The 57,671-nt window shown below is 61.7% G+C and carries 47 protein-coding genes and 2 tRNA genes (1 of these 49 running past the window's edge); 23 read left to right on the top strand and 26 right to left on the bottom strand.

Going from position 1 to position 57,671, the window contains the following annotated elements; genetic code table 11:
* From mreC to rodA, 4 genes are all read left to right on the top strand, one after another.
* A protein-coding gene (gene mreC / locus QCE69_RS00245; RefSeq protein ID WP_309928800.1) for a rod shape-determining protein MreC crosses the window boundary here: on the top strand, positions 1-189 show its 3' end. The gene continues 936 nt to the left of window position 1, outside the view; the window shows 189 of its 1,125 coding nt (coding positions 937-1,125); its start codon lies off the left edge, out of view; it ends in the stop codon at positions 187-189.
* Positions 186-698, top strand: a complete 513-nt coding sequence (gene mreD / locus QCE69_RS00240; RefSeq protein WP_309806941.1) for a rod shape-determining protein MreD — start codon at positions 186-188, stop codon at positions 696-698. Before mreC ends, mreD begins: the two co-directional genes overlap by 4 nt.
* Positions 699-819: 121 nt before the next feature.
* Complete coding sequence (mrdA, locus tag QCE69_RS00235; RefSeq protein WP_309806940.1) at positions 820-3,084, top strand: penicillin-binding protein 2; 2,265 nt, start codon at positions 820-822, stop codon at positions 3,082-3,084.
* 23 nt (positions 3,085-3,107) lie between these two features.
* Positions 3,108-4,256, top strand: coding sequence for a rod shape-determining protein RodA (gene rodA / locus QCE69_RS00230; RefSeq protein WP_309919514.1), 1,149 nt, complete (start codon positions 3,108-3,110; stop codon positions 4,254-4,256).
* A gap of 13 nt (positions 4,257-4,269) precedes the next feature.
* On the opposite strand, the gene QCE69_RS00225 is transcribed toward rodA, so the two are convergent.
* The 14 genes from QCE69_RS00225 to def form a co-directional block, all read right to left on the bottom strand.
* The gene (locus QCE69_RS00225; protein WP_309928798.1) at positions 4,270-4,950 is read right to left on the bottom strand and encodes a tetratricopeptide repeat protein; all 681 of its coding nucleotides are present in this window, start codon (positions 4,948-4,950) and stop codon (positions 4,270-4,272) included.
* The gene (locus QCE69_RS00220) at positions 4,947-5,729 is read right to left on the bottom strand and encodes an aldolase/citrate lyase family protein (RefSeq protein ID WP_309928796.1); all 783 of its coding nucleotides are present in this window, start codon (positions 5,727-5,729) and stop codon (positions 4,947-4,949) included. Before QCE69_RS00220 ends, QCE69_RS00225 begins: the two co-directional genes overlap by 4 nt.
* Positions 5,730-5,915: 186 nt before the next feature.
* On the bottom strand, positions 5,916-6,362 hold the full coding sequence (queD, locus tag QCE69_RS00215) for a 6-carboxytetrahydropterin synthase QueD (RefSeq protein ID WP_309806937.1): 447 nt from the start codon (positions 6,360-6,362) through the stop codon (positions 5,916-5,918).
* A gap of 6 nt (positions 6,363-6,368) precedes the next feature.
* The gene (gene queE, locus QCE69_RS00210; RefSeq protein WP_309928795.1) at positions 6,369-7,001 is read right to left on the bottom strand and encodes a 7-carboxy-7-deazaguanine synthase; all 633 of its coding nucleotides are present in this window, start codon (positions 6,999-7,001) and stop codon (positions 6,369-6,371) included.
* A 28-nt stretch (positions 7,002-7,029) separates the two neighbouring features.
* Positions 7,030-7,764, bottom strand: a complete 735-nt coding sequence (gene queC, locus QCE69_RS00205; RefSeq protein ID WP_309806934.1) for a 7-cyano-7-deazaguanine synthase QueC — start codon at positions 7,762-7,764, stop codon at positions 7,030-7,032.
* Between the two features lie 429 nt (positions 7,765-8,193).
* Positions 8,194-8,269, bottom strand: a tRNA-Phe gene (locus QCE69_RS00200).
* A 122-nt stretch (positions 8,270-8,391) separates the two neighbouring features.
* The gene (gene esaR / locus QCE69_RS00195; RefSeq protein WP_309913040.1) at positions 8,392-9,108 is read right to left on the bottom strand and encodes a response regulator transcription factor EsaR; all 717 of its coding nucleotides are present in this window, start codon (positions 9,106-9,108) and stop codon (positions 8,392-8,394) included.
* Entirely contained in the window at positions 9,109-11,538 is a 2,430-nt protein-coding gene (locus tag QCE69_RS00190; RefSeq protein WP_309913038.1) for a PAS domain-containing sensor histidine kinase, read from the bottom strand.
* Positions 11,539-11,560: 22 nt separating this feature from the next.
* Entirely contained in the window at positions 11,561-12,157 is a 597-nt protein-coding gene (locus tag QCE69_RS00185; protein WP_309913035.1) for a DUF4390 domain-containing protein, read from the bottom strand.
* Positions 12,154-13,608, bottom strand: coding sequence for a 16S rRNA (cytosine(967)-C(5))-methyltransferase RsmB (gene rsmB / locus QCE69_RS00180; RefSeq protein WP_309928793.1), 1,455 nt, complete (start codon positions 13,606-13,608; stop codon positions 12,154-12,156). Before rsmB ends, QCE69_RS00185 begins: the two co-directional genes overlap by 4 nt.
* A 165-nt stretch (positions 13,609-13,773) precedes the next feature.
* A complete protein-coding gene (gene htpX / locus QCE69_RS00175) occupies positions 13,774-14,628 on the bottom strand; it encodes a zinc metalloprotease HtpX (protein WP_309806929.1) in 855 nt (284 codons plus the stop codon).
* A gap of 131 nt (positions 14,629-14,759) precedes the next feature.
* The gene (locus QCE69_RS00170; protein ID WP_309913030.1) at positions 14,760-15,407 is read right to left on the bottom strand and encodes a LysE family translocator; all 648 of its coding nucleotides are present in this window, start codon (positions 15,405-15,407) and stop codon (positions 14,760-14,762) included.
* Positions 15,408-15,477: 70 nt separating this feature from the next.
* Entirely contained in the window at positions 15,478-16,455 is a 978-nt protein-coding gene (gene fmt, locus QCE69_RS00165; RefSeq protein WP_309928790.1) for a methionyl-tRNA formyltransferase, read from the bottom strand.
* Positions 16,456-16,458: 3 nt separating this feature from the next.
* A complete protein-coding gene (gene def / locus QCE69_RS00160) occupies positions 16,459-16,962 on the bottom strand; it encodes a peptide deformylase (protein ID WP_309806926.1) in 504 nt (167 codons plus the stop codon).
* 201 nt (positions 16,963-17,163) lie between these two features.
* On the opposite strand from def, the gene dprA reads away from it, so the two are divergent.
* The 3 genes from dprA (at position 17,164) to QCE69_RS00145 (ending at position 21,702) form a co-directional block, all read left to right on the top strand.
* Positions 17,164-18,369, top strand: coding sequence for a DNA-processing protein DprA (gene dprA, locus QCE69_RS00155; RefSeq protein ID WP_309928788.1), 1,206 nt, complete (start codon positions 17,164-17,166; stop codon positions 18,367-18,369).
* A gap of 71 nt (positions 18,370-18,440) precedes the next feature.
* Positions 18,441-18,818 (top strand): thioredoxin family protein, encoded by a 378-nt coding sequence (locus QCE69_RS00150; RefSeq protein ID WP_309913022.1) that lies wholly within the window; start codon positions 18,441-18,443, stop codon positions 18,816-18,818.
* 229 nt (positions 18,819-19,047) lie between these two features.
* On the top strand, positions 19,048-21,702 hold the full coding sequence (locus QCE69_RS00145; protein WP_309928783.1) for a DNA topoisomerase III: 2,655 nt from the start codon (positions 19,048-19,050) through the stop codon (positions 21,700-21,702).
* 113 nt (positions 21,703-21,815) lie between these two features.
* Here the strand turns inward: QCE69_RS00145 and QCE69_RS00140 are convergent, their stop codons facing one another.
* Positions 21,816-22,904 (bottom strand): LysR family transcriptional regulator, encoded by a 1,089-nt coding sequence (locus QCE69_RS00140; protein WP_309913017.1) that lies wholly within the window; start codon positions 22,902-22,904, stop codon positions 21,816-21,818.
* 351 nt (positions 22,905-23,255) lie between these two features.
* The gene (locus tag QCE69_RS00135; RefSeq protein WP_309928782.1) at positions 23,256-25,127 is read right to left on the bottom strand and encodes a phosphoenolpyruvate carboxykinase (GTP); all 1,872 of its coding nucleotides are present in this window, start codon (positions 25,125-25,127) and stop codon (positions 23,256-23,258) included.
* 481 nt (positions 25,128-25,608) lie between these two features.
* Between QCE69_RS00135 and QCE69_RS00130 the strand changes: the two genes are divergently transcribed.
* Positions 25,609-26,625, top strand: coding sequence for a D-2-hydroxyacid dehydrogenase family protein (locus QCE69_RS00130; RefSeq protein WP_309913011.1), 1,017 nt, complete (start codon positions 25,609-25,611; stop codon positions 26,623-26,625).
* Positions 26,626-26,632: 7 nt separating this feature from the next.
* Here the strand turns inward: QCE69_RS00130 and QCE69_RS00125 are convergent, their stop codons facing one another.
* From QCE69_RS00125 to QCE69_RS00115, 3 genes are read right to left on the bottom strand one after another with little or no spacing between them, the layout of a single operon-like run.
* Positions 26,633-27,109, bottom strand: coding sequence for an OsmC family protein (locus QCE69_RS00125; RefSeq protein ID WP_309928779.1), 477 nt, complete (start codon positions 27,107-27,109; stop codon positions 26,633-26,635).
* 16 nt (positions 27,110-27,125) lie between these two features.
* Positions 27,126-27,995: a patatin-like phospholipase family protein gene (locus tag QCE69_RS00120; protein WP_309928776.1), complete on the bottom strand. Its 870-nt coding sequence runs from the start codon at positions 27,993-27,995 to the stop codon at positions 27,126-27,128.
* The gene (locus QCE69_RS00115) at positions 27,996-28,403 is read right to left on the bottom strand and encodes a PaaI family thioesterase (protein ID WP_309913004.1); all 408 of its coding nucleotides are present in this window, start codon (positions 28,401-28,403) and stop codon (positions 27,996-27,998) included.
* 167 nt (positions 28,404-28,570) lie between these two features.
* On the opposite strand from QCE69_RS00115, the gene QCE69_RS00110 reads away from it, so the two are divergent.
* A tRNA-Lys gene (locus QCE69_RS00110) sits at positions 28,571-28,646 on the top strand.
* Between the two features lie 67 nt (positions 28,647-28,713).
* Here QCE69_RS00110 and QCE69_RS00105 read toward each other — a convergent pair.
* Positions 28,714-29,571, bottom strand: coding sequence for an AraC family transcriptional regulator (locus QCE69_RS00105; RefSeq protein WP_309928775.1), 858 nt, complete (start codon positions 29,569-29,571; stop codon positions 28,714-28,716).
* A gap of 207 nt (positions 29,572-29,778) precedes the next feature.
* Between QCE69_RS00105 and QCE69_RS00100 the strand changes: the two genes are divergently transcribed.
* Entirely contained in the window at positions 29,779-29,973 is a 195-nt protein-coding gene (locus tag QCE69_RS00100; RefSeq protein ID WP_309811225.1) for a hypothetical protein, read from the top strand.
* Positions 29,974-29,978: 5 nt separating this feature from the next.
* On the top strand, positions 29,979-31,361 hold the full coding sequence (gene dbpA, locus QCE69_RS00095) for an ATP-dependent RNA helicase DbpA (protein ID WP_309928774.1): 1,383 nt from the start codon (positions 29,979-29,981) through the stop codon (positions 31,359-31,361).
* Between the two features lie 6 nt (positions 31,362-31,367).
* On the opposite strand, the gene QCE69_RS00090 is transcribed toward dbpA, so the two are convergent.
* The gene (locus QCE69_RS00090) at positions 31,368-32,756 is read right to left on the bottom strand and encodes an MFS transporter (RefSeq protein WP_309912851.1); all 1,389 of its coding nucleotides are present in this window, start codon (positions 32,754-32,756) and stop codon (positions 31,368-31,370) included.
* 203 nt (positions 32,757-32,959) lie between these two features.
* Here QCE69_RS00090 and QCE69_RS00085 point away from each other — a divergent pair, with 203 nt between their 5' ends.
* Positions 32,960-33,346, top strand: a complete 387-nt coding sequence (locus QCE69_RS00085; RefSeq protein WP_309919508.1) for a DUF488 family protein — start codon at positions 32,960-32,962, stop codon at positions 33,344-33,346.
* Positions 33,347-33,355: 9 nt separating this feature from the next.
* On the opposite strand, the gene QCE69_RS00080 is transcribed toward QCE69_RS00085, so the two are convergent.
* Entirely contained in the window at positions 33,356-34,279 is a 924-nt protein-coding gene (locus tag QCE69_RS00080; RefSeq protein ID WP_309912848.1) for a phosphorothioated DNA-binding restriction endonuclease, read from the bottom strand.
* 816 nt (positions 34,280-35,095) lie between these two features.
* Here QCE69_RS00080 and QCE69_RS00075 point away from each other — a divergent pair.
* The 4 genes from QCE69_RS00075 to QCE69_RS00060 all read left to right on the top strand — a co-directional run bounded on the left by QCE69_RS00075 (position 35,096) and on the right by QCE69_RS00060 (position 39,058).
* Positions 35,096-35,539 carry a hypothetical protein gene (locus QCE69_RS00075; protein WP_309928773.1) on the top strand — a complete coding sequence of 148 codons (444 nt, stop codon included), beginning with the start codon at positions 35,096-35,098 and terminating at the stop codon, positions 35,537-35,539.
* Positions 35,540-35,694: 155 nt separating this feature from the next.
* The gene (locus QCE69_RS00070; RefSeq protein WP_309928770.1) at positions 35,695-37,260 is read left to right on the top strand and encodes a recombinase family protein; all 1,566 of its coding nucleotides are present in this window, start codon (positions 35,695-35,697) and stop codon (positions 37,258-37,260) included.
* A complete protein-coding gene (locus tag QCE69_RS00065) occupies positions 37,257-38,159 on the top strand; it encodes a plasmid partitioning protein RepB C-terminal domain-containing protein (protein ID WP_309928768.1) in 903 nt (300 codons plus the stop codon). The genes QCE69_RS00070 and QCE69_RS00065 overlap by 4 nt, the downstream gene beginning before the upstream one ends.
* Positions 38,156-39,058: a plasmid partitioning protein RepB C-terminal domain-containing protein gene (locus tag QCE69_RS00060; RefSeq protein ID WP_309928765.1), complete on the top strand. Its 903-nt coding sequence runs from the start codon at positions 38,156-38,158 to the stop codon at positions 39,056-39,058. Before QCE69_RS00065 ends, QCE69_RS00060 begins: the two co-directional genes overlap by 4 nt.
* A gap of 1,069 nt (positions 39,059-40,127) precedes the next feature.
* On the opposite strand, the gene QCE69_RS00055 is transcribed toward QCE69_RS00060, so the two are convergent.
* Together QCE69_RS00055 and QCE69_RS00050 are read right to left on the bottom strand one after the other, a co-directional pair.
* Positions 40,128-41,384, bottom strand: a complete 1,257-nt coding sequence (locus tag QCE69_RS00055; protein ID WP_309928763.1) for a hypothetical protein — start codon at positions 41,382-41,384, stop codon at positions 40,128-40,130.
* Between the two features lie 4 nt (positions 41,385-41,388).
* A complete protein-coding gene (locus QCE69_RS00050; protein ID WP_309928760.1) occupies positions 41,389-42,492 on the bottom strand; it encodes a nucleoid-associated protein in 1,104 nt (367 codons plus the stop codon).
* Positions 42,493-43,098: 606 nt separating this feature from the next.
* On the opposite strand from QCE69_RS00050, the gene zorA reads away from it, so the two are divergent.
* From zorA to QCE69_RS00030, 4 genes are read left to right on the top strand one after another with little or no spacing between them, the layout of a single operon-like run.
* Positions 43,099-45,123: an anti-phage ZorAB system protein ZorA gene (gene zorA, locus QCE69_RS00045; RefSeq protein WP_309928758.1), complete on the top strand. Its 2,025-nt coding sequence runs from the start codon at positions 43,099-43,101 to the stop codon at positions 45,121-45,123.
* Between the two features lie 3 nt (positions 45,124-45,126).
* The gene (locus tag QCE69_RS00040) at positions 45,127-45,837 is read left to right on the top strand and encodes an OmpA family protein (RefSeq protein WP_309928748.1); all 711 of its coding nucleotides are present in this window, start codon (positions 45,127-45,129) and stop codon (positions 45,835-45,837) included.
* A complete protein-coding gene (locus QCE69_RS00035) occupies positions 45,834-47,528 on the top strand; it encodes an EH signature domain-containing protein (RefSeq protein WP_309928745.1) in 1,695 nt (564 codons plus the stop codon). The genes QCE69_RS00040 and QCE69_RS00035 overlap by 4 nt, the downstream gene beginning before the upstream one ends.
* Before the next feature lie 9 nt (positions 47,529-47,537).
* Positions 47,538-51,296 carry an SNF2-related protein gene (locus QCE69_RS00030; RefSeq protein ID WP_309928741.1) on the top strand — a complete coding sequence of 1,253 codons (3,759 nt, stop codon included), beginning with the start codon at positions 47,538-47,540 and terminating at the stop codon, positions 51,294-51,296.
* 252 nt (positions 51,297-51,548) lie between these two features.
* On the opposite strand, the gene QCE69_RS00025 is transcribed toward QCE69_RS00030, so the two are convergent.
* Positions 51,549-53,696: a DUF4357 domain-containing protein gene (locus QCE69_RS00025; RefSeq protein ID WP_309928738.1), complete on the bottom strand. Its 2,148-nt coding sequence runs from the start codon at positions 53,694-53,696 to the stop codon at positions 51,549-51,551.
* Between the two features lie 538 nt (positions 53,697-54,234).
* Here QCE69_RS00025 and QCE69_RS00020 point away from each other — a divergent pair.
* From QCE69_RS00020 to QCE69_RS00010, 3 genes are all read left to right on the top strand, one after another.
* Entirely contained in the window at positions 54,235-54,771 is a 537-nt protein-coding gene (locus tag QCE69_RS00020) for a DUF6471 domain-containing protein (RefSeq protein WP_309928735.1), read from the top strand.
* A gap of 525 nt (positions 54,772-55,296) precedes the next feature.
* Positions 55,297-55,605, top strand: coding sequence for a BPSL0761 family protein (locus tag QCE69_RS00015; RefSeq protein WP_309928732.1), 309 nt, complete (start codon positions 55,297-55,299; stop codon positions 55,603-55,605).
* Between the two features lie 52 nt (positions 55,606-55,657).
* Complete coding sequence (locus QCE69_RS00010; protein ID WP_309928729.1) at positions 55,658-56,221, top strand: hypothetical protein; 564 nt, start codon at positions 55,658-55,660, stop codon at positions 56,219-56,221.
* Positions 56,222-56,309: 88 nt separating this feature from the next.
* Here the strand turns inward: QCE69_RS00010 and QCE69_RS00005 are convergent, their stop codons facing one another.
* Positions 56,310-56,513 carry a hypothetical protein gene (locus tag QCE69_RS00005; RefSeq protein ID WP_309928726.1) on the bottom strand — a complete coding sequence of 68 codons (204 nt, stop codon included), beginning with the start codon at positions 56,511-56,513 and terminating at the stop codon, positions 56,310-56,312.
* Between the last annotated feature and the right edge of the window lie 1,158 nt (positions 56,514-57,671).

The raw sequence follows: 57,671 nt of genomic DNA, 5'->3' as shown, positions 1-57,671 counted from the left end.
GCCGGGGCCAGCGGCGCATCGGCGCCAGCGGCGGGCTCCGCGCCCGCAGCGGCGGAAAAGCCCGCAGGGAAGCCGGCTGAAAAACCCGCCGCGAAGGCCGCCGCGCCGAAGGCGGCATCGAATCCGGCGGCGCGGCCGTCGAAGAAAGCGCACATGCCCAAGCCCGCGTCATCGGGAGCCGCGCGATGAACCGCCCGCAATACATCCTGCAGCCGGTCAATCCGTACTTCATCACCTTCAGCCTGGCCGCCGCCTTCCTGCTGAACCTGATGCCGTGGGGACGCCTGATCGGCGTGCCGGACTTCGTCGCGCTCGTGCTGCTGTTCTGGAACGTGCATCAGCCGCGCAAGGTCGGCATGGGCATCGCGTTCATGCTGGGCATCCTGATGGACGTCCACAATGCCAACCTGCTGGGCGAGCACGCGCTGGCCTACACGCTGCTGTCCTACGGCGCGATCACCATCCACCGTCGCGTGCTGTGGATGGCGCTGCCGGTGCAGATGTTCGTCGTGGCGCCTTTGCTGGTCGGCGCGCATCTGGTGCCGTTCGTGATCCGCCTGATGACGGGCGCCGCCTTTCCGGGCTGGAGCTATCTGATCAACGGTTTCGTGGAAGCGCTGCTGTGGCCGGTCGCGAGCTTCTTCCTGCTGATGCCGCAGCGCCGCGCCGCCGATCCGGACGACACCCGCCCGATCTGACCGGCCCCGCCGCCGCAATCTGGCGCCAGCCGATGCAGCGCCCGCGCGCGGACTACACTTGAATCGCGAGACCCGAGCCGACCGGATCGCACACGAAGCACACAAGAAGCACACAACGCGCATGACCGAAATCAAGAACACCGAGCAACAGTTGTCCAGGTTCCGCCTCCGCGTCGCGGCGGCGGGCCTGTTCGTGTTCGTCTGCTTCGGGCTGATCGGCTTGCGTTTCCTGTATCTGCAGGTCTGGCACTTCAGCAAGTATTCATTGCAGGCGAACGAGAACCGCATCTCGGTGGCGCCGATCGTCCCGAATCGCGGCATCATCACCGACCGCAACGGCGTGATCCTGGCGAAGAACTACTCGGCGTACACGCTCGAAATCACGCCATCGAAGATCAACGGCACGCTCGACGAAGTGATCGACGAGCTCGCGCAAGTCATCCCGATCGACTCACGCGACCGCCGGCGCTTCAAGAAGCTGCTGGAAGACTCGAAGAACTTCGAAAGCCTGCCGATCCGCACGCGTCTCACCGACGACGAAGTCGCCAAGTTCACCGCGCAGCGCTTCCGCTTTCCCGGCGTCGAAGTGCGCGCGCGGCTGTTCCGGCAATATCCGCTCGGCATGACGGCCGCACACGTGATCGGTTACATCGGGCGCATTTCGCAGCGCGATCAGGAACGCATCGACGACGCCAGCGACGCCAACGACGAAAACTCCGACCACTACGATCCGCGCCTCGATGCCAACAACTATAAGGGCACGGATTACGTAGGCAAGATCGGCGTCGAGCAGAGTTACGAAACCGAGCTGCACGGACTGACCGGCTTCGAGGAAGTGGAAGTGACGGCGGGCGGCCGTCCGGTGCGCACGATGTCGCGCACGCAGGCCACGCCTGGCAACAACCTCGTGCTGTCGCTGGACATCGGCTTGCAGCAGGTGGCCGAGCAGGCCTTCGCGGGCAAGCGCGGCGCGCTCGTCGCAATCGAGCCGTCCACCGGCGACGTGCTCGCGTTCGTCTCGGCGCCGAGCTTCGATCCTAACTCCTTCGTCGACGGCATCGACCAGCAGACCTGGGACGCGCTCAACAACTCGCCGGATCACCCGCTGCTGAACCGGCCGCTGCACGGCACCTATCCGCCGGGCTCCACCTACAAGCCGTTCATGGCGCTGGCCGCGCTCACGCTGCACAAGCGCACGCCGGGCTGGGGCTTCCAGGATCCGGGCTCGTACACCTTCGGCGGTCACACCTTCCGCAACGACGTGCGTTCGGGTCAGGGCTGGGTGGACATGAACCGCGCGATCGTCGTATCCAACGACACTTACTTCTACATGCTGGCCCACGACCTCGGCGTGAACGCGATGGCCAACTTCATGAAGCCGTGGGGCTTCGGCCAGATCACCGGCATCGACATCGCGGGCGAGGCGCGCGGCATCCTGCCGTCCACCGAATGGAAGCGCAAGGCGTATCGCCGGCCGGAACAGCAGCGCTGGTATGAGGGCGAAACCATCAGCCTGGGCATCGGCCAGGGCTACAACTCGTTCACGATCCTGCAACTCGCGCACGCGATGGCCACCCTGGCGAACAACGGCGTCGTGATGAAGCCGCACCTCGTGCGCGACATCGAGAATCCGATCAGCAAGGCCATGCGCGTCGTCGTGCGCGATCCGAGCAACAAGATCAACGTGCAGCAGAAGGACATCGACTTCATCAAGCGCGCGCTGGAAGGCGTCGTCAACAACGGCACCGCAGCGAAAGTGTTCGCGGGCGCGCCGTATCAGGCGGCGGGCAAGACCGGCACGGCGCAGGTCTATTCGCTGCAAGGCTCGAACTACAAGGGCCATGCGCTCGCCGAGCATCTGCGCGACCACGCGCTGTTCACTGCGTTCGCGCCGGCGGACCATCCGACGATCGCGCTTGCGCTGATCGTCGAGAACGGCGGCTGGGGCGCGGAATCGGCGGGTCCGATCGCGCGCAAGGTGCTCGACTACTACCTCGTCGACCGCCTCAAGCCGGGCGCCGAAGCGGCTGCCGTGGCCGCCGCGGCGTCCGCCACGACTGATGCCGGCCTGCCGATGATCGGCGGCACCGAGTCGCCCGCCGCGGCTGCGTTGCCCGCGTCGGTCGCGAAGTCGTCGCCGGCGTTTTCGCCGCAGGCGGCCTCGAATCCCGCTGTCGCGAAAGCGGCTTCGGCGCCGGCGCAGCCCGCCTCCGCGGCGAAAGCGCAGAAGCCGCGCGCCGCGTCCGCCGCGGCGCTGCCCGCGTCCGCGCCCGGCCGCACGCCCGCGCCGAAGAAACGCCCGGCGGAAAGCGCGCCCTCGATGGTGCGCGGCAACGAAAACGACGGCGTGCGCGTGCTTGCGCCGACCGGCGGCATCGACGAATAAAGGAAACCGTCATGCAACTGCACATGCAATTCGACAAGCGCGAGTGGCTCGACCGCGCCAAGCGCATGTTCGCGGGCTTCGACAAACCGCTCGCGCTCATCGTGTTCCTGCTGCTGTGCGTCGGCATCGTGACGCTGTACAGCGCGAGTCTCGACGTGCCCGGGCGCGTGGAAGACCAGCTGCGCAACATCATGCTGACCTTCGGCCTGATGTGGGTGCTCGCCAACATCCCGCCGCAAACCCTGATGCGCTTCGCCGTGCCGCTCTATACGGTCGGCGTCGCGCTGCTGATCGCGGTCGCCACCTTCGGACTCACGCGCAAGGGCGCGAAACGCTGGCTCAACGTCGGCGTGGTGATCCAGCCCTCGGAGATCATGAAGATCGCGATGCCGCTGATGCTCGCCTGGTACTACCAGAAGCGCGAGAGCAACATCCGCTGGTGGGATTACGTGGTCGGCTTCGTGATCCTGATGCTGCCGGTCGCGCTGATCGCCAAGCAACCCGATCTCGGCACGGCGGTGCTCGTGTTCGCGGCGGGCGTGTTCGTCATCTATTTCGCGGGTCTCAGCTTCAAGCTGATCCTGCCGGTGCTCGCGGCAGGCGTCGTGGTGATTGCGTGCGTCGCGGTGTTCCAGAACCGCATCTGCCAGCCGGACGTCAACTGGCCGATGATGCACGACTACCAGAAGCACCGCATCTGCACGCTGCTCGATCCGACTTCCGATCCGCTCGGCAAGGGCTTCCACACCATTCAGGCGGTCATTGCCATCGGCTCGGGCGGCACGCTGGGCAAGGGCTGGCTGCAGGGCACGCAGGCCCACCTGGAGTTCATTCCCGAGAAGCACACCGACTTCATCTTCGCCGTGTTCTCCGAGGAGTTCGGGCTCGCGGGCGGGCTCGTGCTGCTCTTCCTCTACATGGCGCTGGTCGCGCGCGGGCTGTTCATCGCGGCGAACGGCGCGACCTTCTTCGGGCGGCTGCTGGCCGGGTCGCTCACGCTTGCGTTCTTTACCTACGCGTTCGTGAACATCGGCATGGTGAGCGGAATTTTGCCGGTGGTCGGCGTGCCGCTGCCGTTCATGAGCTACGGCGGAACCGCGCTCGCGACGCTCGGCGTGGCGGTCGGACTGATCATGAGCGTCGCGCGGCAGAAGCGGCTGATGCAGAGCTAGTCCACACCGCGACTTATTGCGGTTTCTGCTGTTCGAGCTCGGCGCTCAGTTGCAGATACTTGAGCTTCGCGGCCGGATCGCCCTGCGCCGCCGCCGCCGCATAGTAGGCCCGCGCCACGTTCAAATTGCGTTCGACGCCATCGCCGCCGCGTTCATAGAACGATCCCGCCACGTACTGCGCCGTCATGTCGCCGCCCTGCGCGGCCTTCTTGTACCAGGTGAAAGCCTGCGTGTTGTCGCGCGCGGTGCCGCGGCCATCGAGAAACTGGTTGGCGAGCGCCAGTTCCGCCTGCACGTGCCCCTGATTCGCCGCGCGCAGGAACCAGCGATGCGCTTCCGCCGGATCCTTATCGACGAACTGGCCATCGTCGTACATCTTGCCGTACACGTACTGCGCGTGCGTCATGTTGGCGTCCGCCGCGCGCCGCAGCCACTTCTTGCCTTCGGGCACATCCGCCGGACCGCCTTCGCCGTTGAGCAGCATCATCGCGTAATTGAACTCGGCGAGCCGGCTGCCTTTTTGTGCCGCGCGCCGGAATTCCGAACGCGCCGCGGCGAGATTGCCGGCGTTGTAATCGGCGACGGCGTTTTGCGTGGCGAGATCGGTCGGCTTGGGCGCGGTGTCGGCATGCGCCCAAGCTGCCGCCAGCGACAGACTCATCGCCGCGATCACCCATGCCGGCGCGGTGTTCATGATCTCGCCTCCTGCAACGCCTGGCGCGTCGCCTTCAACAGCCACATCACGTCGGCGCCGATCGCGACCAGCTTGATGCCCGCCTGCGCGTACTGCTTCGCGCTGGCGGCATCCATCGCGAAGATGCCGCTCGCGATGCCCGCGCGCTGCGCCGCGTCGGCGATCTTCGTGATCGCGGCCTGCACGTCGGGATGCTTGCCGTCGCCGAGATGGCCGAGACTCGCCGCCAGATCGGCCGGCCCGATAAACAGACAGTCGACGCCCGGCGTCGCCGCGATCTCATCGACGGCGTCCAGCGCCGCCACCGATTCGATCTGCACGATGGTCACGATCTGCGCGTTGGCCGTCGTCACGTAATCGCGCCGCATGCCGAAGGCCGCGGCGCGCACCGCGCCCGCGACGCCGCGCAGGCCATCGAGCGCCGCCTCGGTCGGATATTGCGTGAGGCGCACGATGCGCGCCGCCTCTTCCGCCGATTGCACGTTGGGGAACATCAGCGTGCGCGCGCCCGCATCGAGCGCGCGCTTCACGAGCCAGCCTTCGCCGGATGGCACGCGCACGATCGGCTCGCTCGGCAGATGCGCGGCGGCGATCGCGCGGAGTTGCGCGACCACGTCGACGCTATCGTTCGGCGAGTGCTCCATGTCGATGCAGAGCCAGTCGAAGCCCGCGTGCGCGAGCGCTTCGGCGCCATCGGCGCTGCCGAGCGACAGCCACAGGCCGAAGAGGGGACCCGGCTCGGCGAGCCGCTGCTTGATGGGATTCGTGAAGGTGCTCATCGCGCGGCTCCCTCGTGGAGTGAGAGGGACACTGCGCGCGGCCGCAGGGAGAAGAACGACGAAAGAAGTGACGGCATGCGTGCGCTCCGTGTCGTGTCGCCGTGGAGGGTGGCGACTTACCGGACGATCATACCGTGACACAAGCGCGGGCGTCGGACGTGCTCTCGCCCGCGACGGCCCGACGCTTCAGCTGCGCTCGACGTCGGCCCAGCAGTTCGGCGTCTCGTACAGGCGCAGGCGCTTCAGCTTCAGATTGACGCCGTAATGCGCATCGTAGACGTTGGCGAGGATGTCGAACGCGACGGCCGCCAGGTTCTCCACCGTCGGAATGCGGTCGAGCACGACCGTCTTGTGATCCGTCAGCGTTTGCAGGAACTCGCGCACCTTGGTGTCGCCCGAATAGACGATGAACGCATGGTCCCACTGGTTGACGAGATGCTCCATCGCGAGCGCCTTGACGTCGGCGAAGTCCATCACCATGCCGCGGTCCGGCGCGCCTTCCACGTCGACGAGATCGCCTTGCAGCGTGATTTCGAGCACATAGCGATGGCCATGCAGATTACGGCACTGGCTGCGGTGATCGGGAATGCGGTGGCCCGCGTCGAATTCGAGTTTTCGGGTGATCGTCTGCACGGCGTTTCAGGGGATGTTCAGGTATTTGTGGGTCTGCATCGACAGCCGCCATTTCGGATGACGCTTGCACCAGTCGATTGCGAGCCGCGTGTTCAGGTCGCGTGACGGACCGTCCATCGGTTGCACGAGGAAGTAGTCGAAGTCGAGCTTCTCGTAGTCGGCAAGTCGCTGATTGTCCTGCGGCACCACGACCTTCAGTTCGTTGCCCTTCGTCACGACGAGCGGCGCGTCCGCCTTCGGGCTCACGCAGATCCAGTCGATGCTCTCCAGCACGGGTAGCGAGCCGTTCGTCTCGATCGCCATCTCGAAGCCGGCTTCATGAAGCGCGTCGACGAAGGGCGCGTCGATCTGCAGCATCGGCTCGCCGCCGGTGCACACGACGAACTTGTGTTGCGCGCCTTGCGGCCACAGCGAGGCGATCTTCGCGACGAGGTCGGCGGGCGTGCGGTACTTGCCGCCATTCTCGCCGTCGGTGCCGACGAAATCGGTGTCGCAAAACTGGCAGACGGCTTCCGCGCGATCTTCCTCGCGCCCCGACCACAGGTTGCAGCCCGCGAAACGGCAGAACACGGCCGGACGCCCGGCGTTGGCGCCTTCGCCCTGCAACGTGTAGAAGATTTCCTTGACCGCGTACGTCATGACTGCCCTGTGAACCTCGAATAAAAAATCAGACCGGCGCTTCGGTGACCTGCTCGCCCGCGCGATACGCCTCGTAACCCCGCTTGCGCAGCTTGCAGGCCGGACACTGACCGCAGCCGAAACCCCAGTCATGCAGTTCCGCGCGCTCGCCGACATAGCAGGTATGGGTTTCGACGCGCACCAGTTCGACCAGCGCCTCGCCGCCGAGCGTTTCCGCGAGACGCCAGGTGTCGGCCTTGTCGAGCCACATGAGCGGCGTCTCCAGCGCGTAGCGCGTCTCCATGCCCAGATTGAGCGCGACTTGCAGCGCTTTCATGGTGTCGTCGCGGCAATCGGGATAGCCCGAGAAATCCGTCTCGCACATGCCACCGACCAGCACCTTCAATCCACGCCGATACGCCAGCGCCGCAGCAATCGTCATGAACAGCAGATTGCGGCCCGGCACGAAGGTATTCGGCAGGCCGTTCGCGGTGGCCTCGATCTCGATCTCGCGCGTCATTGCGGTTTCGCTGATCGCGCCGAGCACCGAGAGATCGACCATGTGATCCTCGCCAAGACGCTCGCTCCACTGCGGAAACTCGCGCGCGATCGCGGCGCGAAAACCGTCGCGGCATTCCAGTTCGACGCGATGCCGCTGCCCGTAATCGAAGCCCAGCGTTTCAACCGTTCTGTAGCGTTCGAGCGCCCAGGCCAGGCACGTGGCCGAATCCTGGCCGCCCGAGAACAGCACAAGCGCACTGTCTTTAGCGTCTGTCCGAGTCACCGTGAAAACTCCGTACTGCGTGTATGAGAATGGCGTCGCGCGCCGTCAGGAAGTCGGAACGACCGGAATTCGCGATGAGCGGCGCGGGCGGCGACGCCCCGCGCGTCCAGTATAGGCCGGCGACCTGCGCCCGGACCTGCACGCCCTTTTATGCCGTCGATAGCGGAACGGGAAAGCTCGCGTGATGCCGCGCGATGCACGGTGCGACCGCTCGGAGCGTCGAAAAGAAAAGGACTTGCGGGTCCGAGGACGAGGCAAGTCCTTAATTCGGCGCGAATTTTAGCACGCGAGGCAGGGATTCGCCGAGCTGGGCGCGGGGCCGGATAACGCAACTGCAAAGCAACTGCGCTGGATCCTATGAAGGACCCTCTGGCGACACGCCACAAAGAAAAAGCCCGAGAGCGAAAGACTCTCGGGCTTTTAGCATTCTGGTGGCCTGGGACGGAATCGAACCATCGACACGCGGATTTTCAATCCGCTGCTCTACCAACTGAGCTACCGGGCCAACGAAGAGGTGAAACTATAGCAGCATCCGACACACGCCTCAAGCCCCCTGACGCAACTTTTTGCTCGCTGCGGTGCAAAGAGGCGTTGGAATGCACGGCGCACACGACGAAGCCAGCGGAATCAGACTTCGTTCTTGTTCTTGCCGAGGTCCACGCCCAGTTGCTTCAGCTTGCGATACAAGTGCGTGCGTTCCAGGCCGGTCTTCTCCGCCACGCGCGTCATGCTGCCGTTCTCGCGCGCGAGGTGATACTCGAAGTAGGCGCGTTCGAAGGCGTCGCGGGCATCGCGCAACGGGATGTCGAACGAGATGGACGCCGTTTGTCCCGCCTGCCCTTGCGCCGCGCCCGCTGCCGCCTCGCTCGACAAACCGGCGCCCATGCCCGACGCGCTCGGCAGCGCCGCGGCCACCGGCACGCCCACCGCGCCCGCGCCCGCCGGCGGCTTCGCCGGGATCGCGACCGGCGCCGGCGCCGTGCCGTGAGCCAGACCCTGCTCGACCGCCTTCAGCAGCTTCTGCAGCGCGATCGGCTTCTCCAGGAAATTGAGCGCGCCGATCTTCGTCGCCTCGACCGCCGTGTCGATGGTCGCGTGACCCGACATCATGATCACCGGCATCGTGAGCTTGCCCTGCGCGGCCCACTCCTTGAGCAGGGTGACGCCGTCGGTATCGGGCATCCAGATGTCGAGCAGCACGAGATCGGGCGTCTGTTGCAGACGGTAGTCGCGCGCGTGCTGCGCGTTTTCCGCCACGTCCACGACATGGCCCTCGTCGCTCAGGATCTCCGAAAGCAGTTCCCGGATCCCCATTTCATCGTCTACCACCAGGATGGTTGCCATTTACGCTGCCCTTGTCTGCACTGTTGCTTTTGTCGTTCCGTGACTCGCCGCCGCTCCGCCGCCCGATGCCGTGGCGCCGGGCGCCGCGGTATCGTCCGCCAGCTGGAGAAACAGGATCGATATCTGCGCGCCTTCAACCACATCCGCGGCCTTCGAGCGGTTGCGTATGTCGATGCGCGCGCCGTGCTCATCGACGATCTTCTTCACCGTTGCAAGTCCCAGGCCCGTGCCTTTCGCCTTCGTTGTCACGTAAGGCTCGAACGCGCGCGACAGAATGCGCGCCGGAAAGCCCGGACCATTGTCCGATACCGTCAGCCGAACCGCGACACGCGCATGTCCGGAGGCATCGGGCTCGCCATATTCTACTGTTCTCGTTTCGAGCAGCACGCGCGGCTCCGCGACGTCCGCCACCGCATCCTGTGCGTTCTGCAGCAGGTTGTGAATCACCTGGCGGATCTGCGTGGCATCGCCGCGGATCACCGGCAGTTTCGTGAGATCGACCTTGATCGGCGTCTTGCCGTCTTCGATGCCATACAAGGTCAGCACCTCGGCGACGAGATCGTTCAGTTGCAGGTTGCCGAGCACCGCGGGCGGCGTGCGCGCGTATTCGCGGAAGTCGTCGACCATCTGCTTCATCGCCTGCACCTGATTGACGATGGTGGTCGATGCGCGCTTCAGCACCTCGGCATCCGGCTGCGCGAGCTTGTCGGCGAGCTTCATCTGCAGGCGCTCGGCCGAGAGTTGAATGGGCGTGAGCGGATTCTTGATCTCGTGCGCGAGCCGCCGCGCGACTTCGCCCCACGCCACCGAACGCTGCGCGGAGATGACATCGGAGATGTCGTCGAACACGACCACGTAGCCGGTGGTTTCCGCATCGTCGGAATCGCTCTCGGTCACACCCAGCAGCTGCGTGCCGCGCACCAGCAGCGTGAGCGGATCGTTCTCGCCCGGCACCGTCACCGCCACCTGCTGCTGCCAGTGGCCGCGGTCGCCGATCCGATGATCGCTGCCACCCGCCGCCGCATCGCGTTCGGCAAACGCCTTCCTGACCATCGCGCCGAATTCGGCCAGCACGCCGATCTGGTCGAGCGGGTGATTCAGCAGCGCGCCGAACTGCTGGCGGAAGATGCGTTCCGCGCCGCGATTCGCGGTAGTGAGACGGAACTGGCGATCGAACACGAACACGCCCGCCGTCAGGTTCGCGAGAATACTTTCGAGATAAGCCTTCGAATGTTCCAGCGCAATGCGATTGTTCTCGACCGCCGCGCGCGCCTCGGACAGCTGGCGCGTCATCGCGTTGAAGGACTGCGTGAGGAAGCCGAGTTCATCGCGCGAATTGATTTCCCGCTTCGGCGTGTAGTCGCCTTCCGCGACCTCCTTCGTGCCCTGCGCCAGCAGGAACAGCGGCCGCGCAAGCTGATTGCCGAGCGCGAGCGCCAGCATCATCGCAATGAAGGTGGCGAGGAACAACGCGAGCGTCAGCGTGCCGATATACATCTTGCGCAGACCGGTGCGCCCGAGGCGCTTCTCCTGATACTCGCGATACGCGCGCTGCACGGCATCCGCGTTGCGCGCAAGCTCCTGACTGACGGGCTGCTCGATCTGCAGGAAGCGGTCGACGTGCTGGAATTCCGTCGTGGTGGACGGATCGGGAATCTTCGTGACCACGCGCAGCCGCAGTGCGCCCTTTGGCCCGTTCGAGCTTGGATCGCCGTCGATCTCGCCTTCGATCGCGCCATACGGATGATCCTGCGCCTGCTTGAGCATCGTGCCGGTGGGCTCGTTGGCGGGCAGCAGCGCGTAGTAGTTGCCCGATGCCTGCGCGACCGTGCGCAATCCCGGCACGCGCGACGAGCCGCCATTCACCGACAGGTCTTCGCGGTTGTATTGATCGCGCGGACGCTCGAACACCACGGCATCCTGCACGCCGTACTGGTCGCGCAGACGCAGCAGCGCGAGCGTGAGGCTCGACGGATCCGCGCTCGCGAGCTGGTCGCTCATTTGCCGGCCGCGGTTCTTGAAGTCGGCGAGCGAGGTTTCAAGCATGCCGCGCCCGAGCGTCAGGCCCGACGTGAGGGCGGTCTCCACATTGACGTCGAACCACGACTCGATGCTGCGCGAGACGAACTGATACGAAACCACATAGATGATCGCGCCCGGCACCACGCCGACGAGCGCGAAGATGAACGCGAGCTTGGCGAGCAGCCGCGTGCCGAAGCGCCCCTGTCTCACCCGCGTCACGATGATGATGAACAGGGCGATGACGATCAGCATGAAGACGATGGCCACCGCGACGTTGGCCGCATACAGCCAGCCGTAGTAGCGGTCGAAGAACTCCGTGTTCGCGCTTGCGAGCGCGAGCATCACGAGCAGGAGCACTGCCGTGATCGCCACCGTGGAGACCAGCAAGCGGACAACGAAACTCTTCATGTCCGTGCGGCCGCGTCGAAATCTATTTCGCACGTTCTGCCGCCGTAAAGGTGAAGCGCTTCCAGTCGGAAGCGAGGTTCCAGTCGCGGTTGTTCACTGCGTCGATCTGGAACGGCTTGGGCATCAGCGCGATGTCGAGTTGCATGCGCACCGATGCGGTATAGGTTTCTCCGCCATGCACCTGATTGCGGTCGATCACATGCCACGAAGTGACATGCTTGATGACGGCGAGCGCTTCGTCGAGCGAGGCGAAACGCAACTGCAAGCCGCCCGTGGACACGCGATATTCGTTGGTCAGCGGCTGGAAGGACAGGCGAATGCTTTGCGACACGTTGACCGGCTCTTCGTCGAACCAGTACCAGCGCGGCCGCGACAAATTGAAGTCGATCGTGAAATAGAGCGGCACGCTGCGATTCACGGCTTCTTCGAGGCTGCTGTTGAGGTCGAAGTCGAAATGCGCGTCGAGGCTCCAGCCGTTGCTGTCCGCCTGCAACGATGCGCGCTGCACGCCGATGGTTTCGGCGTGGGCGGCATTGGGCGCGGCGAAACTCAGCCAGAACGCCAGCGCAGTCCAGATGACAGCCGCGAGCCTGAGCGGAAGGAAGCGTTTGATCGTCACCGTTTCTGAAAGCGCGCGTAGAAGAATCCGTCGTGATCCGCGATGGCCGCCGCGTGCCGACCGGACGATGAACCGGCGCCTGGCGCCTCGACCGGAACAGAGCCTGCGAGATTTGTACCGTCCGGTAAACCGTGCGCCGCGCCCGCGCTTGCGTGCGCCGCTGTCGGCAGCAATTGCCCCGGCGCGTCCAATCGTACCGCATCTTCATGGACCGTTCCAAACCAGCGGGCCTGCTCCTCGCCTTCCTCGGGAAAGATCGAGCACGTGACGTAGAGCAGCTCGCCGCCCTTCGCCAGCAACGGCCACAGCGCGGACAGGATGCGCCGCTGTTCGGCGACGAGCGCGGCAATGTCCGACTCGCGCCGCAGCCAGCGAATGTCCGGATGACGACGCACGATGCCCGAGGCCGAACAGGGCACGTCGGCGAGAATGCGGTCGAACGGCTTGCCGTCGAACCAGTGCGCCGGTTCGCCGGCGTCGCCGGTCTGGATGTGCGCTTCGAGCTTCAGACGCACGAGATTCTCTCTGATGCGCCTGGCCCGCTCGGCGTCGCTCTCCAGCGCGATCAGATCGACATTCGCCAGTTCGAGGATATGACCCGTCTTGCCGCCGGGCGCCGCGCAGGCATCGAGCACCCGCATGCCGTCCTGCACGCCGAGCAGTTGCGCGGCGACTTGCGCGCCCGCGTCCTGCACCGAGACGACGCCTTCGTCGAAACCGGGAATGCGGTCCACGGCAAGCGGCGTTCTCAGCCGCACTGCGTGCGGGCCGGCGACATCGGCTTCGAGATGGGCTTCATGCAGGCGCGACAGGTACGCTTCGATGCTCGCCCGGCGCGCATTCACGCGCAAGGTCAGCGGCCCCTGATGGTTGCCCGCTTCGAGAATGTGTTCCCAGGCCTCGTGCTGCGCGCGCTGCACCGCGTCGATCCACCACTGCGGGTAGTTCCAGCGCGCGACGGGCTGCGCGCGGGCTCCGTCGATCAACGCGTCGCGCTCGCGCAGGAAGCTGCGCAGCACTGCGTTCACCAGGCCCTTCGCGAAGGCGAATTCGCGGCGCGCCGCGATTGCGCCCACCGCCTGATCCACCACGGTGAAGGGCGCGTAGGCGGCGTGGGCTTCGTCATCGGCGAGTAGCGTGAACGCGCAGCACAGCACGTTGCCGACGTGCGGCGGCGGCGCCTTCTTCACGAGCTTGCGCAGCAGGGCGTCGGCGAGAGCGAGGCGGCGCATCGTGCGATACGCGATGTCCTGCACCGCGCCGCGCGCGCTCGCCTGCTTCGATGCCGCGATGACCGTCTGCAACGCCGCCGGCAATGCCGAGCCCGCACGCACCGCGCCGACGGCCTGCGCCGCGCAATCGAGCGCGAACCCGAGTGAATCGGGCGCGAGGCGAAGCGCGCTCAGGCGTGCGTGCGCGGCGGCGGGCCGGCGGGAAGGCTGTTCGGTCATGAGGAAACGGAAACGGTCGGACGGCAAGCGGACAGCTTGCGTGGAACGGGGATTGTAACGTGCAGGATTCGGGCGCCCGGACACGCAGCGGCGAGACATGTTCGACACGCAAAAAAAGGCCGTTCCGGCATGACCGGAACGGCCTTCGTCACACGCCTGGAAGCGTCAGAAGCGGCCAGTGCGCGCCATTTCCATCAAGCGCGCGACGCGCTCTTCGGTGGCCGGGTGCGTCGAGAACAGATTGGCGATGCCGCCGCCCGAGAGCGGATTCATGATCATCATCTGCGCGGTGGCCGGATGCGCTTCCGCCGCCGGGAACGGCACGCCGGACGCATAGGCGTGGATCTTCTCGAGCGCGCTTGCGAGCGATTGCGGATCGCCCGAAATCTCGGCGCCCCCGCGATCCGCTTCGAACTCGCGCGCCCGCGAGATGGCCATCTGGATCATGGCGCCCGCGATCGGCGCGAGAATCGCCACCAGAATGCTCGCGATGGGATTCGACGGCCGGCCTTCCGAGTCACGTCCGCCGAAGAACATCGCGAAGTTCGCGAGCGCGGAAATGGCGCCGGCCATGGTGGCCGAGATGGTCGAGATCAGGATGTCGCGGTGCTTCACGTGCGCCAGTTCGTGCGCCATCACGCCGCGCATTTCACGCTCGGACAGCACGCGCAGAATGCCCGTGGTCGCCGCCACGGCAGCGTGCTCCGGATTGCGGCCCGTCGCGAACGCATTCGGCGCGTCTTCGTTGATCAGGTAGACGCGCGGCATCGGCAGCTGCGCCCGCGTGGCCAGCTCCCGCACCATGCGATAGAACTGCGGCGCGGTGGTCTCGTCCACTTCCTGCGCGTTGTACATGCGCAGGACCATCTTGTCCGAGAACCAGTATGAAAAGAAATTCATGCCCAGCGCGATGAGCAGCGCGAGCATCATGCCCTTCGACCCGCCGATCACGCCGCCGATCACGGCGAAGAGGGCCGTGATCGCAGCCATCAGCATCGCGGTTTTGACCCAGTTGAACATACGCGGAACTCCTCTCCCTATGTACGGTGCGCCCGAGGCGCGGTGCTCCCGGCCAAGGTGGCCGGAACGATGATTGTAAGCAAAATGTTAGATAGGGGTGTTCGTCGATAATTCAATTGGCCGGACGAGATTTATCGATGCGACGTCGCGAGCTTGATGCCCAGCCCGACAAAGGCGCCGCCGACCGTGCGGTCGAGCCATTTGCGCACCCCCGTCTTGCCGGCGAAGCGTTCAGTCACGCTGCCTGCAATCCAGGCAACGAAGCTGTTCCAGACCGTGCTCATGGCAATGAACACCATGCCGAGCGTCAGGAAGGCGAGCGTCTTGTGCTGACTATCGGCGGCAACGAATTGCGGAAAGAAGGAGACAAAGAACAGCACGACTTTAGGATTCAGCACGTTGGTGATGAAGCCTTGCGCAAACAGCCGGTGCAGCGGCTTCGGCGCGGACCTTTGGGGCGCTTGCGCCTCGCGGGAAGCGGCCGTGTCCTCGTGCGTCGCGAACAGCAAACGGACGCCGAGATAAATCAGATAAATCGCGCCGGCAATCTTGACGACGGTGAAAGCCGTAGCCGATGCCGCGAGAATCGCCGTCAGGCCGAACGCAGTGGCAAGCGTGTGCACGATGCAGCCTGCGGAAATGCCGAGCGCCGACACGACGCCCGCGCCGCGCCCCTGCGCGACGCTCCGCCCGACGATATAGGCCGTGTCGGGACCCGGCGTGACGTTCAGCAGGAAAACAGCGATAAGGAAGAAGGTGAAACCGGTAATGCCGAGCATCGGGAACTCCAGACAGACAGGCGCGTGTTGACCGCTCTTTATTTTAGCGCCGCGCCTGTTTGAACGTCCGTCAGATCAGCGTGAAACGCTGCCCCTTGACCAGCGGTGCGCCGGCAAGAAACTCGCGCGAGGGCAGACGCTTGCCGCCCGGTTTTTGCAATTGCGTGAGCCTGAGCGCGCCGCTGCCGCACGTCACGACAATGCCGTCCGGACCGATCTCTGCGATCGTGCCGGCGTCGCCCTGAGACGCGTCAGACTCGACGGGCCGAGCCGCCCAGATCTTGATCGCCGCGCCGTCCAGCGTGCCGACCGCGCCGGGGAAGGGATCGAGCGCGCGGATCTGGCGCCCGAGTTCCGTGGCGGAGCGTCGCCAGTCGAGCGCCGCTTCGTTCTTGGCGATCTTCTCGGCATATGTGACGCCCTCTTCCGGCTGAGGCGTGGACGGCAGCGCGCCGTCGCGTTCCAGGTCGCGCAGCGCAGCCACGATCAGTTCCGCGCCCATCTGCGCGAGCCGGTCGTGCAGCGACGCAGTGGAATCGTCGGGAAGAATGGCCGTGCGCCCTTCGCGGATCATCGCGCCCGTGTCGAGGCCGGCGTCCATCTGCATCAGCGTGATGCCGGTTTCGGCGTCGCCCGCCTCAATCGCGCGATGGATCGGCGCGGCGCCCCGCCAGCGCGGCAGCAGCGACGCGTGGATGTTGATGGCGCCGCGCGGCGCAATGTCGAGCACTTCCTGCGGCAGGATCAGGCCATACGCGGCGACCACCATCACGTCATGCGGCGTGGCCTTCAACAGATCGATGGCTTCGGCGGCTTCCTGCGGATACTTGCCCGCGCGGCGCAGCGACGTAGGTTGCGCGACGGCCAGACCGTGCTCGACGGCAAAACGCTTGACCGGGCTGGCAGTCAGCTTCATGCCGCGTCCCGCTGGCCGGTCCGGCTGCGTCAGCACAAGAGGCACGGCAAAGCCCGCTGCATGAATGGCCGCCAGCGCGGCGGCAGCGAACTCGGGCGTACCGGCGAAAACCACACGCAGCGACTGGCTCATGGATTACAGCGCCTTTTCCAGCTTCTTCATCTTGCCGCGAATGCGCGTCTGCTTGAGCGTAGACAGGTATTCGACGAACACGTGACCTGCCAGATGATCCATTTCGTGCTGGATGCACACGGCAAGGAGCCCCTCGCAGTCGATCTCGAAGGTTTCGCCCTTTTCGTTGAGCGCCTTCACGCGCACCTTGTCCGGCCGCTCCACGAAGTCATAGATGCCCGGCACCGACAGACACCCTTCTTCCCACTCCTTCTTGCCCTCGCTCGACCACACGATTTCCGGATTGATGAAGACCATCAGCTCGTCATGCGCGTCCGAGGTGTCGATCACGATCACGCGCTCATGCACGTCCACCTGAGTTGCGGCAAGGCCGACGCCCGGTGCGGCGTACATGGTCTCGGCCATGTCGGCGACGAGCTTGCGGATGCGGTCGTCCACGACGGCGACGGGCTTCGCCACCTTGTTCAGGCGCTTGTCCGGGTAGTTGAGTATCTTGAGCAGAGCCATGATTCGGATTGTCTACGCGCGCCGCGACGCGTGTAAATCGGCCATTCGGCCAGGTTGCGGGGAAGGGGCGGCCTGCCAAAAAATATGCGGGTGAATCTGCTGGATTCAACGCCGCCGGCAAGCGGCCCGTACGCGTCGCATCAGGCCTGAGCAAGAGGCCAAGCGACGTCTTTCAATGCCTTTCGGATCAAAAATCTTAACATGACGACCGCCGCCCCGCCGACCGAGGCCAGCGCCTCGACGCCCGCCGCCGAAGAACTTCGCGCGTGGCTGCGGCTCGCGCATGCCCGCGGATTGCGGCCACTCGCTCTGCGTCTGTTGCTCGCGGCTTTCGGCGGGCCGTGCGAAGTGCTGACGAAGAGTTTCGCGTCGCTCGCGCAGGTCGCCGGTCCGGGCGCCGCCGAAGCCGTGCTGGGGCCGCCGGCCGAAATCGAAGGGACACCGTTCGGCCGCTATATTGAAGGGGCGCTGGCGTGGGCGGCCGAGCCGGGCAACCGCATCCTGACGCTCGCCGACAGCGACTATCCGCAGGCCTTGCTCAACATGCCCGATCCGCCCGCGCTGCTGTACGCAAAAGGCCGGCTCGAGCGGCTGCAGGCACGCGCGGTGGCCATCGTCGGCAGCCGGCATGCCACGCCGCAAGGTCTTGAGGACGCGCGCCGGTTCGCGCATGCGCTGTCGGGCGCGGGGCTCGCCGTGATTTCCGGGCTGGCGCTCGGGATCGACGCCGCCGCGCATCGCGGCGCGCTGGGCAGCGCCGCCGGCACCGTCGCCGTGATCGGCACGGGCGCGGATCTCGTCTATCCGGCTGCGCATCGCGGGCTCGCGCACGAGATCGCCCGGGACGGCGCCATCCTGTCCGAATGGCCGCTCGGCACGCCCGCGCGGTCGGCCAACTTTCCGCAACGCAACCGGCTGATTGCGGGCCTGTCGGGCGGCGTGCTGATCGTCGAGGCTGCGATGCGCTCCGGCTCGCTCATTACGGCCCGCCTCGCCAACGAAATGGGGCGCGACGTCTTCGCGCTTCCCGGTTCCATTCACGCGCCGCTGGCCCAGGGATGCCACCGGCTGATCAAGCAAGGCGCCAAGCTTGTGGAAACGCCGGAGGAGATCCTCGAGGAATTCGGCTTTCCGACGCCAGCCACCGCCGCCGCAAGCCGCAGCGCGGCACCGCAGCCGGTCAGCGCGTCGTGGGCTTCGGCGCGCTTGCCCTCGGAAAGCCAACCCGGCGAACAGACCGCGCGAGTGCTCGCCGCGCTCGGCCACGCGCCGGCAACCCTTGAAATACTCGCCGCGCGCACCCAGTTCGACGGCGCGGCGCTGCAAGGCATGCTGCTACAGCTCGAAATGAGCGGCCACGTGGCGCCGCTGCCGGGCGGGCGCTACATGGCAGTAGGGCGACCGTAACGCGGCGTCATGCTACATTCGCGAAAAAATGCGCTGTCCCCGCCGTCGAACAAGAGGATTTCGTTGAAACCATGCCCGCGCTGAATCTCGATACCGATGCCGAGCGCATCGCTGAGCGCGTCGCCGAGCCCGGCACGCTGTTCGTCGCCTGCCTGTGCGCCGAATGGTGCGGCACGTGCCGCGAGTATCTGGACGGTTTCAACGCGCTGGCGGACTCTCATCCCGACATCTGTTTCGCGTGGATCGACATTGAAAATCATGCCGACCTTCTCGACGACCTCGACGTGGAAAATTTTCCGACGATTCTGATCGAGGATTCGGTCACGACCCGTTTCTTCGGCACCGTGCTGCCGCAAGCGTCGATCGTCCAGCGTCTGCTGACCGATCTCACCGCGCTGCCCGATATGGCCGGCGCGCCCAAGCTGCGGCCCACGCTTGCCATGGCGTGACCGTCGCCCGGCCCGGCGCGGGATGTGAAGCGAGCGCGTAAAAAGGGACAGGGAGCAGACAAAATGCGGGCACGAATCGCGCGCAACGCCATGTTCAATTCACCTTTTCAGGCAGCCGGCCGCAACGCCGCCATCGCGCTTCGGCGCCCACCGCGCAAAGCCTGTGCTATAAAGCGGTCGTTGAAGCAGCCCAAACTGGGCCGCTGCCAGTTACCAAATTTATTGAGTCATGTCCAAAGCCCTGATCATCGCTGAGAAGCCCTCCGTCGCGAACGACATCGCGCGGGCGCTGGGCGGCTTCACCAAGCATGACGAGTACTACGAGAGCGACGACTACGTGCTCTCGTCGGCCGTCGGCCACTTGCTGGAGATCGCCGCGCCCGAGGAATACGACGTCAAGCGCGGCAAGTGGAGCTTTGCCAATCTGCCGGTCATTCCGCCGCATTTCGACCTGAATCCGATCGCCAAAAGCGAGTCGCGCCTCAAGGTGCTGACCAAGCTGATGAAGCGCAAGGACGTCGACCGTCTCATCAACGCATGTGACGCGGGGCGCGAGGGCGAACTGATCTTCCGCCTGATCGCGCAGCACGCGAAGGCCAAGCATCCGGTCCAGCGGCTCTGGCTGCAATCGATGACGCCCGCCGCGATCCGCGAAGGTTTCGCGAACTTGCGCAGCGACGCCGACATGCAACCGCTCGCCGACGCCGCCCGCTGCCGCTCCGAAGCCGACTGGCTGGTCGGCATCAACGGCACGCGCGCGATGACCGCGTTCAACAGCAAGGGCGGCGGGTTCTTCCTGACCACGGTCGGACGCGTTCAGACGCCAACCTTGTCGATCGTCGTTGAACGTGAAGAGAAAATCCGTCGCTTCGTGCCGCGCGACTATTGGGAAGTGCGCGCCGAATTCATCGCCGCGAAGGGCCTGTATGAAGGTCGCTGGTTCGATCCAAAGTTCAAGCGGGTCGAGAACGACCCCGAGCAGCGCGATTCGCGCCTGTGGAGCCTGGCGGCGGCGGAATCGGTCGTGGCGGCCTGCCGTGGCAAGACCGGCACCGTCACGGAAGAATCGAAGCCGTCCACGCAGATGTCGCCGCTGCTGTTCGACCTGACGAGCTTGCAGCGCGAAGCCAACAGCCGCTTCGGCTTCTCGGCGAAGAACACCCTCGGTCTCGCGCAGGCGCTGTACGAAAAGCACAAGGTCCTCACCTATCCGCGTACCGATGCACGCGCGCTGCCCGAGGACTACCTGAGCACGGTCAAGGACACCATGACCATGCTCAAGGACAGCAATAACTATCTGCCGTTTGCCAAGCAGGTGCTGGACAAGGGCTGGGTGAAGCCGAACAAGCGCATCTTCGACAACTCGAAGATCAGCGATCACTTCGCCATCATCCCGACGCTCCAGGCCCCGAAGGCGCTGTCCGAGCCGGAGCAGAAGCTGTACGACCTGGTGGTCAAGCGCTTCCTGGCCGTGTTCTTCCCGGCTGCGGAATTCCTCGTGACCACGCGTATCACCGAGGTCGCCGGGCATCACTTCAAGACCGAAGGCAAGGTGCTCGTCGAGCCGGGCTGGCTGCAGATCTACGGCCGCGAAGCCGCGGGCGAGGACGGCAATCTCGTGCCGGTGCAGAAGGACGAGAAGGTCGATGTCGAGAAGGTCGCCGCTCACGGCCTCGTGACCAAGCCGCCGGCGCGCTACAACGAAGCGTCGCTGCTCTCGGCCATGGAAGGCGCGGGCAAGCTCGTTGAAGACGAAGAGTTGCGCGATGCGATGGCCGCGAAGGGGCTCGGCACGCCGGCCACGCGCGCGGCGATCATCGAAGGGCTGCTCGGCGAAAAGTACATGGTGCGCGAAGGCCGCGAGCTGATTCCGACCGCCAAGGCGTTCCAGCTGATGACGCTGCTGCGCGGTCTCGGCGTCGAGGAACTCACCGCGCCCGAGCTGACCGGTCAATGGGAGCACAAGCTCTCGCAGATGGAACGTGGCAACCTGCATCGCGATGCCTTCATGCAGGAAATCGCGCGCATGACGCAGACCATCGTCAAGCGGGCGAAGGAATACGACTCCGACACGATCCCCGGCGATTACGCGACGCTCGAAACGCCCTGCCCGCACTGCGGCTCGCAGGTGAAGGAGAACTATCGCCGCTTCGCCTGCACCAAGTGCGAATTTTCGATCTCGAAGATTCCGGGCGGCCGGCAGTTCGAGATTCCCGAAGTCGAGGAGTTGTTGCGCGAGAAGACCATCGGCCCGCTGTCGGGTTTCCGCAGCAAGATGGGCCGGCCGTTCTCGGCCATTCTCAAGCTCGCGCTCGACGACGAGATCAAGAACTACAAGCTCGAATTCGACTTCGGCCAGGACAGCGGCGGCGAAGACGGCGAACCGCCCGATTTCTCCGAGCAGACGCCGGTCGGCGCCTGTCCGAAGTGCCGGTCGCGGGTGTTCGAGCACGGCATGAGCTATGTGTGCGAGAACTCGGTCGCGAATCCGAAGACCTGCGACTTCCGTTCGGGCAAGGTCATCCTGCAACAGGAAATCGCGCGTGAGCAGATGCAGAAGCTGCTCGGCGAAGGCCGCACGGACCTGCTGACGGGCTTCAAGTCGTCGCGTACCGGACGTAACTTCAAGGCGTTTCTCGTCAAGCAGCCGGACGGCAAGATCGGCTTCGAATTCGAGAAGAAGGAAGGCAAGCCGGCGGCGAAGTCGGCCGCTGCGAAGCGTGGCGCGGCGTCGGCCGAAGCGCCGGTGGACAGCGGCGACGATGCCGGCGACAGCGACGTCGCCGTGGCCGCCAAGACCACGCGCGTCAAGCCTGCCGCCGCCAAGAAGGCGCCCGCGAAGAAAGCTGCCGCGAAGAAGACCACGGCGCGCAAGACGAGCTGAGCGCGTTTCAGTTCCCTGGCCGGCGGTTCAGCCGGTTCCGCCGGTCCCAAAGAAAAACCCCCGCGAAGCATCTTCGCGGGGGTTGTTTTTCATCTGCGCCTGGCGCGAGCCTTTCAGAACGGCGATGCCGCCGGCACCCGCCCACGCGTCCGTGAGGGCTTGGCGAGCTTGGGGCCCAGTTCGCCATCGATCGGACGCGCACGCGGAGGCGGGGCCGGTTCGTCGTCGGCGTGCTCGTAGTGCGACTGAGCCGCCGGCGCGACCGGCTGGCCACGGCCGTCGCGAATCCATTGCTCGCCGAGCTGGTGATTCGGCGTCTGGCTGAAATGCTCGACCAGATGATCGATGAAGGTACGCACCTTCGCCGGCAAGTGACGCCGGCTCGGATACGCGACATTGATCTCGACCTGCGGCAATTGATGATCGCCGAGCAGGCGCACGAGCTGGCCGCGCGTCGTATCGTTGCCGATCAGATAACTCGGCAGGATCGCGATGCCCATGCCGAGCAGCGCGAACTGTCTCAGCATCTCGGTGTTGTTCGCGATGATCACGTTCTGCGGCCGCACGCGCACTTCGCCTTCCGGACCCGTGAACACGCGCTCGTCGCCCCAATATTCCGAAGGCAGGCTCAGGCACGGATGTTCGAGCAGATGTTCGGGGCGCGTCGGCGTACCGTGTTTCTCCAGGTACGCGGGCGTCGCGCAGACGGTCATGCAACCCGTCGTCAGGCGCCGCGTCACGACGCTCGCGCTCTTCACCTGCCGCGCGATGACGATGCCGACATCAAAGCCTTCCTCGACCAGATCGACCTGGCGGTCCACCAGCGTCACGTCCGGAATGACTTTCGGATAGCGCTGGGCGTAGGTCTGCAACACCGGCGCGAGATTGTGCAAGCCGAAGACCACCGGCGCGACGATTCGCAGCGAACCCAGCGGTTCGTGATTGCGCGCCACCACCATTTGTTCGACGTCTTCGAGTTCGTCGAGAATTTGCCGCGCCCGCTCCAGATAAACCTGACCGGACTCGGTGAGCGAGAGACTGCGCGTCGTGCGATTCAGAAGACGCGTGCCGAGGCGACCTTCGAGGTCCGCAACGTGACGGGTCGCCACTGCATTGGAGATGTCCATCGCGCTCGCGGCCCGGGCGAAACTCCCCAGATCGGCGACGCGGACGAACACTCTCATCGACTGCAAATGATCCATAAGACAACTCCTGCCGCCATGCGGCTTGAATTCTGCTGCAACGCAATTCAGGATTATCCTAGGACTGGGCGTTTCGTGCAGAAGTTGCCGGGAAACCGGAAAAAGTCGAAAAAAAACGGTCGGCGGGGCCTGTTACGCAGATGAAAGATCACCGATTGTTGCGGATCACACAACGCTTGATCGGCCGGATTCCTGCAAGCGGAATTTTGTCGAGGCTGGCGCGGCGGATTTTGCCGGTGTAGATGCGCAGAAAACGGGCCCGCGACGGCGGGCCCTATATTGGGGATTGATTTGATCGGCGTTACCAATCCGGCACATGCCGCGACTGATCGCCCCGCCGATCAAACCGGTTCAAGCCGCCAGACGCTTCTCCATCCCTGCCTTGGCCTGCGGCAAAGCGCCCGGAAGTCCCTGCTGCAACTTCGTGAAGAGCTCGTCGTGCAGGGCAAGTTCGTCGCGCCAGGCCGTGTCATTGACCGAAATGACCTGTTCGAACTGCTCGCGCGAGAAACCGAGCGCGCCCCAGTCGATGTCCTCGTAGCGCGGCGAAATGCCGAACGCGTGCTCCTCGCCCTGCGCCGTGCCTTCGATCCGGCCAATCATCCAGTTCAGCACGCGCATGTTTTCGCCGAAACCCGGCCACACGAACTTGCCGTCGTCGCCCTTGCGGAACCAGTTCACGCAGAAGAACTTCGGCACTTTCGCGTTCATCGCGTCCAGGCGCTCGCCCATCTTGAGCCAGTGGCCGAAATAGTCCGCCATGTTGTAGCCGCAGAACGGCAGCATCGCGAACGGGTCGCGGCGCACGACGCCCTGCTGCCCCGCCGCGGCCGCCGTGGTTTCGGAGCCCATCGTCGCGGCCATGTAGACGCCTTCGTTCCAGTCGCGTGCTTCCGTCACCAGCGGCACCGTGTTGGAGCGGCGGCCGCCGAAGATGAACGCGTCGATCGGCACGCCGGCCGGATTCTCCCAGTCCGCGTCGATCGACGGACACTGCGACGCCGGCGCCGTGAAACGCGCGTTCGGATGCGCAGCCTTTGCGCCCGTTTCCTTCGCGATCGCCGGCGTCCAGTCGCGGCCCTGCCAGTCGATCAGATGCGCGGGCGGCGTATCCGTCATGCCTTCCCACCAGACATCGCCGTCATCGGTGAGCGCTACGTTCGTGAAGATCACGTTCTCCTTCAGCGTGGCCATCGCGTTGAAGTTGGTCTTCTCGCTCGTGCCCGGCGCGACGCCGAAGTAGCCCGCTTCCGGATTGATCGCGTACAGGCGGCCGTCGCGGCCCGGCTTGATCCACGCGATGTCGTCGCCGATGGTCGTCACCTTCCAGCCGTTCAGGTCGCTCGGCGGAATCAGCATCGCGAAGTTGGTCTTGCCGCACGCCGACGGAAACGCCGCCGCGACGTGATACTTGCGCCCCTGCGGCGACGTCACGCCGAGAATCAGCATGTGTTCGGCGAGCCAGCCTTCGTCGCGGCCCATCGTCGAGGCGATGCGCAGCGCAAAGCACTTCTTGCCGAGCAGCGCATTGCCGCCGTAGCCCGAGCCGAAGCTCCAGATCTCGCGCGATTCCGGAAAGTGGACGATGTACTTCGTGTCGTTGCACGGCCAGGGCACCTCCTGGCGGCCGTCCGCCAGCGGCGCGCCCACCGAGTGCACGCACGGCACGAACTCGCCTTCCTCGCCGAGCACGTCGTACACCGCGCGGCCCATGCGCGTCATGATGCGCATGTTCGTCACGACGTACGGACTGTCCGACAACTCCACGCCGATATGCGCGATCGGCGAGCCGAGCGGGCCCATCGAGAACGGTACGACGTACATGGTGCGGCCGCGCATGCAGCCGTCGAACAGGCCGTCGAGCGTGACGCGCATTTCCTGCGGATCGATCCAGTTGTTCGTGGGGCCGGCGTCTTCACGACGCTGCGAGCAGATGAACGTGCGGTCCTCGACGCGCGCCACGTCGGACGGATCCGAGCACGCGAGGAAAGAGTTGGGGCGCTTCTCGGGGTTGAGCTTCTTCATCGTGCCGGCATCGACCATCTGCTGGCAGAGCCGGTCGTATTCTTCCTGCGAGCCGTCGCACCATTCGATACGGTCCGGCTTCGTCACGGCGGCGATGCGCTGCACCCATTCGATGAGCTTGCGGTGCCGGACATGCGCCGGCGCATCGACTTCGATGGACTTGTTATTGTGGTCTTCGACTACTGCGGGCTGGTTCATCGAGCTTGTCTCCGTTCTCTGCAATGAAAACCTGGGCCCTCAGACGCTGCGTGCGAGAGGCTTGCGAGGCGAACCGCCGGGCGTTTTCGTGCGGTCGCGATGGACGGATTCATCGCACGAAATGCGGTTCGCCAGCCGTTGCGGCGTCACGGGCATGAATCCTTCAGCATAAGTGCCGTACTGCTCCACGGCTTGCGTCGCGAAGGAACAAACTGTTAAAAAGAGATACTAAGTGGCCGGTCTCGTCGCGGATTACCGTGGTTTCCGCAAGTTGCGCTGAAATTCTTTCTTTGGCGCTGAGATACAGGGCTCCTGAAATGTGGGAGTCAAGCATAACATCGCATCGCGCGGGTGCCGTGATGCATCGAAGCAGGGCCGCCGGAGCACAATTTGTCGGTATTAACCCGAATTCAAGTGCTCTATTCTCGCGCTTGCCCGAAATACAGCACGTTTGATGCCTAACAAAAGCCAACCAATGCCCATGAAAATCGCCATCCTCGACGACTACCAGGACGCCGTCCGGAAGCTCGATTGCTTCCATCTGCTCGATGACCATGAGGTAAAAGTCTTCAATAACACGGTGCGCGGGCTCGGACAGTTGGCCAGCAGACTTTCGGAAGTCGACGCCCTCGTGCTGATTCGCGAACGGACGCGCATCAGTTCGCAGCTGCTCGACAAGTGCCCGAAGCTGCGCATGATCAGCCAGACCGGACGGGCAGGCGGCGGGCACATCGATATCGATGCCTGTACCGAACGCGGCATCGCGGTGCTCGAGGGCACGGGTTCGCCGGTGGCGCCGGCGGAGCTCACGTGGGCGCTCATCATGGCGGCGCAACGACGCATTCCGCAGTACGTCGCCAATCTCAAACAGGGCGCGTGGCAGCAATCCGGCCTGAAGACGTCGGCGCTGCCGCCGAACTTCGGTCTCGGCCAGGTGCTGCGCGGCCAGACGCTCGGCATCTGGGGCTACGGCAAGATCGGCAAGCTGGTGGCGGGCTATGGCAAGGCGTTCGGCATGAACGTGCTCGTGTATGGCCGGGAGCATTCACAGACTGCCGCGCGTGAAGATGGTCATGCGGTCGCCGAGAGCCGCGAAGCGCTCTTCGAACAGAGCGACGTGCTGACGCTGCACCTGCGTCTGTCCGAAGAGACCACGGGCATGGTCAAGCAAGACGATCTGATGCGGATGAAGCCCACGGCGCTGTTCGTCAACACGAGCCGCGCCGAACTGCTGGAAGACAATGCGCTGCTGAACGCGCTGCATCACAACCGGCCGGGCATGGTGGCGGTGGATGTCTTCGAGAGCGAGCCGATCCTGCAAGGCTATGGCCTGCTGCGGCTGGAGAACGTGATCTGCACGCCGCACATCGGGTATGTGGAGCGCGAGAGCTACGAGCTGTACTTCAGCGCCGCGTTCAAGAACATCCTTGCGTTCGATGCCGGCGACACGTCGAGCGTCTCAAACAAGGAAGCGTTGCAGCACGTGCGACGGCGCTAGCGCGGTGTCATAGCGTTGATATATCGATGGCGGGCTCGCAACGGACCGGACAGTTCACCGAGTTGGCGATGAAGCAATAGCGATGCGCCTCTTCATGCAGGCGCGCCGCGAGAGCCGGATCGCCGCCCGCGCCGATGGTCACGTGCGGGCGCAGCAGCACATCGACGAAGCGGCCATGGCCCTGCGCTTCCTCCTGCATGGTGCCGACGGCTTCATCGACGTAGCCGGTCACGACGATGCCTTTCGTCGCGCACAGATGCAGATACCAGAGCATGTGGCACGACGACAGCGACGCCACGAACAACTCCTCCGGATTGTGACGCGCGGGATTGCCGCGGAAGGCGGGATCGCTCGAACCTTCTATCGCCGTCTTGCTGCCGATGCGCACGAGGTGATCGCGCGAATAGGCGTCGTAGGCGGAGGTGCCCGATCCCAGGTTGCCCGTCCAGTCGACGGTCAGTTCATAGGTGTGCTGCTTCGCCACGATGTGCTCCTCATCTTCAGACAGGTTGCGATGCGGTTTCCATGAGACGCGGCAGGCGTTCGAGGAAGTCATCGGCGTCGGCGCGGCCCAGGTCGTAAGCATGTTGCATCTGGGACGGACTCGTGTAGTCCCAGCTTGAAATCGGCACCTTGCGCGACGGCTGAATGTAGATGCGCCGCTGCGCGCCATGCGGCACGACGAACATGCGCTCGCGCGGATAGAGCCGCGTGACCATGACGAGGACGAGACCCGGCGCGGCATCGAGCGCGGAGACGGGCACGTTGTCGACCATGCCGCCGTCCAGCACGGGACGGCCCTGGCGACGCAGGATCGGCGTGAACGGCGGCGTGCTCGACGATTGCAGGATGAGGTCGGCGAGATCCTCGACCGTGGCGCAGTCCTGTGCCTTGACGAACTCCGGATGGAAACCGAGCGTCTGGCCGAGCGTCGGATGGAGCGTCTTGCGCAGGTACTTCTCGATGTTGTACGCGATGAGACCGGCCGCGACCGCACTGCGCGCGCCGAGCCAGCGCGGCAGATGCGACACGCCGATGCGGATCTCGGGCGCATGCCGGAGTTCAGCAAAGCGGTCGGCGAAGATGTCGAGCAGCGCCTGCCGGTAGATGCGGTAATGCGGGAACACCGACTCGCCGCGCAGCAGGTTGCCCCAGTAGGCGTTTCTCGTGTTGTCGCGCAGGACGTGGGCGTAGTACGCCATCACGCGGCGCGATTCGTTCGTGTAGAGCATGCAGGCCGTGGCGGCGCCCGCCGAGATGCCCGCGATGATGCGCGGCTTCAGGTTCAGCTCGGGCCGGATGACGTCCCAGAAGCCGGCTTGCCACCAGCAGCGGTTGCCGCCGCCCGCGAATACGACTTGGTCGAACATTTATTGGTTGATGAGTGCGTAGGTTGTCGTGGCGTGGGCGGCGAGCTCGCCTTGCGCGTCGCGCATTTCGATGTCGCCGAAAACGAGATTGCGGCCGCGCTTTTGCACGCGGGCGGTGACGAGGACGTCGCCGGACTTTACCGGGCGCATGAAGGTGGTGTTCAGGGAGACGGTGGTCATCGGCGAGAAACCGCCCATCACGTGCGAGATGGCGACGACCATCGCGGTATCGGCGGCGGCCATGAAGACCTGGCCGCAGATGACGCCGCCTGCGTGGCGCAAGTGATCGGAATGGGGCAGGCGGAGGGTGACGGCGTCGGCGGTGATATCGGCCGGGGTGAGGTGCAGGTCTTTGACCCAGGGCGCGAGAATGCTGTCGAGCAAGGCGCGGATGGCGGGATCGTCCATGAGGTTTGTTTTGGCTTGGGCGTAGGGCGGGGAATTCGCCAATGATAACGGGCGGGTGAGGTGGGTTGGGCCTCTCCGCCATGACGCGGTGCACAGGAATTTTTCAGAAATTTGCGAAAATGGGCTTGCGCTGTTCAGAAAACCACCGCTATAATTTCGCTTCTGTTGGGGCGTTAGCTCAGTTGGTAGAGCAGCGGACTCTTAATCCGTAGGTCGAGTGTTCGAGTCACTCACGCCCCACCACCCGATTCATGCAAAAGCCCAGTCCTCGTGACTGGGCTTTTTGCTTTGCGGGGATCTGTCGAATCACCTACCTCACCCCCACCCAGATCTCCGTGACCAGATCCGCCGGCGCGGTCCCTCTCGGATCGTTGAGATACACCTCGAACACCGGCGCATCGCCGGTTTCCCTGCCCGACTTCGGCAGCCACTCCCCATACAGCCACTGATACGCGAAGCAAAGCTGCGCATAAGGCCCGACATGCGTGAGCACCGCAAACTCGCCACCAGCAACCTCAACACGCGACACCGGCGCCTCGAACTTCACCGCGTCGGGCTCGAACAACTCGCAGCATGCCATCGACCGCAGTTCCTCAGCCGGCACCGCTGAGGGATCGTCGAAATAGATGCCGAGCGACCTTGCCCGGGGATCGATGAGACCGCGCGTCGCCAGCCAGTGAAACAGCATCTCGAACGCGCGACCGATGCCCATGTAATCGCCCCGATGCTCGATCGCCGCGACACTGAATCCTTCCTGCGTACGAATATCGACCTGATGTTGTTGCATCGCTCCCTCCTCCGATCGGATTCCATCGATCGCTCCGAACATCGAAGCGCCGCCCTCGTTCCGGAATTGCCCCGGCGCCATCCGGTAACTCGCCTGAAACGCCCGCGAGAACGCTTGCGCGCTGCTGTATCCGGCCCGCGTGGCGATTGAATCGATCTGCGCCTCACCATGCAGCAACTCGTTCGCCGCACGATGCAAACGCAAGCGCCGCACGGTCGCCGCCGCCGTCTCGCCATAGAATCCGTGATAGATCCGATGCCAGTGATACGGCGACAGACACGCCACCTCGGCGAGACGATTGAGATCGAGTTCGTCGTCGAGATGATCGTGGATATAAGTCACCACGCGCGCGAGCCGCGTCTCGTAAAGCTTCTCGCGCATGCCGTGCTCCGGGAACAAGTCAGTTCGATGCTCAAAAAGTAGCACGACCCGCTTTAGCATTTCTTGCTGACTTTCCACGACGCCCCAAAAGCCCACGCCGACCGCCTCGCCTCGCGAGACGCGTACACTTCCGTGTTTGAACGAAGCAATCACGCCGCCGAGCGCACACCGCGCCCGCGCGCGATGCAACAACGAGAACCATCGAACATGTTCACCTGCCGAAACCAGTCCTGCGAAGCACAGTGGGAGCCGTCGGACGTCGTCATCAAGAACGAGGGCCAAGGCCTCCTGTTCCGCTGCCCGATGTGCGGCGCGCGCAACTACGTCGCCCGTCACGAAGCGGCCGACGGCCAAGTCTCCTACGAACAACTTCGCGACGTCCCGCCCCACGGCGAGCGCTGATCGACATGACCACCGACACCTCTTTCAGCAGCCTGCCGCTCACGCCCGCGATGCAGGCGAACCTGCAGCAGCTCGGCTATCAATCGATGACGCCGATCCAGGCCGCCAGTCTGCCGCCGGCACTCGCGGGCCACGACCTCATTGCGCAGGCGAAGACCGGCAGCGGCAAGACCGCCGCGTTCACGCTGCCGCTGCTCGCCAAGCTCGATCCGAAGCAATTCGCCGTGCAAGCTCTCGTGCTCTGTCCGACCCGCGAACTCGCCGACCAGGTCACGCAGGAAATCCGCCGTCTCGCGCGCGCCGAGGACAACGTGAAAGTGCTGACGCTCTGCGGCGGCACGCCAATGCGCCCGCAGATCGCGAGCCTCGAACACGGCGCGCATATTGCCGTCGGCACGCCGGGGCGCATCATGGATCACCTCGGGCGCGGCACGCTCGCACTCGACGCCGTGCGCACCCTCGTGCTCGACGAAGCCGACCGCATGCTCGACATGGGCTTCTTCGACGACATCGCATCGGTTGCGCGTCAATGTCCGAAGGATCGCCAGACCTTGCTGTTTTCGGCAACCTATCCGGAAGGCATCGCCAAGCTGAGCCAGCAGTTCCTGCGCAATCCGCGCGAGATCAAGCTCGTCGAGCAACACAGCAACGCGAAGATCAAGCAGCGCTTCTATGAGGTCGCCGATCACGAACGCCTGCATGCCGTCGGCCTGTTGCTGGATCACTATCGCCCGGTCAGCACGCTCGCGTTCTGCAACACCAAGCAGCAATGCCGCGATCTGCTCGATGTCCTCCTTGCACAAGGCTTTGAAGCGCTGACGCTGCACGGCGAACTCGAACAGCGCGAGCGCGATCAGGTGCTCGTGCAATTCGCCAACCGCAGTTGCTCGGTGCTGGTTGCAACCGATGTCGCCGCGCGCGGTCTCGACATCGCTCAGCTCGAAGCAGTCATCAACGTCGATGTCACGCCGGATCCGGAAGTGCACGTGCATCGGATCGGCCGGACGGGACGGGCGGATCAGGAAGGCTGGGCGCTGTCGCTGGCGAGCATGGATGAAATGGGGCGCGTCGGTTCGATCGAACAGGCGCAGCGCGCCGAGGTGGAGTGGCATCCGCTGGCCGAACTGACGTCGGCCGAGCCCGGGCATCTCAAGCCGCCGATGGCGACGCTTCAGATCCTCGGCGGCCGCAAGGACAAGATCCGTCCCGGCGACGTGCTAGGCGCGCTCACCGGCGAAGCGGGCTTCGACGGCAAGCAGATCGGCAAGATCAACGTGATGGACATGGTCACTTACGTGGCGGTCGAACGCGGCGTCGCCGATGACGCCGTGCGCCGGCTCGGCAATGGCAAGCTCAAGGGGCGCAAGGTGAAAGTGCGCCGCATGTAGGCAGGTTCAGACTTTCTGCGAGGGACCGCCGGCGATGTTGTCCGGCTTGGACGTCGGGTTCGCGGGATTGCGCGTCATCAACCGCAGGCCGCTCGCGATACTGCCCGCGCCCGCGAAGGCCGCGCCCAGCGACAGCGCGAGCGTCGGTCCATGCTTGCCGGCAATGCTGAAACACAAGGCGACGAGCGCCGCGCCCGTCGCCTGTCCGATCAGACGCGAGGTCGCAATCACGCCGCTCGCGCCGCCGCTGCGTTCACGCGGCGCGCTCGACATGAACGCCTTCAGGTTCGGCGACTGAAAGAACCCGAAGCCCGCACCGCATATGGCCATGCGGATGCAGATCTCCAGCACGTGCGGCTGCGCGGGCAGCATGGCCAGCGACACCATCCCCACGCACAGCAGCGCGAGTCCGATTCCGCCGAGCAAGCCTGGCGATTGCCGGTCGGACAGACGGCCGGCAATCGGCGCCATCAGCGCGACCAGCGCGGACCACGGCGTCATCAGGAATCCGGTCTCGACCTGACTGCGGCCGAGCACGCTCTCGAAGAAAAACGGCAACGACACGAACGCGAGCCCCTGCGCGGCGAACGAGCAGATCGCGGTCATCGTCGAGAGGGCGAACATGGGGCGGCGGAAGAGATCGACGGGCAGCATCGGCGCGGGATGACCGCGTTCGCGGCGCAACAGCAACACGCCCGCCACCAGCGTCACGCCGAACGATGCGAGCACGATCTGCGTAGGCGCGCGCTGCGACGCCTCGCCGAGCGCGAAGATCAGCGACGCGAACGTAATGACGTTGAGCAAGGCCGCCACGCGATCGAAGCCGTGCTCGGCACGTTTGGTCTGCGGCAACGACGGCCACGCAATCATCAGCGCGAACACGCCGACCGGCAGATTCACCGCGAACAGCCACGGCCAGGTGCCTAGCGAGAGCACGATGGACGCGACCGTCGGCCCGACGGCGAATGCGATGCCGACGACCAGCGCGTTCAGCCCGACGCCGCGCCCCAGCCGATGCGGCGGAAAGATGGCGCTGATGAGCGCGGCGTTGACGCTCATGATGGCGCTCGCGCCGAGACCTTGCAGCAGGCGCGCGGCGACGAGCGTCGGCAGGGACCAGGAGAACGCGCACAGCGCCGACGAGAACAGGAACAGCACCAGCCCGCCCAGGTACACACGACGATGCCCGAGAATGCCGCCGAGCGCGGCGAACGGCAGCAGCGTCGCGACCATCGCGAGCTGATACGCGTTGATGATCCAGACGGACGCGGCGGGCGTCGTATGCAGATCAGCGGCGATGGCCGGCAGCGCGGTGTTGGCAATGGCCGTGTCGAGCGTCGCGAGCGCGACCGACAACAGGATCGCCGCCATGCCGCGCCGTTCGAGCGGGGTCATCGGGGCGTCGGGATCGTGGGGCAGCTCTTGGTCTTGAGGACGTTCTTCGGTGGGCACGGCGCTGAATCCGGATTAAGCGGAAGAAGAATAATCCGAAACGATACGGGATGGCGGCGGTTTTCGCTTAGGCAGGGATGGAGGGCTTTCAGATGGCTTTCCGGGGTTATGCTCGGGCGATGGCGCCTGCCAAGGGAGAACGAGAGATGGCGATTCGAATCGTGAGACTGGGAACGCCGCGCGCAGCGGATGAAGGCTTGCGTATTGGCACGGTGCGCAGGCCGCCGCGTGGGGTGCCCAAGGCGGACTTCGCGAAGCGCGATTTCTATGACGTGTGGTATCCGGTGCTGTCGCCGACGCAGGACTTGGTGACCGCAGCGCTTCATGCCGAGAGCGACAAGGAATGGCACGCGTTCGTGAGGAAGTTCAAGGCGGAGATGGCCGCGCCGGATGCGAGCAGGACGCTGGATCTATTGGCCGCACTGTCGCATCAGACGAACATGGCGCTGGGATGCTATTGCGAGGATGAGGCGCGGTGTCATCGCTCGGTGTTGCGGGAGCTGTTGACGGCGCGAGGGGCGGAGGTGGTTTGAGCTTGGGCTTCAGAGCGGTCGCGCGCTGCCCTTGAACACCTGCTCTCGATGCCACTCGACGAAGCTTCCCGCGGGGTGGTGTTCGGTTCGCACGGGCGCGTTTAGTTGGCCGCCGTGGTGTCGGAGGAGAATCTCTTCGAAACTTCGGCCGCCGTGGGCTTTCTCCGACACCAGCACGCGCCGATGATCGCCGAGCGTGAAGGCGCCGATATCAAAGAGCTTGTGATGCAGGCAGCACAGCGCGATACCGTTCTCGACGACATCCGGGCCGCTCGCCTGGTGCCACTTGATGTGTGCGGCTTCGAGACCGATTGTGATGTTGCCGATGCGCAAGTCCAGATCGCATAGGGCGCATCGATACTGGTAGGCGGTCAGGACCGCTTCGCGGAATGCGGGGTTGCGGCGGCGTTTCGCTTCGGCGATATCGGCTCCATTCGTGTGTGCGGTTGGGTCATCGAGGACGAGACCGACGGCATCAAGAATGTCGCTATGGATGCTCTCCGGGAAATGAGCAGTGAGCAGTACGCGGGCAATCGTCGTGATTGCCTTGGGGTCGCTTTGCAGGAATGTCTGAACGTCGGGTGAGAAATGTCCGGTTGCGTCCAGGTTTCGCAGTTGCCCTTTGGTCAAATCGTTTTCGCGCAGGACGTGCTCGCGATTTGCGCCGAGCGTGACCTCCCAGATCGCGTCATTCTTCAAGCGTACGAAGGGAAGCTCGGGATAGAGCGTGCGGCGCTCGGGCGCGAATTCTCTCAACAGTTCGCAAAGACGACTCTCGTATTCGCGAAAAGGTATGTCCCTGACGCCCTGCTGGAACAAGGCAAGCGCCATCAGTATCAGAAGCGGCTTGTGAGGCGCTCGCTCACCATTGCGTCGCCAGATGTTCAAGTTCTCAACGCTTTGCAGAATCTCGGATGGGCCGATTGCGGTCATGGCTCAGACAATGTTCATCGACAAAGAAAAACCCGTGACGCATCGTGCGATCACGGGTTTGTGGGACCGGGAACGGGGTCTGCCTACCTACCTGTAGACGGTCGCATATCCCGAGAAACTGGCCATTGCCAGAGAAGGCTCCCGAGCCGACGCGGATGAATAACCTGAGAAAAACGGACCCATAAGCCGAGAAATTCCGACCAAGGCCACGTCAAATGCGGGTGTGCTCGAAGCCCGGAAACGAGCTCTCCCGTCCGCGGACGGCGCTCGCGCACGCGCGCGTTTTTTCGAAAAACTGCGCTTGAAGTAAGGAGATTCTAGCGATTTTCGCGGGTGATGGGAATCTGCTGGACGCGCACGGATGCTCCTTCTCCATCCCTTGCCAAGCCAGTGATTTCGCTGGCGGGTCGAGACGGCCGCATGCGCCCGTCGAGCCACGACCGAGAGGGCCCCATGAACTCGACCCGCCTCTGCCTTGCTCGCGGCAACGCGTTCGCGCCGCAGCCGCAAATTGCCCGCCGGTATTACTAGCGTAGCCGCAGCATGCGGCGGTTGCGCGGTGCGCGTTCTGACTTCCGCGCCCATTGGGTCACATCCACTCGGCGCTTGGGTATGTGCGCGGATTCGTGCTGACCAATGACTTTGGGCGGACCGAAACATGTGCGATTCCAAGCATAGACGGCCGTGACTTGTCCGAAAAGTGTGTGATTCGCCCGCAAGTCTGTCCGAAAAATGTATGTCTCTAACACACCAGAGTCCGCCGTGACAGGTCGGAACCTCTGCGTACGCCCGTCGTCACCTGACCTGGAGGGGCCCGTGAAATCGACCCGCTTTTGCCTTGCCTGTGGCAACGCGTTTGCGCCGCTGCCGCATGTCCCCCGCCAACGATATTGCTCCTCGGAGGCTTGTCAGCGCGCCCGGCGACGCGACTGGCAGAGCAACCGGCTCCGTAACGACAGTGACTATCGCGACAACCAGGCTCGCGCCCAGGCGAAATGGCGCGCGGGCCACTCGCGCTACTGGCGTGAATATCGGGGTGCGCATCCGGCGTATTGCGAGCGCAACCGCAGTATGCAGCGATTGCGCAATGCGCGGCGGGCCTCCAGGCCAATTGCAAATATGGACGTCATCAAGCTTCCCCGGCCGCTGGACTCTGGCTTCTACCTGCTGTCTCGCGCGGCTGACGCCGGCGTTGCAAAAATGGACGCGTGGACCGTTCACATCGCCGTGCTGTCTACGCCGACTGCGCCGCCGACGTGATTGCAAATAGATGACTTGATACGCATTGGTTTCGAGCCTGCTACCTTTGCCTTGTCGCCGTTCGCTTTCGACCGCGACCATTCGATGGTTCGCATCGGGCGTTCACTTGCGTCCGATGCGTGCGGCCTGTCCGTGTTTGAGTTGCGGGGTGGAGCATGTCATTCAATAGCGCGGATGCGCCGGTCGACGCCAGTTCTTCTGCCGGGCGCGCAGCGGAATACGTACGCATGTCGACCGAACACCAGCAGTATTCCACCGAGAATCAGCGCGACCGAATCCGAGAGTATGCTGCCCGCCGTGGACTCCAAATCGTCCGCACCTATGCCGATGAAGGCAAAAGCGGCCTTCGAATTGACGGCAGGCAGGCACTTCAAAACCTCATCTCCGATGTCGCCAATGGCAGCGCTGATTTTTGCGTCATCCTCGTCTACGACGTGAGCAGGTGGGGGCGATTCCAGGATGCCGACGAGAGCGCTTATTACGAGTACATCTGCCGGCGCGCCGGCATTCACGTCGCGTATTGCGCAGAGCAGTTTGAGAACGACGGGTCGCCCGTCTCGACCATCGTGAAAGGCGTGAAAAGGGCGATGGCTGGCGAGTACAGCCGCGAATTGTCGGCGAAAGTCTTCGCGGGCCAGTGCCGTCTGATTGAGATGGGGTTTCGGCAAGGAGGTCCCGCCGGCTACGGACTGCGCCGCGTCTTGGTCGACGACCATGGTCTCATGAAAGCAGAACTGCGCCGCGGCGAACATAAGAGTTTGCAGACAGACCGGGTAATTCTCATGCCAGGACCGGAAAGCGAGGTGCGAACGGTCAACCTGATTTATGACTGGTTCATCGATGGGTCGCTCGACGAATACGAAATCGCCGCGCGTCTGAACGGTATGCGCGTTCGGACTGACCTCGACCGGGAATGGACACGAGCCACGGTACGCGAGGTGTTGACCAACGAGAAATACATCGGCAATAACGTGTACAACCGTGTGTCGTTCAAGCTGAAGAAGATGCGTGTGACCAACACACCTGATATGTGGATTCGAAAAGAAGGTGCATTTCAGGCAATTGTTCCGAGCGAGACGTTCTACACGGCTCAAGGCATCATGAGAGCCCGGGCGCGTCGCTATTCAAACGAGGAATTAATCGAGCGGCTGCGCGGCCTGTATCGAAGTCGAGGATTTCTTTCTGGTGTCGTGATTGATGAAACCGATGGCATGCCATCCACGTCGGTCTACGTGTACCGTTTTGGCAGTCTGATTCGCGCGTACCAGACGGTTGGTTTCACACCCGGCCGGGATTACCGTTATATCGAAACCAACCGCTTCCTGCGGCAACTCCATCCGCAAATCGTCTCGCAAACGGAAACGAAAATCGCGGATTTGGGTGGCACAGTGATACGCGACCCCGCAACTGACCTCCTGACGGTCAACGAGGAGTTCACAGCCTGCATCGTGCTCGCGCGGTGTCAAGCACATGACAATGGGCGCAATCACTGGAAGGTGCGCTTTGATACCAGCCTACTGCCGGACATCACAGTAGCCGTGCGACTCGACCAGACCAACGAATCGACGCTGGACTACTACCTATTGCCACATCTGGATTTTTGCCAGCCTCGCATTCATCTGGCGGACCAGAATCCCATCGAGTTTGAGAGCTATCGCTTCGATACGTTGGATTACTTGTATGGCATGGCCGAACGCGCCCGTCTCAGGAGAGTAGCGTGAATTCGCGGCAGCAGCCCGGAGAAATCCGGATGGTCCCCATCTCCCAGATTGAAGTTATCAATCCGCGAGAACGCAATGGTCGCGTTTTCAAAGAAATCGTCGACAACATCAAGACCATCGGTCTCAAAAAACCTATCGTGGTCACGCCGCGAGCCACGACCAGCGGCGTAGAGAAATATCTGCTTGTGTGCGGCGAAGGCCGATTAAAGGCATTCCGCTCGCTTGGAGAGGCGACCATCCCCGCGCTCGTTGTCAGCGTCAGCGACGAGGACGCGTTCGTCATGAGTCTGACTGAAAACATCGCGCGCAGACAGTGTCGCCCTCTCGAACGGCTCGCTGGCATTCGGCAATTGCAGGAACAGGGATATGCGCCAAAGGTCATCGCCGAAAAGACAGGGCTTACGGCGACCTACGTTCACGGCATCCTTACGCTGCTGCATCAGGGTGAAGAAAGACTTGTGGTGGCGGTGGAGAAAGGCCTCGTTCCCCTGAATGCCGCCCTCATCATCGTCGGAGCCGGCGACGACGATGCCGAGATACAGGCAGCGCTCCAGGAGGCGTACGAATCGGGAAAATTGCGGGGCAAGCAACTGATGAGCGCCCGTCGTGTCATTGAGCGAAGAAAGGCACTTGGACGAAGCACGGCGCACAATATGACCAGTAAATCTGCCGCCGTCACGACATCGAGTCTTGTGCGAACGTATGAGCGTGAAGTAGAACGCCAGAAATCCATGGTCAGGAAGGCCGAATTCACACAACAGCGACTCTTGTTTGTCGTCGGTGCATTGAGGCAACTGCTTGCTGACGAAAACTTCATCAACCTCTTGCGCGCGGAAGGGCTGGCCAGCCTGCCTAAGTACCTTGCCGAGCGTGTTTGGCCAAGCGGGAGTGCTACATGACTGGCGTCACTCTTGGATTTATTCCCGAGCCATTGTTGGTGCCTGTTTCCAGTATCTTGCCATCGCGCAGGATTGCAGCACCCGTCGTCGAGTCGCGTAAATTCAAGCAGATAAGAGCCTCCATTGAGGAGGTGGGACTCATTGAACCGCTCTCTGTAATGGCTGCGGACCAGTCTTCCGGGCAACATGTTCTTCTCGATGGCCATCTGCGCTTACTCGCTATCCAGGACCTCAAGCATGAGCGCGCCGCCTGCCTTGTCGCGACCGACGATGAGAGCTACACCTATAACAACCGTGTCAATCGCCTGTCGACAATCCAGGAGCACTACATGATACGGCGCGTAATTGAGAGAGGCGTATCGCCGGAGCGGTTGGCGAAAGCACTTTCCGTGGACGTATCCCAAATCATAAAGAAGATGTCGCTCCTCGATGGCGTATGCCCGGAAGCGGCCGAACTTCTCGGCGACCGTCAGTTTTCGGCGGAACTTGTTCGCGCTATCCGCAAAATGAAGCCGACGAGACAAGTTGAATGCGTCGAGTTGATGGTGGCTGCGAACAATGTGTCCGTTGCGTACGCCGAGGCATTACTGGTTGCTACGCCAGCGGGGCTTCTCGTGGAGGGCAAAAAGCCGCGCAAACTGACCGGGGTCAGCCCGGAGCAAATGGCAAAAATGGAGCGGGAAATGAGCAACTTGCAAGGGCAATACAAACTGGTGGAGCAGAATTACGGTCAGGACGTGTTGAATCTGGTACTCGCCAAAGGGTATCTCGCGAAACTCCTGGAAAACGAATCTGCACGCCTGTACGTCGCCCAGCATCATCCGGATTTGATGGTCGAGTTTGAGTCCATCATTGCGACCATTTCTCTCGACCAGCAGCAGTTCAGCGCGGCCGTCTAGCCAAACCCAGGCACGACCGCGGTTCGCACCGCACGCCCCGTAGTCAAACCAGCCAAAAGTCCATCGCACAGCCCACGCTGCCCAAGCGCTGAGACGGAGCGTTCAACACGAAACAATCGTCGAAGTGCTCGTATTTAGCGTAAAGTACGCGTCGTATCGGATACAAGGTATGCAATAGCCGAACTTTCGATACTTGTCCTGTCGACAAGGCCCGCACGATGCACTCTCGCGATAATTTTTCGCCATCAGTAGTCAACGCGTTACGTCAGCGCGTTCACAGCTTTTGTTCAAATCCGAAATGCCGACGTCAGACGATGGGGCCTCACTCTGATTTGTCGAAGGTTGTGATAACCGGCATTGCTGCCCACATCACCGCGGCCAGCCCTAATGGACCCCGTTATGAGCCGACGCTGACTAGCGAAAAAAGGAAGGCTGCTGCCAACGGCATCTGGCTGTGCAGCATCTGCGCGAAGAAGATTGATTCCGATGAAGTACGGTATCCAGTCAGCCTCCTCGAGGAATGGAAGCGCCAAGCCGAGAAATTCGCTGACGACGAAATGGGAAGTCCGCGCCCCGTCGTAACTACTCCAGCACAATCGGACTACACCTGCCCACACTGCACGACAGGTTTCCGCGAAAAGCAGTTCGTTTGTCTAGGATGTCGAGGTCAAATATTGTGGGGAGCAACAATCGAAGAGCGCAGGGCCGCAGCCTTGTTCTGTGCACTCGTAAGTGGATTTGCCCTTATGTCGATTTATAGCAGGTTGAATATTCCACTCATCAATCTGACATCCGGACTGCGTGGCATGATTCCATTCGCGCTCTCGATGCTAGCGGTTGGCGGAAGCGGTATCCTTGGAATTTACGTCGCAGAGCGTCTCCGAGAAGGGAAACCCCCACGAGTCATTGTTTCACGACTCGCTTGAATCCATTGATGCTTCGAAAAACACCAACACAGCTGCTTGCGTGCAACATATAAGCCTATCGTTCGACCTAAGGCGTTAGCACCAAGCTGCTGCAACTCAGTGTGCCGGTCTTTGATGCGCTAGATTGCTCTTCATTACGCTACCTAGTGGATGTGGTTCACGATGTTGTTGATAACAGCCGCGGCGAACGAACAAGCCGCACGAAGCATCTCCTCTATCTCGGGGTACCGGAGCCACGCTTTCCAGGCCGCTCCCAGAGCTGGCATGAGGGTAAGCCACATGAACAAGCGGAAAGTGCGGCGTGTTAGACGGGCTTGTCTGGCCAGAGAGTTCTCGCGTTTCTCGAGCTCGCGGCGCAGTTTTGTAGGATAGGTTTTCACTTTGCCGAGTACGGGCCCGAAAACATACTCGTATCCTGACTGCAGACGGTCAATCTGATGCCGTACGTTCTCCAGCACGGCAAGCAGAACGACCGTCACAAGGCAAAGCCCTACGCAACCTGCGACGAATTCCGTGTTCGTCGTGAGCTTGTCCAAGGCCGCGACACCTGCAATCGACACCGGCAACGCCAGCAGTTTTCCGGCAATATCACCGAAAGCACCAGTGAGCTTCGACGCGTATTCGAGCTCCGAATCTACGATTTTTTTCCGTACATCTTCGAACGCGAAGTTCTGGATGTACGCCTGAAAGTTGGCCAGATATTTTCGCCGAATGTCAGGCCAGTGCTCGCACAGAAAAGTCAAGTCGTTTGAGCCGTGCTCAGCTCCCGCCAGGGAATCCGCAATTGCGCTGCGTATGATGAGTTGACGCTCTTCGAGGTGCAGTTTGTTTGCATTCCCCTCCGATGCAAGCAACCCAAGTAAGCTGAGATGGTTAAGGTCGAAGTCGAGCGCTTTCTCCTCGACCTGTATTTCGGCCAATGCGGTCTTACGGACTTTCGTGGCATCGGTCGGCAGAATGAAGAGCAGTCTGTTGACCCTGCTCCCGAAGTCAACCTTGTCATCGGCGATTTGAGACAGCAACCGGATGAACTGTGCGAGCTTCTCAAGCCTCGTAATTTTCTCGGGCTTGTCAGCGTCGAGCGAGCAGTAATTCAGGTCAGCAACGTAAAAGTTCGCTGGCAGCGCGCCGAAAGCTATCTTCGGCGAATGCCGGAGCAAATCCGCGATGCTATGAAACACACGCCCCTGCTCGTTTGTTGGAAGCTGCACGTCAATGCGAAAGTGTCCGCCACCCTCATCGAACATCTCGACACTGCCGAACGCCGCGTCGAGGCGCTCGCAACGCTCCGCCAGTTGCTTTGTCTGGATGTCCAGTTCGCCTTCGAAGGCGTACGAGTAGCCCGGCGTTAAATTCGGGCGGTTGAGTGCTCGATAAAGGGCAACGACATCGTCAAACATCGTCTCACCCACCAGCAAGTGTTAGACGCAATCTGGCCATCATGTCTTCATCCAGGTTCTGGATAGTCAACGTCCGGCCTGCCTCATCGAAATACAGCTCGGACTGGGGTTCCTGGCCAAGCATCGACCTATCAAACTTCAGGAAAATCCGACCGTTGTCCAAAGAGACCTTGCTATGGCTTTTCACGACACTTTCTTGAGCGTGAAAACTCTCCGGCACCTTGAAGCGGTCGCTGTTCAGAACCTGTGCGATGTCACGCACATGCTCCGCATGCTCCGGGGGCACAACGCGGTCAATCACCGCCTCCACGTCCTCCATGGTCACTACAATATTGGCGCCCAGGCGTTGTCGCAGGAACTCCGTCAGACGTTCCCTGGCGGGACGCCTGAAGGGCCGCAACTGTTCATTCTCGGCGAACACTTTATCTACAGCCGTATACAGCCGTGTCGTCGCGGTGGTGGATGACACGCCAATTGCGCAGCCCAGCGCACTCTTGAAATATCCAGATGAGCCATCCGCTTTCTTCGCTACGAAAGACAGATAGTCGACATCTTCCGGCTCGCCTTCTTCAGCGTGCACACCAGGCGCGGCGGCTGTAGCAAGGTATTCATCGACCCGTATTAGCGCGGCCTGATGAAGCTTCGACATGTCCACTTCGGTCACGCTGACCGGCACGAGGTCGTGGGTCAGCTGCAAGCCACTTCGCTGCTTAATCATGGCAACTATGAATCGCGGATGACCCTCCTCGGTCTCATAATCCGCGCACAGGATGTGGCCGCCGGTCGAGGCCTGCTGCTCGAGCGCCATGCGCATAATCTCGTCAACGAGGACGCCCGACAGTTCGAGAAATGCTTCAGCGCCTCGCACACCGCCGGCGTAGCCCGAAAAACCCGTGGGAAAGGGCCCCTCACGCCGGTCGTGCGCAAAGCGGCCCCAAACCTGACGACTCTCCCGTTTTCCAAAAAGATTCACCATGCCTTCGACGAGTGAAAACACAGCGGGCAAAGTGTTGTCGAGCAAGCGGTCCTTCTTTTCGACGGTCGCGTCTCGCTGTCCCGCCTCCTTTGTGAACCCGTGAATGACGCTATGGTGAAGCTGGATTGGCATGTCGGTCTCTCGCGCCGGGGCGACGCGCTGGCAACTCGGTGCGTCAAAGTCCCGGTCTGTTTAGGTAGTTGGTTACTCGGGAAGCTCACGTTCCGTATGAGCAAATCCCGCAAGTCTATCTCAGCAACTACCTAACATGCCGCGCCTTTAGCCCGCCCAAGCGGCTCGGGTATGGGCATCCGAACAGGTGCCGACTCAACACTGTATATTTATACAGTATCTGCGAATGCGTAGCAAGCTCCCTTCCCTTCGCCAGATGTTTCAGCGAGCACCGCGGTCCGACCGAAGCAATATTCCAGTTCCATTTTCTGACCGGATGCGCAGGCTCCTCGAACAGCCAAAGCCAAGTATGTTGGGTGGATTTAGAACATTGTTGGAAAGTCTGACCCGTCCACGACGCGAATCCCTTGCACATCAGCTCATGCTCGTAGTATCCAAACGCTTCTCCGTTAATATTCGGAATAATATGCCGTAATATTGAGCAAATGGCCTGACTGCCTGCCGATTTTGACCGGAGCGGTCGTTTGGCTGCCGAAGCGCGTCTGGAGAGGGAGGCGCCGAGGAAAACACGCTAACAAAACAAGCCCTTAACCGGGGAGACCGAAGTTGAACATCCAGTCGTTAATTGCGGGGGTACCGACGCCCGCACTCGTCACGGGCGCATTTCTGGCCGCCCTCGTGGTTGCTGTCATTGCGTTTTTCTTCGGTCCGGCGATAAGGCATCTGGCTCGGCTGCGCTCTATTCAGCGTCGCATTGAAAGGTTCGAAGACGGAAATTACCCTTCACAGTTTGAGGCGGTATTCGCTGGCGACCGTCGGCTCGCGCATCTCTGGAACGAGTATGCCGAATCGTTGCACGTTCAGCGTGAGGAGCGCGATGGACAGATGGTCGTGCGCGCCGTACGCGCCACCGTGCCCGCCGAGCTGTATTTCAACAGCCAGGTCGTCGTCGACAGCCGCTTGCGCACCGAATTTTTTAAGCATGTTCCCGGAATTTTTACTGGCATCGGTATCATCGGGACATTCAGCGGGCTGATAGAAGGCCTTCACGCTTTCCAAATCAGCGATAACGCGGCGACCGTGCGCGGCAGCCTCGAATCACTTATGCATTCGGTGGGAGAGGCGTTTCTTGTGTCCGCCTCGGCAATCGCTGCGGCGATGCTAACTACGCTCTTCGAAAAGCTTCTCCTTGCCTCGCTGTACCGACGTACAGAAGAAATCGTTCATGCGATTGACGCGCGCTTTGAGGCGGGGGCCGGCGAAGAATACCTGGCGCGCCTGGTCAAGGCATCGGAGGAGTCGGCGAGCCAATCCAAAATATTGAAGGACGCTCTCGTCAAGGAGATGGGAGAGCTGCTGCGTGAGTTGACTAACGCGCAAATCGAGGCGAGCAAAGAACAAACCGCACTGGTCGCGGAGGCGGGTCGCCAGAACAATGCGGCTCTTGGACAGGTTATCGCGGAGAGCATCCAGCAGGGTCTCAAAGGCCCGCTCGATGAAATTGCAGCAACGGTCAAAAGCGCCAGCGGCGACCAGAGCGCAAGCGCCGGACGGATGCTGCAGGACGTGATGACGAGCTTCAGCCAACGTCTAAATGACTTGTTTGGCGGCCAGATTTCGGGGCTTACCGAACTTAACCAGCAAACCGCCCAGAGCATCCAGCAAGCCGTTACCACCTTGCACACCCTGGTCTCGAACATCGAAGCTTCGAGCCAACGTTCGACAGATGCGATGGCGCAGCGCATGGCGGAGGCCATCGAGAAGATGGAGTCGCGACAGGAGGCAATGAACGCCCAATCGGCTGCATTCATCGAGCAACTGCGTCAATTAGTCGCGACATCTCAGTCGGAGACGAGCCAGAAATTGCAGACGACGCTCGAAACGCTTGGCACGCATGTGGGAGAGATGCTGACCACACTGAGTGGCGCGCAGAAAGAAGTATTTGAGAATAATCGGGCACGCGAGAGCGCCATGTCTGAGCGTGCGACTGGGGCTGTTACAGCAATGTCCGAATCCGTCGATGCCGTTGTCAAGGAACTGGGTGTTGCGACGACGCAGATGGCGCAAAGCGTCGCTACCTTGACCCAGACCACCGCTTCATCGGTAGACCGTATGCACGCTGGCGCTGAAGCATTGGGTACGGCGTCGCGAAACTTCGCCGCCGCTGGCGAGCGCGTCGCCAGCGTCATGGGTCAAACCGCCGATGTCTCGACCAAGCTCGCCGCAACGGCGGGGAATCTGACAAGCGGGGCGGGAGCCATCCAGGAATTTCTGGGCGACTATCGCGCTCATCGCGACAGCATCGGCCAACTTGTCACGGAGTTGCGCGCCACCGTCGAGTCCGCACGAAGAGAGGCCGCATTGACTGGCGACATTCTCAATCGAATCGAAACATCTACCGGCCATCTCGGCGCGGCGCAAAAGCAGGCCGACGAATACCTCGCCGGTGTGAGCCGCGTTCTGGCAGATGCACACGGCGCGTTCGCGACTGAAGTGAAGCGCACGCTGGATAAAGCGAATGCCGAGTTCCATACAAAACTGACTTCGGCAGTGGGGTTGCTTTCGTCAGCAGTCGGTGAGCTGGAAGTCACGCTTGCCGCGATGGGAACCCTGACGCCGGCGCGGAGGTAGACGATGTTTGGAAGTCAAATCGTCGTCAAGCGAGGAAGCCGTGACGAGGCGGAGAAACCCTTCTGGATTTCCTTTGCTGACTTGATGACAGCGCTGATGGTGCTCTTTCTCGTGGTCATGGGGGTGGCATTGCTGGCCGTGACGAAGAATGTAACGGAGAAGGAAAAGCGCGAAGAGCAGCATCGGAAGGACATCGAGCTAATTCTTGACCGGTTTCAAGCTGCATCTAAGCGCTATAACGGCATCAAGATAGACCGTGACCGGCATGTCATCGATTTTGGAGACCGCGCGCGCTTTGCATTTGGAAAATCAAATCTGGCGCCCGAGCAGGAAGCCGTGTTGCGTCAATTCGTTCCCGAAATCCTGACCTTGGCGAACGGTGACCTGGGCAAACGCGTACTTAAGCGCGTGGTTGTCGAAGGCTACACCGATAGAACCGGTACATACCTGAGCAATCTTAATCTCAGCCTTCAGCGCAGCGAGCGGGTGTTGTGCAGCATGTTTGCTACGGCTGGTGCGAGTCTGCTCGTCGAGAACCAGAAGGAAGACGTACGAAACCTGTTCCTGGTCGGCGGATATTCGTTCAATGATTCGAAGGAGACGGACGAAGAGAGTCGCCGCGTCGAGATGCGTCTCGAGTTTCTGGGTGTTGGCGAAGAAAGAGCTGCGGTCCCGGTGCAATCGGGGAACTTTGGCGACTGCGCACTGCGATGAATGCACTGAGCTACCTCGCGTCCTTACTGCAATCGTCCGTCAGCGAGGAGACGCAACCGATTCGCTTGAGCGATGAAATCGACGCACTTCTTGAGGAACTGAAAGCGCGTGCAAAATCAGGTGGCGGCCGGGAACCCGTGCACGACCATCAGCTCGACGCGGTCCGACGATACTGGAATAGCCAGGAAGTGCCCACGTTCCGCGACGCATACTTACTGTCCTTTGGCTTATGCATTCCGCACCGCCCTCAAGGTGAGTGCGTCATGGAGGACCGACCACGCTTGCAGCGTGTCCTCGACAGTGTCGACGGCTACATAGCCAGGACAGCGTCATATAGGCGCTGCTATCAAGGACTCGCAAAGAGCTATTTCACTTACGACGTGGACGCGCCTGAAGCGGCGCCCGCCGGAAAGAAGAATTGGTTGACTTTGCGGGACTATCTTCACGACCGCAACCGTGAGATACGAGACAGCAGACCGGGCCCCGCATGGGTTGACACAGCAATTGAGAATCGACAGCTTTTCAACGAAGCGCCCTGCACTCCCTATGTGAGCCAGCTGCTGCGCGGTGACGAATCGCATATCGACCGCATTTGTGAGCAGCTTCAAATCGGAAAAGAGTCATGGTTCTTGCGCCAGCTCGTGCTGACGCAGGTTGAGGGCGCGACGAAACTTGACGACAACGCGTTTGTGAGCCTGTTACCTCGCTTGCTCGGCCTGCTAGCCCATAACGAAGTGCTCCGCGACCGAGGAACGATTCTGCTCCTTGACCGATACGCACGGGTCTCTGGCAGCCCGCTCCATCCCAGACTTCGTGACCATGCTGTTACCTGGTGGGGCAATCCGTGGTTGCCGTCAAATGCGACACGATGGGGCGGCGTCGTGCCCGCGGCTCGAACAATGGTCTCTGACTGGTTGAAGCTCGAATTTATCGAGACCTTCTTTACGAAGCTGGCAGAGGACGGGCTCGCCGACCGTCGCCGAATGGAATTCTGGAAGCGATATGTCAAGTCCATTGATGACATCGAGTTTGCATTAGGCTCAACCGCACGTAATTCGCGTGAACCTGACCTCGTCGCGCTGCGTAAGAAAATGAAGGGTCTGACTCGCGAACTCGACGCCTCCGGTGCCAACAACGCTTTCATCATGACGATGGGTAAGCTGGTCGCGGTGGAGTTTAGTGGCCTCGGAAACGCGTTTTATGGCTATGACGCCAGTCGTTCGCTGCCCTTCAATACGAGTCAGACATTGAAGCTCGGGAAAGACGAGCGGAATTCGCTCAAACGTTCGAATCGCATGCTCTGGCTCAAGCACGGGGATGGCATTCATGGCTGGAATCGCTGGGAGGATATGTTCGAGGCAACGCTTCGCGAGAGTTTTCAGATTCTCCCCTCTGTCGACACCTCACGTTCTTCTACCAGAAGCCAGGCTGCTAACGAACGCACGCGGCCGACGAGTCTGGGCACGTCTCGCGAGAACACTCGCTCGACGCAGAACCACACTGCAACGCACGAATCCTACTCGCATGTCGCGCTCAAGCGATTCGCGGCAACGCATGGTCTGCAAATCGATGACCGGACTGCACTCGGCGGAAACTTGTGGGTTCGCGGAGACGAGGACGATGGGCATATCGGCCAGGTCCTGGCGGATTGGGGCTTCCATGTGAAGCCGGGCAAGGGTTGGTGGAAATAAGGCGAAACTGTGTTCAAGTTATTCAAGCCGGCAAAAGCCCGAGACGTCGCGACCTGGGAGCGACAGTGGTCGGATAAGGGCATCGTTCTGACCCGTCGAATGGAAGGCCCGGGTGCGATGGTCGACGGAGACCTCGTCGGGGGCTACCTCACGCAGCTCACCGATGACGGCCTCGCCAACCCGGTCGAGGACGGATTCTTGTTGGACTGGCAGTCGGTATATGAAATCCTCGAGCGGCAGGACTACGGGCAGCTGCGCGACGTTTTTCGAATTCCACCGCTCACCGAGTTCCGTCCATACCTGCGAAGCGGCCATTCGCTGGTCGACCGCGAGTTCGGTATTGCGGTAGATGGATGGCGCGTCGATGGTGGCCGCGAATTTCAAGGCACTCTCACGGGGCCGGTGATGTCGGAAGGCACCACAGAGACGCTGATGCGCCCCGGGCAATGGAAGCTTTTCAAAGCGGTGGTTGCGTTCTCGCGCCGTGGTGACGAGGACCGCTCCGATTTGGCCAACCGGCAAGGTTGGGGGCGGATTCGCAAGCTCGCGCTTGACGCCGAAGCCGGACTCGATGATTTTCTCTACCGCTCGGTGGTGTTGAGTCCCGAAAAGCTCAATATCGGTCTGAGGCGGTCGGTCGAAGTGGCGGACGACCACGTAGTCGAAATCGAGCCAAGCTTCGACGGCGCACCAGACGACTGGCTCGACACCTTTGACAGGGCTCGCGAGATTCGTGACCGATATGACATCACGACCCGAGAAGGAATCGTCCAGGTTCTAGTCACGCCGAAAGTGAAGACGGTGCTTCGTGAAATCAAGCGCTTGCCCGGACGGCGCGTCGCCGGCTCACGGGCACAGGCGTTTTTGCTCAATCCCTACGCGGCGCTGGGCGCTGATGCCGTCGACGTCATCGAAGAGTCGCAGTTCGAGCGCGCTCGCGAAGACGCCGGTCTCGACTACGAACGCTTTGTACCGACGTTCGAGCGCGACGCTGCGGGCTATGCACTGCGCGTCGGCCTGCTTGTTGAATCGGCCGTGGCGAGTGGACCGACCTCCTCGAAGACGCATTGGCTCGACGACAACGAGCTTTCCACGTTCGTCTCGGCTCTTTCCCGGTCGCTCGCGCTTGGCCACCAACTGCTTGCCTGGCAGGGTTACGACCTTGCTCTGCAGGGGGATTCGGAGCTGCACCTCAAGGAATTGTCGGCTGCACTCGCGCAACGTCGCACCCCTCCCACGCTGGTCTCCTACGCTCAGGTCCATGACCTGGGAGGCTACTCGACGCGCATCGAATCGATTGGTGTAGAAAAGCCCTACCATTCGCCGTATATCGCGAAGAAGGATGAAGGTGAGGGTTGGTTTCCTGAGAACATCCTGCCCGTCATTGTTTACCAGCCAAAAGACGGTGGCGAGCCGGTAGCGGTGCCGACCAACAAGCCGGCCATCGAGAAACTGAAGAACGACGTACTGGAAGCTGACGCGAAAGGCGTGGCAAAGCTCGACGTTGGCTGGCTCAAGGACCCTATTTCGCTGTCGGATGCGAAAGAAATCATCTCCACGTTCGAAAGCCTTTTCTCCGATTTGGAATCGGGCAAGCAGTTTGACCCGGAGAATCAACGCAAACGCCGCAGCGAACAGGCGACCAAGAAGCAGCTAGTTCTCCGCGCGAACATCCAGGCACTCGAATACGAGGAGCTGCGTCGTGAGGCGCTACAGTCTGTACCGGCGAGTCCGAAGCTTCCGCAAAGCATTCGCCCAGGCTTCGCCTTGCTGCCGCATCAACAGACAGGCCTCGCGTGGATGCAGCATCTCTTCAGTCTGCAAACCGATTACCAGGTCCGCGGCGCCATCCTTGCAGACGACATGGGGCTGGGCAAAACCTTCCAGTTGCTGGCGCTCATGGCCTGGTTGCTGGAGAAGGACGCCAACATGAATCCCATGCTGGTGGTCGCGCCTGTCTCATTGCTGGAAAACTGGGCGGAGGAAGCTAACAAGTTTTTTCAGCCGGGGGCATTGCCGCTGTTGACTGCGTACGGCGAGAGTCTTGCCGAGTTTCGCGTACCACGCGGCCAGATAGACCAGCGTCTGCAGACTGAGGATGGTCTGGTCAAGTTTTTGAAGCCCAACTGGATTGGCGATGCCAAAGTCGTATTGACGACGTACGAAACATTGCGCGACCTGGAGTTTTCGTTCGCCGCGCAGAAGTGGTCGTTGATGGTGTGCGACGAGGCACAGCGCATCAAGAATCCAGCGGCAATGGTAACCAGGGCCGCCAAGAAGCAAAACGTGGCGTTCAGGATTGCCTGCACGGGGACACCGGTCGAAAACACACTCGCCGATATGTGGTGCCTTTTCGACTACGTGCAGCCGGGCTTGCTGGGTGCACTGAACGATTTTGGTGAGCGGTATCGGAAGCCGATTGAGGCGAAGACGGACGAAGAAAAGTCCCGTGTCGAAGAGCTGCGCGCTCGCATCTCACCGCAAATTCTCCGGCGCCTGAAGACCGAGGTCGATACGGGGCTGCCGCCGAAAATTGTGGTCGAAGAATGCCGGCGGCTCCCAATTTCGGGCGTTCAGCGCAACCTTTACGCGAAAGCGGTCGACGGCTTTAAACGGCGCAAAGAGCCTGACCATACGACGCCGTTCAAAAATCACCTTGGATTGCTTCATTATCTCAGGCTGGTGTGTACCGACCCGAGAGTACACGGCTTGAGCGTGTTCAAGCCGGAGCCGATGGGCGACTATCGCGCGAAATCTCCGAAGCTCGACTGGCTGCTCAAGCAGCTCTCCGAAATCAGGGCGAAGGGCGAGAAGGCAATCGTCTTTTGCGAGTTCCGGGAGATTCAGCGACTTCTGCAGCACTACATCGAAGCGGAGTTCAGCTATCGTCCCGACATCATCAACGGGGACACGAGTGCGTCATCGACTCATGTCGCCAGTCGGCAAAAGAGAATCAAAGCCTTTCAAGAAGCGCCGGGCTTCGGCGTTTTGGTGCTTTCGCCCGTGGCCGTTGGATTTGGCGTGAACATCCAGGCGGCGAACCATGTTGTTCACTACTCACGCACCTGGAATCCCGCCAAGGAAGACCAGGCGACCGACCGCGCGTACCGCATCAATCAGAAGAAGCCGGTGTACGTCTACTATCCAACTGTTTGGGCGGACGATTTCACGACGTTCGATGTCAAGCTTGACCAGTTGCTTGCCCACAAGCGAGGGCTATCAGAGGACATGCTTAACGGTGCGGGAGACGTAGCGCCGGGCGATTTCAATATCGCAGACGTTGTGCCACATTCACAGACCAGCGGCCTGGATGAGCGCATCACTTTGGACATGGCGCTTCGTATGGGATGGCAGCATTTCGAGTGTCTCGTCGGCGCACTCTGGAGTAAGCGCGGATTCAACTGCTATCGGACACCGGGCACGAATGACAATGGTGTCGACATTGTGGCCATCGACGGGAAACGAGGTCAGCTTATTCAGGCCAAGACCAGCGGAACTGATGGTACGAAACTCGGTTGGGACGCTGTAAAGGAAGTTGTGGCGGGTGAAGCGTTCTACCGGCGCAGGCACCCGAATGTCTCGTTCGAGAAAGTCTGCGTCACAAATCAATTCTTTAATGCGCAGGCACAAGAGAATGCGAATTTGAACTCAGTAGAGTTGATTGACCAGGCGTATCTCGCCGACCTGCTTCGGACGTACGAAACGACCATGCTCGAGGTCGAACGAATGCTCTTCGTCGAATGGCAGTCGGCGGACCTTGCGGATTAAATCAATGAGATGACCATCGGGATAGTGCCGTCTTAAGCATCGTGGGCAGATTCGCTGCCGAACATGGATGACGCTGTTATGCAATGTATCGACCTGCAGCCTGCGGTAGCGGCGGACCGAGGGTCACTCGGCGCCGGTGCTTATCGGCAGAGCTTGACGTCTGCGCCGCCCGTCACACCGACCCGGTGTTTGGGCCGGCGCGACAAGGTTCGGGTGTTCAGCGACTGTACCGTATGAGCTTCGCCGACTGGTTCATGGCGAACCGACGTCATCAAAAATCAGGGGCATCGGTTCGGTCTCGGCTGACGGCTGGCTGGTCGGCAGGTTGTCGTGCCACGCGGCATAAGTAATCGACGTTCCTTTGAGTCGCCATGAATTGCGCCCATTGTCGGTTCTACCCAGGACCGTAGCGGATGCTGCACTGGGACTGACAAACGCCACATCCTGCGCGAAGACCAGATGGGAGCCGTCCGACGACTGTTGCAAGGAGCCAAGACTTTGCAGACTTTCTCGCAACTGCTGATATGAGTGCGGCTGTCCCGACCATCCCAACCGCGCTTGCGACTGTGCGAGAACGGTGAAAGAGCTGGTACTTTTCCGCGCGAGTGCGACGAGACCGTGCTTGGCACTTTCGAGCTCGAAGTAGATGCCGTTGCTATCCGATGACAGCTCGGCCAGCAGCTCCTTTGCAACTTCTGCCTTGCTCTTTCGTTCTTCCAGTCGCCAGTGCGTCTCGAACACGTTCATTACCAAAGTCTGCTGCGCTTGCATGACATTGGCCGTCCACTCCGGATGCTGCAGCACCTGTGTAGTAAGGGCGAAACCGGAAACGCCCCCTTTGGTGAAATACGAATTTTTCTTCCAGGCAAACTCGCGGTTGCTCGCGGAGCTATTTTTCTTGCGACTTAACAGAACGAGGTTACCAAGCCGATGGACCCAGCTTTGATAGATTTTCGTGTCGGGAACCCAGGTCGCCCATTGACTGTTCGGAGCAGGCTGTTGGGGCATTACGTGCTCCACCGAGACGACGTCATGCTCGTAGACCGCGGCGCCATCGGACAAAAGACGGTCCAGGCGCAAAAGCAGCAGCGCCACTGCCCGCGCAGAATGGGTGTCATACAGTGGGCCGTTCAGTACCGAATAGGTGTCGTATTGCTCACTCGGAGACAGTTGCAGCGGTGACGCCTCGGCGAACAGATTCTGGCCATTTTCGATAGCCCCCGTCAGTGCAGAAAAACGCTCAACACGACCGTTGACGCCAGTTTTCCGCGCGAGCATCGAATACGCCAGGCGTTCGAGGTCACGGAAGAAAGCCAGCATCGTAGCCGGTTGCTCGGCATGCCGTACGTAAAACGCCAAGGCAGGCGGCAGCCAGTCCTTGAATTCCAGCTTGTTGAGCCAACGCAGATGCTCGTTCACCAGTTCCGCATGCTGTGTGCTTGCGTAATCCGCGCCGCTGAGAGCGGCAAGCGCCTGCGCCATCGGCAGCAAAACCGTGTCGACAAATGTCTGCGGCGTGGTCGCCTGCGTAACGTGCTCCTTGAATTCCTTGAGCAAAGTCCCTTGCGGTTTGGCTTTGCGATAGACCATGCGAATATGGCTGAACAGGTCGCCAAACTCGTCGCGCCCCAGGTCCTCCTCGGCGTCTTCCCACTTCTTCGTGTACGTCTCACGAAGACCAGATTCGATGCCCCCAATGATTTCCGCCTTCAAAATGTCCGTTGCGCTCAAGTCCAGGCCGCGACTGTTGAGAACACCGAAGATGCGGTACGCCGAATCGAGGTCGGGAGTCGCCACGGTGACAAGGTAGCAACGCGTGATGATGAACTGAACGAGCCGTTTGAGCTTGGGTTCTCCCAGGTTCACCAGTCCGCTCATGAAAACCTTGGCGTTTGCCCGCAGGCGCGCCTGCGCACTGGGCAGCGTCGAATTGAGTTCAATGAGTTTGGTGAGACCGTCCTCATGTTGAACATATTGACGGAAGAAGTCTCTGTCTCGCTCGCGCAATGAAAGCCGGTAGCTCGCCTCGGTGGCTGAGACAACGTCGCCGTGCTCGTAAATACGCTTGGTGATGCCGGCTTGCACGGCACGGTCACTGATTGTGGCTCTGATGGCTGAAAGCAGTAGCGTCAATGTCGTCAGGCGCTGTTGACCATCGACTACGGTGGCGTCAGGCGACGTTTCGCTTTTGATGAGAACGATGCTCCCGAGGAAATAAGGCACACCGTCGGCAAGTTGTTCCGGGGACGCGTCGAGCGCACTCAGCAAGTCGTCCAGGAGCTCTTGCGCCTGGTCGTTTCCCCAGGAGTAAGGGCGCTGATAGCCCGGGATGGTAAATACATACTCGTCGCTGAAGATTTTTTGCAGCGTTTGTTCTTTTGCCGTGAGCGTGTGCGACACCTGTAATCCCCGGGAAGTGATTTGAAGCGTTTTGAGATTGCCAATATACCGGCTTTCCCAAGGTTCGAGCTAGCGTCGCGGTTCCCGTTGCGGCGCCTCTGACGCCCGAGAAATCGAGCATTACACCACCGTTTCCGCCGACGGCCATCCGGACTTTCAAGTCCTATAGTAGCTCGGCCAACCGACTTCTCCCGGTGTTCGGAAACAAATGCGTCATGCCGTGGCGCGGGGTGAATTGCAAAGGCGTGCGCAGGAACGGTGGTGCGTCGTGCGCGAATGGTCGCCTGAAACAATGCACTAGCAAAAGTCAGAGTCGGATTGCGCGTGCGACCCAGGCTTTGCAACGAATCGCCGTAGCGCGACCAGTACGCGTGTGTAAACTTGGCGAATAGTCCCTTGCCCGTTATACGTTTGCTGACGGCGATGACCGCGTCGCTTCAGTCCTCACTGCATTCTGTCCAGCCGCAACGGTTGCGGAACCTCACTGCAGCATTCACAATCGACGTATGCGTGTGTTTTTACACGCATTTTATGATATATGGCTATGCGGAATTCTGCGCCCCCTGGAACTGTTGACGCTCATTGGTCAAAGCTCGCCTCACGCGCCATCCGGGTCGCGTTGGCACGCCGCGACGTCAGTTACGCACAACTTGCCGACGCGCTAAATACTATGGGCTTGTCCGAATCGTCACGTTCTGTGGAAGGCAAAATCCAGCGCGGCACCTTCCGCTTTTCCTTCTTCCTTCAGAGCTTGGCCGCCTCGGACAACCAATACCCCGAGCGATGGACTGTTCCCCTGCGCAGCGGCAACACCTGGGAAAAGTGTGCCGCTGACGTCATGCAGACGGAACTCGTGGCCCAGCCATGGCTGAACCATATCCTGCTTTCTCAGCGCCTGGCCGAAATCGGCGTCGAGGTGGCCGCCGTGACATTGAAGGGCCAGATAGTGGACGGAACGCTTTCCACTGCATTGTTTCTTCAATGTGCCACGGTCTGCCGATTCCCTGACCTCCATTTCTTTCTCGACAGTCAAGACATGATTGAGGCCGCCGTCGCGGGAGCGTCGGCTCGGTAAGCCAGCGCCGCGGACAAAAATTTCTTGCTTTTCTTCATGGCAAGTCTATATTTTGCCCTGTGCGGAGCGCGTGTAAAAACGCACGGTGACGGTGGCTCGTGAAGACACTTTGGTCGTCAGAGTGCGTCGCGGGCTGCTCCGGCAATGCGGACCGGCATCATATTGCGTGATGGAACGCCCTGCCCCTTGAGACTTGGAGGTAACCATGCCTGTCTGGAGAGTGGCGGATGTCAGCGCTGAGCCTGAGATGTCAATTTCCGACTGGCAAATCCTGGAAACGCAACTTGGCTCCAGGCACTTCGTGGGCTGCGATGTGCGCAACCTCACCGGCCGTGTCAGCACCGCCATTCAAGAGTTCGACCCGGCCGTACTACGCGGCGTCACGTCGTCTGGGCGCGTCTATCAGCTTGTTGGACCTCGTGGATGGTCCGAGAACGGACGGTATCTCTGGGAACGGTGGTGCAAGGTCAACGACATCACGTCCTACACAGATGTCACGGCCGAGTCGCTAGTGCAGAGGCCGTAATGACCACGCCGGCTGAGCGAACCAAAGCTGTACTCGGTACCCGCGATTTCCTGGAGATACTCTCGCGCGCGGACGAAGTTACGATTCACGGCCTTGTACAGTCGGTCGCTGCGAGTCTCCTACGGCACTACCCTTTGAAAGTCGACCTCGATTTATCGGCAGAGGCGCTTCCGACAGTCTGGGCACCGCCATCAACGCCCGGCGGCAAAGGCGAGCAGGTCGCACGCGAGTTCAACCTCGCGCATCAGACATGGACTGTTAAGAAGTCGCATTTCCAGGGAGAAGCGGATGGCACGGATGGCGAGTGATGGAAGCCAAGATAGTGCGCATCACGACGCCCGGGCCTTGCGAGTTATACACATGGCCGCCGTGGCAGCAGTCTTGTTCGACCCCACGGCCGCTGCTGCGCTTCTTGAGATTCCAGATGCAGAGCTGGGCAGGCTTTTCAAAATCCGTCTCATGCGAATCGCTGGCCTGTCAACGGCCTTGAACCTGGAAGTCAGCTCGACTCATGGTCGAATGCAGTCGGCATCGAATGGCGGCAAACGCGGTTCAAAGCGCAGTAAGTCGGCACGTTACGCCCTTATCGCCAAGGGAAAGCTTCTGCACTTAACAGACTTCCTCACGGCCTCGGGCATCTCCGAGCACAGGCTGGCCAAGGACCTCGCCGCCCGTCGCCTGTTCAGCGTTGAGATTGGGAGGGACGCCTACTATCCGGCGTTCTTCCTGGTCGATGAGCTGGACCGTAAGACTTTGGCGAAGGTATCGAGACGGCTGGGTGACCTCACCGGCTGGAGCAAGTGGAGCTACTTTACGACCCCGAACGCGTCGCTCGGCAGTTCGACACCGCTACAGGCACTCATGCGTGGCGATGCAAAGCTGGTACTGCGCAGTGCCGCGGCTTTTGTTGAGCAACGACAGTAGCCTCGCTGACGAGGCGCTGCCGCCAGCATGCGTTCCTGAGACCCCGAGCACCGTCACAAAGTTAGAGGCGAAGACCGGGGAAGAAGATTTACTCGGCGGCGGACGCAATCAGATGCTCCGCCTCCTGTTGTACGAACAGCCACCCCTCGCGCGAAATCCGCGCAGCCTCTTCGATGACCTGGTAGCTCAGCTCACAATTATCGATGTCCGTGATGCTCATCAGCGAGGTCGGAAGCAAAGGCTTCTCCATTCGAGATTTTGAAAAGAAGGGCATCGGCGATTGCATCAGCATCGTCCGTGTCGTCGCTGAGAATTTCCTCTGCCACCCGGCGAGCGATGCCGACGAGTACCTTCTACTTCTCGGGTAGGTCAGGAACAGAAACGCCAGACGCTATTCCAACCGTCCGCACCGCCTCGAGACACATGCGAGGACGAAACTGCCCAACCCGCGCCATCTTCTCCGGCTTCGCGGTCTCGTTTTTCCACAGGAGCGCGTCGCCAGCGCCACCGAATTGTTCGTAGACCATTTTATGGGCCGATTCATGGTAGGCAACATTGCGGAGTTCTCGGGCGCCAATCTTTCATGCATCAGCGTGTCTAGCACCCGACCCAATGGCGGTCGCACTGTCGTCCGGTGCTGAGCGGAACAAAGGGCAGGTATGGCACGCCGGGCTAGAGTGCAACTCCGTGCGTTTCGGTGCTCATCGCCCCCTGGTCAGCCAGATGCAGGATGCGAGCTTTCCTGATGCAGACACCCAACTAGAATCACTTCGAACGCCTGGTTGCCCAGACGCGACAACATAGCCGCAGAAAAAAATTCTTGAAGTGCGGTGCGACTGGCTCGCCAAGGAACGACGTTTGACCTTAACTTCCGCAGGCAACATGTCACGCTTGGCAATTTCGCCAGGCAGTCTGTCGAGGTAGCGCAATCCGAACACAGCCGATTCGGGTCAGTTGTGTCAGCGCGCTCACGAGGTATCGAAAACTACGCGTTAATGAGGTTTGCGAGTTCAAAGCCCTGCTAGCTCGGCTACATTGATTACTGAGTCTATCAAGACTATGCAAGCCATCAACTCACAATAATGCGATGCGCCGCCGGCCGTTCTCTGCCTGATTTTCCGGACAGCGATGTGGAGTACAAGTTAGAGCGATGCGGATTACAAGTGCAGGCGATGTACGGTACAAGCGGAACCGATGCGGCGTACAAGTCGAGCGGAAAAAGGCGACACAAGAATAACTACGCTACTTTGCTTTGATATTTCTGGATATGGGTCTGCGCCACCAGTGTTGCGCGTTAAGCGGCCGTCATTCGCACATATACCGATATATCTCCAACTCGCAAATGTTATCTAGTCGGTCTTGCAGAATCGCGCGAAGCCAAGCGCAGCGTGCGGATAGGTGCAGATAAGCAGTTGCGAAACTCCCAGTTTCAATATGAAATGGGCCTATC

It is taken from the genome of Caballeronia sp. LZ032, assembly GCF_031451315.1.
Classification (GTDB): Bacteria; Pseudomonadota; Gammaproteobacteria; order Burkholderiales; family Burkholderiaceae; genus Caballeronia.
This window is presented reverse-complemented; position numbering and strand designations above follow the sequence as displayed.

Excerpts from the sequence above, each read along its gene's own strand:
- mreD (WP_309806941.1), top strand. The coding sequence starts at position 186 with ATGAACCGCCCGCAATACATCCTGCAGCCGGTCAATCCGTACTTCATC.
- mrdA (WP_309806940.1), top strand. The coding sequence starts at position 820 with ATGACCGAAATCAAGAACACCGAGCAACAGTTGTCCAGGTTCCGCCTC.
- rodA (WP_309919514.1), top strand. The coding sequence starts at position 3,108 with ATGCAATTCGACAAGCGCGAGTGGCTCGACCGCGCCAAGCGCATGTTC.
- QCE69_RS00225 (WP_309928798.1), bottom strand. The coding sequence starts at position 4,950 with ATGAACACCGCGCCGGCATGGGTGATCGCGGCGATGAGTCTGTCGCTG.
- QCE69_RS00220 (WP_309928796.1), bottom strand. The coding sequence starts at position 5,729 with ATGAGCACCTTCACGAATCCCATCAAGCAGCGGCTCGCCGAGCCGGGT.
- queE (WP_309928795.1), bottom strand. The coding sequence starts at position 7,001 with ATGACGTACGCGGTCAAGGAAATCTTCTACACGTTGCAGGGCGAAGGC.
- esaR (WP_309913040.1), bottom strand. The coding sequence starts at position 9,108 with ATGGCAACCATCCTGGTGGTAGACGATGAAATGGGGATCCGGGAACTG.
- QCE69_RS00190 (WP_309913038.1), bottom strand. The coding sequence starts at position 11,538 with ATGAAGAGTTTCGTTGTCCGCTTGCTGGTCTCCACGGTGGCGATCACG.
- rsmB (WP_309928793.1), bottom strand. The coding sequence starts at position 13,608 with ATGACCGAACAGCCTTCCCGCCGGCCCGCCGCCGCGCACGCACGCCTG.
- htpX (WP_309806929.1), bottom strand. The coding sequence starts at position 14,628 with ATGTTCAACTGGGTCAAAACCGCGATGCTGATGGCTGCGATCACGGCC.
- QCE69_RS00170 (WP_309913030.1), bottom strand. The coding sequence starts at position 15,407 with ATGCTCGGCATTACCGGTTTCACCTTCTTCCTTATCGCTGTTTTCCTG.
- fmt (WP_309928790.1), bottom strand. The coding sequence starts at position 16,455 with ATGAGCCAGTCGCTGCGTGTGGTTTTCGCCGGTACGCCCGAGTTCGCT.
- def (WP_309806926.1), bottom strand. The coding sequence starts at position 16,962 with ATGGCTCTGCTCAAGATACTCAACTACCCGGACAAGCGCCTGAACAAG.
- dprA (WP_309928788.1), top strand. The coding sequence starts at position 17,164 with ATGACGACCGCCGCCCCGCCGACCGAGGCCAGCGCCTCGACGCCCGCC.
- QCE69_RS00150 (WP_309913022.1), top strand. The coding sequence starts at position 18,441 with ATGCCCGCGCTGAATCTCGATACCGATGCCGAGCGCATCGCTGAGCGC.
- QCE69_RS00145 (WP_309928783.1), top strand. The coding sequence starts at position 19,048 with ATGTCCAAAGCCCTGATCATCGCTGAGAAGCCCTCCGTCGCGAACGAC.
- QCE69_RS00140 (WP_309913017.1), bottom strand. The coding sequence starts at position 22,904 with ATGGATCATTTGCAGTCGATGAGAGTGTTCGTCCGCGTCGCCGATCTG.
- QCE69_RS00135 (WP_309928782.1), bottom strand. The coding sequence starts at position 25,127 with ATGAACCAGCCCGCAGTAGTCGAAGACCACAATAACAAGTCCATCGAA.
- QCE69_RS00130 (WP_309913011.1), top strand. The coding sequence starts at position 25,609 with ATGAAAATCGCCATCCTCGACGACTACCAGGACGCCGTCCGGAAGCTC.
- QCE69_RS00120 (WP_309928776.1), bottom strand. The coding sequence starts at position 27,995 with ATGTTCGACCAAGTCGTATTCGCGGGCGGCGGCAACCGCTGCTGGTGG.
- QCE69_RS00115 (WP_309913004.1), bottom strand. The coding sequence starts at position 28,403 with ATGGACGATCCCGCCATCCGCGCCTTGCTCGACAGCATTCTCGCGCCC.
- QCE69_RS00105 (WP_309928775.1), bottom strand. The coding sequence starts at position 29,571 with ATGCGCGAGAAGCTTTACGAGACGCGGCTCGCGCGCGTGGTGACTTAT.
- QCE69_RS00100 (WP_309811225.1), top strand. The coding sequence starts at position 29,779 with ATGTTCACCTGCCGAAACCAGTCCTGCGAAGCACAGTGGGAGCCGTCG.
- dbpA (WP_309928774.1), top strand. The coding sequence starts at position 29,979 with ATGACCACCGACACCTCTTTCAGCAGCCTGCCGCTCACGCCCGCGATG.
- QCE69_RS00090 (WP_309912851.1), bottom strand. The coding sequence starts at position 32,756 with ATGACCCCGCTCGAACGGCGCGGCATGGCGGCGATCCTGTTGTCGGTC.
- QCE69_RS00085 (WP_309919508.1), top strand. The coding sequence starts at position 32,960 with ATGGCGATTCGAATCGTGAGACTGGGAACGCCGCGCGCAGCGGATGAA.
- QCE69_RS00080 (WP_309912848.1), bottom strand. The coding sequence starts at position 34,279 with ATGACCGCAATCGGCCCATCCGAGATTCTGCAAAGCGTTGAGAACTTG.
- QCE69_RS00070 (WP_309928770.1), top strand. The coding sequence starts at position 35,695 with ATGTCATTCAATAGCGCGGATGCGCCGGTCGACGCCAGTTCTTCTGCC.
- QCE69_RS00060 (WP_309928765.1), top strand. The coding sequence starts at position 38,156 with ATGACTGGCGTCACTCTTGGATTTATTCCCGAGCCATTGTTGGTGCCT.
- QCE69_RS00055 (WP_309928763.1), bottom strand. The coding sequence starts at position 41,384 with ATGTTTGACGATGTCGTTGCCCTTTATCGAGCACTCAACCGCCCGAAT.
- QCE69_RS00050 (WP_309928760.1), bottom strand. The coding sequence starts at position 42,492 with ATGCCAATCCAGCTTCACCATAGCGTCATTCACGGGTTCACAAAGGAG.
- QCE69_RS00040 (WP_309928748.1), top strand. The coding sequence starts at position 45,127 with ATGTTTGGAAGTCAAATCGTCGTCAAGCGAGGAAGCCGTGACGAGGCG.
- QCE69_RS00035 (WP_309928745.1), top strand. The coding sequence starts at position 45,834 with ATGAATGCACTGAGCTACCTCGCGTCCTTACTGCAATCGTCCGTCAGC.
- QCE69_RS00020 (WP_309928735.1), top strand. The coding sequence starts at position 54,235 with ATGGCTATGCGGAATTCTGCGCCCCCTGGAACTGTTGACGCTCATTGG.
- QCE69_RS00015 (WP_309928732.1), top strand. The coding sequence starts at position 55,297 with ATGACCACGCCGGCTGAGCGAACCAAAGCTGTACTCGGTACCCGCGAT.
- QCE69_RS00010 (WP_309928729.1), top strand. The coding sequence starts at position 55,658 with ATGGCCGCCGTGGCAGCAGTCTTGTTCGACCCCACGGCCGCTGCTGCG.
- QCE69_RS00005 (WP_309928726.1), bottom strand. The coding sequence starts at position 56,513 with ATGCTGATGCAATCGCCGATGCCCTTCTTTTCAAAATCTCGAATGGAG.